Below are 56335 nucleotides of genomic sequence, written 5' to 3' on the forward strand. Positions count from 1 at the left end.
TCGGAGGTCACCGTCGACAAGACCTACACGACCGGCGCTCATGCCGCTGCCGCGATGGAGCCGCACGCTGCCATCGCGGAATGGAAAGATGGTGCGGTGACGCTTCGGAGCGCGCTGCAGATGGTGCGCTTCAACAAGAAGGAGCTGGCGGACACACTCGGCATCGATCCCTCCAACGTTCGCATCCTCGCGCCGTTCATCGGGGGGGGCTTCGGATCGAAGCTCGGCCTCGGCCCGGAAGCCGCCGCAGCGGCAATCGCCGCCGAGAAACTCGGTCGCCCCGTACGCGTCGTGATGACCCGGCAAAACGTCTTCGACACGGTGCTGCGCCGCTCCGAGACCTCGCAGCGCGTGCGTTTCGGCGCGACGAAGGCCGGCAAGATCACCGCGATCGCACATGATGACCGGGTGTCGAACATCGATGGCGAAGGCTTCGCCGAGCCGGTCACGCAAGCCTCGCAGTTCCTTTACGGCGCAGACGGGCTGAGCTTTACCCAGACCCTTGCGCGGATCGCCACGACCCCCGCGGGCTCCGTGCGCGCACCGGGTGAAGCGGTGGGCATGCTGGCCTTCGAAGCCGCGCTCGACGAGCTGGCCGAAAAGCTCGGGATCGACCCCGTGCAGCTGCGCCTCGATAACCTGCCCGAGACACATCCGATGGATGGTCGGCCCTACAGCGCACGGCGCCTCGCCGATTGCCTGAAGGACGGGGCCGAGCGCTTCGGCTGGGCGGATCGCGGGGCACCCGGATCGCGCCGCGAAGGCGATTGGCAGATCGGCATGGGTGTCGCCTCGGCAGCGCGGGCGAATATGCTCATCAAATCCTCGAGCCGCGTGCGCCTGACCGGCAATCGGGCCATCGTCGAGACCGACATGACCGACATCGGCACGGGCACCTACGCGATCCTCGCGCAGATCGCCGCCGAGGCGCTTGGCCTCGATCCCTCGCATGTCGAGGTGCGGCTCGGCGATTCTGACCTGCCTGGCGCATCGGGATCTGGCGGCTCTTTCGGCGCCAACTCGGCCGGCTCCGCGACCTTCCTCGCCGCCAAGAAGATCCGCGCACGCATCGCCGAGGCGCTTGGATGCGCCGAAGACAGTCTGACACTGCAGAATGGTCTTGCCCGAGGCGACAACAGGGAAGCGGCGCTGACCGACCTCGTCACCGAAGAGTTTCTCGAAGAGGCGACGGTCAAGGCCGGTAAAACCTCTGAGAGCCATTTCTCCTCGGGCTTCGGCGCGCATTTCGCCGAAGTCGCGGTGCATGAATGGACCGGCGAGGTCCGTGTGCGCCGGATGCTGGGCGTGATGTCGATGGGCCGCATCCTCAACGAGAAGACGGCCCGCAGCCAGGCAATCGGCGGGATGATCTGGGGTATTGGATCGGCGCTGACCGAGGAGATGCAGAGCGATCCGCGGGACGGCCATGTGGTGACGCGGGATCTCGCCAATTACCACGTTCCGGCCCATGCGGACGTTCCGGGCCAGATGCAGGTCGTCTTTCTTGAGGAACGCGACGACTACGCCAACCCGATCCAGACCAAGGGCATCGGCGAACTCGGCATCTCGGGTGCGGGCGGCGCGATCCTGAACGCCATCGCCCATGCGACGGGCCGCCGGGTCTACGACTACCCCGCGACGCCCGACCGGGTGCTGGCCGCGCTGGACGCGTAAGAGACGGAACTGGGGCCGCGGCAGCGCTGCGGCCCCCTCCTCGACCGATGGGGCCATCCGGGCCGTGAAAAACGAAGGCGGAGCGGCGTCGTGCCACCCAGACGGGACGCCATCCCACCTTGACCGTCCCACGCTCCCGCGTCATATCGCCAAGCCATGAGCACACCCCTTTCGCGCATCCGCAACTTCTCCATCGTCGCCCATATCGACCACGGGAAATCCACCCTGGCCGACCGGCTGATCCAGCTCACCGGAACGGTGTCCGAGCGGGACATGAAGGACCAGTTGCTCGACGCGATGGATATCGAGCGCGAGCGCGGGATCACCATCAAGGCGAACACCGTCCGCATCGAATACCCCGCCAAGGACGGCGAAACCTACGTGCTGAACCTTATCGACACGCCGGGACACGTGGACTTCGCCTACGAGGTCGCGCGCTCGATGCAGGCGGTCGAAGGCTCGCTTCTGGTGGTGGACGCCACGCAAGGGGTCGAGGCGCAGACGCTCGCCAACGTGTATACCGCCATCGACGCCGACCACGAGATCGTGCCGGTCCTCAACAAGGTCGACCTGCCTGCCTCCGATCCCGACCGCGTGCGCGAGCAGATCGAGGATGTGATCGGCATCGACGCTTCCGAGGCATGCCTGATCTCGGCCAAGACGGGCGTGGGCATCCCGGACGTGCTCGAAGCCATCGTGCAGAAGCTGCCGCCACCTGACGAGGGCGATGCGAACAAGCCGCTGAAGGCGATGCTCGTCGATTCGAAATACGACCAGTATCTCGGCGTCATCTGTATCGTCCGGGTGATCGACGGCACGCTCAAGAAGGGCGACCGCATCCGCATGATGAAGACGGGCGGCACCTATGACGTCGACGATGTGGGCGTCTACCGGCCTGTCATGACCAATGTCGACAGTCTCGGCCCCGGCGAGATCGGCTATCTCAACGCCTCGATCAAGCAGGTGCGCGACACTCGCGTCGGCGACACGATCACCCACGAGAAGAAGCCCTGCGAGACGCCGCTTCCGGGCTTCAAACCCTCCGTGCCGGTGGTGTTCTGCGGGCTCTTCCCCGTCGATGCCAACGACTTCGAGGATATGCGCGACGCGATCGAGAAGCTCGCGCTGAATGATGCCTCCTTCACCTACGAGATGGAGACCTCCGCCGCGCTCGGCTTCGGCTTCCGTTGCGGGTTCCTGGGGCTTCTGCACCTCGAAGTGATCCGCGACCGGCTTGAGCGGGAATACGGCATCGAGCTCATCACGACCGCGCCCTCGGTGATTTATCACCTCTACAAGAAAGACGGCGAGCGGATCGATCTGCACAACCCCGCCGACATGCCGGACATGACCTATGTCAGCCATATCGAGGAGCCGCGTATCAAGGCGACGATCATGGTGCCGGACGAGTATCTGGGCGACGTGCTCAAGCTCTGCCAGGAGCGGCGCGGCATCCAGCTCGACCTGACCTATGTGGGCGGCCGGGCGATGACGGTTTACGATCTGCCGCTGAACGAGGTGGTCTTCGACTTCTATGACCGGCTGAAATCCGTGACCAAGGGCTATGCCAGCTTCGATTACGAGCTGATCGGCTACCGCGAGGACAACCTCGTGAAGATGTCGATCCTGGTGAACGACGAGCCCGTCGACGCGCTCGCCATGATGGTCCACCGCGACCGGGCCGAGATGCGCGGCCGCGCCATGTGCGAGAAGCTCAAGGAGCTGATTCCGCGCCACATGTTCAAGATCCCGATCCAGGCCGCCATCGGCGCCAAGGTCATCGCCCGCGAGACGCTGTCCGCGATGCGTAAGGACGTGACCGCGAAATGCTACGGCGGCGATGCGAGCCGGAAGAAGAAGCTTCTGGAGAAACAGAAGGCCGGCAAGAAGAAAATGCGCCAGTTCGGGAAGGTGGAGATCCCGCAGGAGGCGTTCATTTCGGCGCTGAAGATGGACAGCTGAGGCGCGAGCCGGGTCGCCAGCGTGAGCCCGCGCCGCGCACCCAGCGCCTGCCCGCGGGGTGGCGCTCCGACGATCGAACGCAAGCGCTTTATCTCGACCACACCCTCGCAAAGATCGAACGCAAGTCCGCACTGCCCCAAAGCGCCAGCCCGTCCGGGCGGGCAGGCGCTGGGAACGCGGCGGCCGCGAGCGGCCTTGATTCCGCGCTCCCCGGCGCGAGGCACACGCGTGTTGGTGATGCACGCCACCCCGGCTAGCCTCACGCCATGCTGAGACCTCCACTCCTCCTGCCGCTCGCTCTGGCCGCCTGCACCCCTGCCCCGAACCATCTCGGCAATCCGCTCCTTTTGCCGGTCTCGGCACTCACGACTGGGGCGCAGAACGCCGCCTACAACGCCCGCCGCGCGGAGGTGAAGGCGGTGTTGGCGGGAACAGGACCGGCGGTCCTGCATGATGCGAACGCCCAGGCGCGGCTCTGGCGCGTGGCTCCGGTGCCGGTGGCGGAGCGCAAGGATGTGTTGCGGGACATTGCAGACCTCCCCGATCCCGGCAGTGCCGAATGGATCGAGGCGGCGACGGTGACGGTTATGGTCAGGCTTTGATCTCTGCCCGTTCGAGCCGGTTCAGAAGCGCCTCGGCGCAGCGCTCCACGAGGTCGAGCGCGCCGTCGAAATCGCGGGTGTGATAGGGATCAGGCACCGCGTCCGTGCCCGGCTCCTCCAGAAGGTCGGTGAACAGAAGCATCTCCGCGCCACCCTCGGGCCGCATCGCCTCGAGATCGGCGCTGTTCTGCGGGTCCATCGCGATCACAATGTCGAAGCGCTCGAAATCCGCCGCATTGGCCTGCCGTGCCCGCAGGCCCGACAGATCGTAGCCCCGCGCCTGCGCCGCCTCCTGCATCGGTCCGTAGGGCGGATCGCCGATATGCCAGTCGCCGGTGCCCGCGCTGTCGAGCGTCAGATCCAGACCGCGCTCCGCCGCTTTCTGGCGCACGACCCCTTCCGCCGAGGGCGAGCGGCAGATATTGCCAAGACAGACGAACAGGATGGATGTGGGCATTGGGCCTCCGGTATTGACCTTCAACAAGTGAGCCCGTGCCCCGCGAAAGGCAATGATGGACGGCAAGATCGTGATCCTGACCGGGGCGGGCATCTCCGCGGAAAGCGGGCTCGGCACGTTCCGCGACAAGGACGGCATCTGGACGAAGCATTCCATCGAGGATGTCGCGACGCCCGAGGCCTTCGCCCGCGATCCTGCGCGCGTCCAGGCGTTCTACAATGCCCGCCGCGCGCAGGCCGCGGAGGCAACACCCAACGCCGCCCATATCGCGCTGGCGGAATTGCAGGCGGCGCGGCCGGACACGGTGATCGTCACGCAGAACGTCGACAGTCTGCACGAGGCGGCAGGGGCCAAGGTGATCCACATGCATGGTGAGTTGTCACGGGCGCTCTGCGCCGTGTGCAGGCACCGCTGGGACGCGCCGCTCGAGATGCGGGTGGGCGAGACCTGCCTGTCGTGTGGCGCGCCCGAGGCGCGACCCGATATCGTCTGGTTCGGAGAAATGCCCTACCACATGGAGGAGATCCTCGATCACCTGCTCGATGCCGATCTGTTCGTCGCCATCGGCACGTCGGGGCTTGTCTACCCGGCGGCGGGTTTCGTCGAGGAAGCCCGGATCGCCGGGATCGACACGGTCGAGATCAATCTCGAGGCCACGGAAGCCTCGGCGCTGTTCGACAGGACGGTGACCGGCCCCGCGAGCGACGCGGTGCCGGCCTGGGTCAAGGGGATGCTGGGGCGCTAGCCCGGCGCGTCAATTGCCCGACGCGCCGTGATTCATGTCGCCGTGGTTCATATCCCCGTGGTTCATCGCGCCATGATCCATGTCCTGCCGTTCGCGGTCGACCACGATATCGAGCGAGACCTCCGTTCCGTCCTCGAAGCCGAGGGTGACAGGCACGGTCTCGCCCTGGATCAGCGGATCGTTTAGCCCCATGAACATGACGTGATCGCCGCCCCGGGCGAGTTCGTGCGTCGCACCGGGCGCGATCTCGATGCCGTCTTCGATCTCCACCATCTGCATCATGCCATTTTCGGCTTCGATATGGGTGTGAAGCTCGACCCGCGCGGCGATCTCGGAGGCGGCGGTGACAAGACGCATCGGGGCGTCACCGGTATTCTCGATCACCATGAAGGCTGCGCCTGTCGGGGCGGAGGGCGTGGCACTGCGGATATAGGCGTCGGAGACTGTGATCTCCGCGGCAGCGGCGGAAGCGAAGAGCGCGGCGGCGCTCGCGATGAGGGTCGTACGGAACATGAGCGGAATCCTTTCCCGGTCCGGATCTGATAGAATTGACGTAACGGATCAGGACAGGAACGGCGGCGCCCGCGCGTGAGGTCCGAGGATGGCGCGTCCCGCGCTTTGCCGGGACGCCACAGCATCAACATGCGCGCGAAGGTTCGCAGCGCGCAGAGACGATATCCGGGGCGCATCCGCGACGAACAGGAGCGCATCCCCGGCATCGGGGCAAAGCTGGCTCCGGCGGACCGGCTCGCCCTCGGTATTGAGCGTAAGCGTGACGCGCTCGAGACCCGAACATAGGATGACGCTTTCATGGGCCGGCGCCGCGCCGCGCGCCACGGCCATCTCGATGCTGGTTCCGGCAAGGACCAGCGCAAGCAGGCAAGACAGGAGGGCGCGCAGTATCATGCCTCCGTCATGCCGCCTCACCCTTTCGCCGGCAAGGCGACAATTGAGCGCCGCGATTGAAAAGCTTCCCCGGAGCGCTGAGCCTTTGCTATTTTCGCAAAGAGGCCAGGAGGAGCCCCAGCCATGACAGCCCTTACCGATCCGCCTGTCGCGAAAGACGTGGCATTGGCGCGACTTTCGCTCGGTGACCTTGCCAAGATCCTCCGGGCAGGCTGGCGCGACTTTACGCGCGCGCCGCAATTTGGGCTTTTCTTTGCAGGGGTCTACGTCATCTCGGGCCTTGCACTCTGGGCACTCGTCGCGGGACTTTTCACCTGGACGCTCAGCTTCACGCTTGGCTTTCCGCTGGTCGCGCCCTTCCTCGCCGTGGGGCTCTACGAGGTGAGTCGCCGGATCGAGGCGGGCGCGGAGCTGAGCTTTCCAAGCGTGCTCGGCATCGTCTGGCGAGAGCGCACACGCCAGATTCCCTGGGCGGGCGCGGTGATCGTGATCTACTTCCTGTTCTGGTCGTTCTTCGCCCACATGCTCTTTGCGCTCATCATGGGACCCTCGGCGCTGATGGGACCGCCCGACGATCTCGCGACCTATCTGACCGGCGCAGGGCTTCGCATGCTCGCGGTCGAAGCGGCGTTCGGGGCGGCCTTCGCGCTTCTGCTCTTTGCGATGACGGCGATCAGCCTGCCGATGCTTCTCGACCGCGAACTCGATTTCGTGACCGCGATGCGCCTGTCCATCCGCGCCACACGCGAGAATTTCGCGGTCATGCTGGTCTGGGCGGCGCTGATCGCGGGGTTGACCTTCCTGGCGCTGCTGCCGTGGTTTCTGGGCCTTTTCGTCGTGCTGCCCGTTCTGGGCCACGCAAGCTGGCACCTCTATCGCCGCGTGATGCCGGTCTGACCGGCCAAACAAAAAGGCGCGCCCTGGGGCACGCCTTTGAGTTCGTCAAATGAAAGCCAAGCTCACGCCTCGGCGGAGGTGCGGGCTTTCATGATCTCTTTCTTGACCTTCAGCGCCGCGTCGGAGAGCTGGCTGTCCTTTGCCTTCTCCAGATAGCGGTCGAGACCGCCGCGGTGGTCGACCGTACGCAGAGCCGAGGACGAGATACGCAGCTTGATGCCACGGCCCAGCGTCTCGGATTGCAGGGTCACCTTGTTCAGGTTCGGCAGGTAGCGCCGCTTGGTCTTGTTGTTGGCGTGGCTGACATTGTTGCCAACCATCGGGCCTTTACCGGTCAGTTCGCACACGCGCGACATGGGTTCATCCTCGTCAATGTCAGGGCGAAAGAGCGGTGTTGCGACTTTCACCAAATGGAAAGGACGCCGCAGGGGCGGCGCCCGGAATCTTGTCGCGCTTCTTTAGGCAAGCGGAGAGGTGGCGTCAAGTCCCTCCGGGCCCGCGCTGCAGATAGGTCGTGAGCAAATCGTCTGCGGCCGCCGCCGCTGTCAGATCGCCTGCCTCGACCTGCCCTGCGAGCCGCTCCATCGCGCCCTTCACCGGCTCCCGGCGCAATGTCGACAGGAGCGCCTCGCGCACCTCCGCCTCGAACCAGTAGCGCGCCTGTGCCCGCCGCCGCGCATCCCAGTGCCCGGCCTCGCGCCGCCATTCGGCAAGCGTTGTCATCTCGTCCCAGGCCGTGTCGAGACCCGTCTCTTGCGCCGCAGAAACGGTCAGCGCCTTAGGGAACCCTTCGGGATCCTGCGGACGCTTGCGCAAAAGCCGGAGCGCCCCGGCATAATCGGCGCAGGTGCGGCTTGCCGTGGCCTTGAGATCGCCGTCCGCCTTGTTGATCAGGATGATGTCGGCCATCTCCATGATGCCGCGCTTGACGCCTTGCAGCTCGTCTCCGCCCGCAGGGGCCAGCAGCAGCACGAAAAGGTCCGACAACTCGGCCACCACCGTCTCGGACTGGCCGACGCCGACCGTCTCGATCAGGATCACGTCGAAATCCGCCGCTTCGCAGAGCTCGATCGCCTCGCGCGTCCGACGGGCGACGCCGCCGAGATGGCTCTGGCTGGGCGACGGGCGGATGAAGGCGTTCGGATCGCGCGAAAGCTGCTCCATCCGGGTCTTGTCCCCGAGGATCGAGCCGCCCGAGCGCGCCGAGGACGGGTCCACCGCCAGCACGGCGACCTTGAGGCCCTGTGCGGTCAGCATCAGACCGAAAGCCTCGATGAAGGTCGATTTGCCGACACCGGGCGTACCGGAGAGCCCGACGCGCAAAGCCTGCCGTCCGTGATCGGCATCCTTCAACGCTTGCAGAAGCGCGATGGCGTCGGCCCGGTGATCCGCGCGCCCGCTTTCGACAAGGGTGATCGCGCGGGCCAAGGCCCGCCGTTTGGACGACAGGATATCAGTGCTGAGCTCGTCGATATCCATGCCGCCTCTCGTCTTGGAACCGGCCCCGTTCTGGCCTCAGCCCCGCGATTTGTCCAGATCGCCGCAGACGGGGCAATCGGCCCGGCGTCTCAGCGCGATCTTCCGCGTCTCGCCCCAGAGCGCGTCGTAGATCATCATCTCGCCTCGCAACGGCGCGCCTGCATCAGTGGCGATCTTCACGGCTTCGACGGCCATCATCGCGCCAACGACACCCGGCAGCGGGCCGAGCACCCCGGCCTCCGCGCAGGAGGGCGCAAGGCCCGGCGCGGGCGCTTCGGGGAAGATGCACTCGTAGCACGGCGCATCGTTTGCCGGGTCGAAGACAGAGAGCTGTCCTTCCCATTGCGACAGTGCGCCGGAGATCAGCGGCAGGCCAGCTTTCACGGCTGCGCGGTTCGCAAGATAGCGCGTCTCAAAATTGTCCGTCCCGTCGAGGATAACGTCATAGTCGGCGAACAGCTCGCTGGCGATGTCCTCGGTCAGACGCCTCTGATAGGGTTTCACCGTGATATGCGGGTTCTGGGTAAGCATCGCCGCCTCGGCCGAGAAGACCTTCGGCATCCCGATATCGGCGTCCCGGTGGATCACCTGCCGCTGCAGGTTCGCGTTCTCGACGCTGTCATCGTCGATCACGCCGATCGTGCCGACACCGGCCGCCGCGAGATATTGCAAGGCTGGCGCGCCGAGGCCGCCTGCCCCGATCACGAGGACGCGCGCCTCTTTCAGCGCCTTCTGACCCGGACCGCCGATCTCGCGCAGCACGATGTGGCGGGCGTAGCGCTCAAGCTCGGTCGTGCTGAACGTGCCCTTGGGTTTCGCAGGCGCTTCCTCGGCCTCTTTCTCTTCGGCCTTCGCCCGCAAGCGTCCGAGCCCCTGGCGGTAGAGGAACACCAATACAGCCATGCCTCCGAAGATGAGCCAGGGCGCGGCAGAGCCACCGGTCGCTTCGCGCAAGGGATGGCCGTCCGGCAAGGCCACCTGCAGACCGAGCACTGCGACGTAGAGAAGGCCCAGCATGATGAGCCGCGCTTGCCGGGGCGTGCCCATGAGATGCCCGAGGCCCCATAGGGCGGCGGCCATGATCAGAACCAGCACCATCAGCCGCGCCCTGTCGAGCCGAAGCCGCCGTCACCGCGCGGTGTCTCGTCCAGCGTCTCGGTGAGAGCGAACGCGGCCTGCACCACCGGCGCGACGACAAGTTGCGCGATGCGGTCGCCGTGGCGGATCGTGTAGGGTTCGCGGCCGGCATTCATCACGATCACGCCGAGCGGCCCTCGATAATCGCAGTCGATCGTGCCGGGTGCGTTGGGCAGCGTGATCCCGTGCTTGAGCGCAAGTCCCGAGCGGGGGCGGATCTGCGCCTCGTAGCCGTCCGGAAGCGCGAGGCGGAAGCCCGTTGGCACGAGAACACGCGCGCCGGGTGCAAGCTCGACGCTGCGCCTATCCACGAGATTCGCGCGTAGATCCGCCCCGGCCGCGCCGGATGTCTCGTAGCGCGGCAGGCCCAGCGTCCGGTCCGCGCCCTCGTCCCACATGATGCTGACGCGCAACGGGCTCATGGCGTCGTCTCTCGGAAAATCCGCAAAACTCCTGCCCCTCACACTGCGTCCAGCGCCTGCGCGATCCGCGCGGCCAATTGCATCGCCACCTGGTCCTTGCTCATGCGCGGCCAACTCTCCGCGCCATCCTCAGTAATGAGGGTGACCGCGTTCTCGCTTCCGCCCATGATGCCCGTCGCGGGCGAGACATCGTTGGCGAGGATCCAGTCGCAGCCCTTGCGCGCACGCTTCGCGGTGGCATGCGCCTCGACATCGTCGGTTTCGGCGGCGAACCCCACGACAAGCGAGGGGCGTCCGTCGCCCATCTGCGAGATCTCCGCGAGAATGTCGGGATTTTCCGAGAACGTCAGGGTCGGCAGCCCGCCCTTCGTCTTCTTGATCTTCGAGGCGCTCTCTTCGGCCACGCGCCAATCGGCGACGGCAGCGGCCGCGATCATCGCATCGGCGGGCAGCGCCGACAGAACGGCCTCGCGCATCTGCCGGGCGGTCTCTACGCGCACCACCTCGACACCTTCGGGCGGCGGGATCGTGGCGGGGCCGGTCACGAAGACGACCTCGGCCCCCTGCCCCGCGAGCGCCCGCGCAATGGCGGTGCCTTGCGCGCCAGAAGAGCGGTTGGCGATGTAGCGCACGGGGTCTATGGGCTCGTGCGTCGGCCCGGAGGTCACGACGATGCGCCGCCCTGCCAGGGGCCCTGCCGCGAGCCGCGCTTCAATGGCGGCGACGATCTCCAAGGGCTCCGCCATCCGTCCCGGCCCGTATTCGCCGCAAGCCATGCCGCCCTCGTTGGGGCCGGTCACGTGCACGCCGTCCGAGACGAGTGTCGCGAGGTTGCGCTGCGTTGCGGGGTGATCCCACATCCGCACGTTCATCGCCGGCGCGATCAGCACGGGCGTGTCGGTCGCCAGAAGAAGCGTCGAGGCCAGATCGTCTGCGCGCCCCTGAGCCATTTTCGCCATCAGATCAGCCGTCGCGGGAGCCACGACCACGAGATCCGCGACCCGGCTGAGCTGGATATGACCCATCTCCGCCTCTTGCGTGAGATCGAACAGGTCCTGATGAACATCCGCCCCGGCCAGCGCCGCGACCGATAGAGGCGTGACGAATTCCGCACCGGCGCGCGTCAGAACCGGCGTCACGGCCGCACCGCGCTCGCGCAGGCGGCGGATTAGATCGAGGCTCTTGTAGGCCGCGATGCCCCCGCCAATGACCAGAAGAATTCGTTTTCCCTGAAGCATATCCGCCCCGACAAGCCGTTCTTTTTCAGGTCTAAAGACGCCTGCGCCCCGGCACAAGCGCCGCTCAGTGGAAGGCGGCGCAGGGATCGCCCCGGTCGACCGCAGGCGCGGTTTCGATCCGGTCGAAGCCTTCGGGCAAGGGCGGTGCGCCCTCCTCGGCCTGTCCAAGCGTTGCCATCCGCACATCGGGTGCGGCACGAGCGATGAGCGCGGGCGCCCCCCAATCGGGCCGGGCATGACCGTTCCCGGTGATGACGACGACCGGGCCGCCCTCTGCCTCGAGCGCATCGAGCGCCGCTTCCGCGATCTTCGCATCGCGAAGCCGCTGAATATCGACCATCACCGGCAGCATCTCTTCGGGCAGCGCGTCGCAATGCGCTTCGGCTTGCAGCGCCTGCCGGGCCTCCTGCTCGTCGGCGGGCAGCGGCTCGGGAAGACCGAACCGGTCAGCGCCCTGACCGAACGCCTCCACCATGCCGATTTCCGATGCCCGCCGCGCATCCTCGCGCGGAACAGCAGCGCCAAAAAACGCGGCCTCGGGCGCGGCGGCGAAGATCGGATAATACATCGTGAAATCCGGCCAGCCGCTTTCGGCCCAATCCAGCGCCTCGCCAAGCGCGGCCTCGTCGGCAACGAGCTCGGGCGTGATGCGGCTCGCCTGGTCCGGCGTGAGCATCTCGAAGACGAGCGCTGTCGGCGCAATCTCCGCCACGAGCTCCGCCTGACGCGCGTGATGTGCCGGATTGTCGTGCTGTTCGCCAAGAAACACCACGTCAGCTGACGCGAAATCGCCCCCGTCGGCAAGTGCGACAGGGGCGAGAGAGATCGCGGCAACCGCCAGTGACGTCAGGCGAGGAATGCTCTGACCTCGCGAGACTGGGTTTCCAGCGTCTTGCGCATCTTCTGGAAGGCGGCGGCTTCAAGCTGGCGGACGCGCTCTTTCGAAAGTCCAAGCTCGTTGCCGAGGCTTTCGAGCGTGCGGGTCTCTTCCTTGAGCTTGCGCTCGCGCACGATAAAGCGCTCCCGGTCGTTGAGCTGCTGCATGGCGATGACGAGCCATTCACGCAGTTGCTCGGTGTCGTGGGTATTTTCGACAAGCTCCGATGCCTGCGTGCTCTCGTCTTCCAGCGCATCGATCCATTCGCGGCCCTCATCCTCGACGGACTGGGTGGCGTTGAGCGAGTAGTCGGATCCCGAAAGACGCCCTTCCATCATTTCGACATCGTGCAGCGGCACGCCGATCTCGGTCGAGATCATCTGGCGCAGCTGATGGCGGTCGAGGCTCGCACCATTGGCGGCCGCTTCGCGCTCGATCCGTGCTTGCACACGGCGCATGTTGAAGAAGAGTGATTTCTGCGAGGAGGTCGACCCGGTGCGGACCATCGACCAGTTCCGCATCACGTAATCCTGGATCGAGGCCTTGATCCACCAGACCGCGTAGGTCGAAAAGCGAACACCGCGGTCCGGATCGAACTTGTCGGCGGCCTTCATGAGGCCAAGCCCGGCTTCCTGGATGAGATCGTTCATCGGCGCGCCGTACCGCTTGAATTTGGCTGCCATGGAAATGGCGAGACGCATGTAGGCCGTGATAAGACGGTGAAGCGCCGCTTCGTCCCGTTCATCGCGCCACGCATAGGCAAGCTTCAATTCGGTTTCGGCATCCAGCAGCTCGGCCTTCATTGCCCGCCGTGACAAGGTCTGATCGTTGAATGCGTCTAGAGCCATCTTCACTCCCCAGTGAAAAACTACAGGTCATTTTTGAGGGACGTCTAGACCTGCTTACGGGGGCTGAACGCCTCTGGATCGGAATCGGTTTCAAAAAAATTTCGCGCGATACTGGAAATCGGGCAATGATCGCTTAGGCGCACAACGGTATACCTTCTTAATGCTTCGCTAACCTTGTTGGCCGAAGGCTTTCGCTATCGTCAGATGCGGAGCCTCAGGCATGGTCGCCGTCGCCTATACCGTCGCCTTCGAGGGCGTCTCGGCCCGCATGGTCGAGGTGCAATGCGCCGTGTCGCCCGGGATGCCCGCCTTCGCCATCGTGGGCCTGCCCGACAAGGCGGTGTCAGAGGCGCGAGACAGGGTCCGCACGGCGCTCTCGTCCCTGTCGATCGCGCTCCCCTCCAAGCGGATCACGATCAATCTGTCACCCGCGGATCTGCCGAAGGAAGGATCGCATTTCGACCTGCCGATCGCGATGAGCCTTCTCGCAGCGCTCGATATCGTGCCTAGGGACGCGGTCGCCGGACACGTGGCGCTCGGGGAATTGTCGCTGAACGGGGCACTGGTGCCGGTTGCAGGTGCGCTCCCCGCTGCGCTGGCTGCCGCCGAGGAGGCGCGCGGGCTTGTCTGTCCGGACGGCTGCGGCGCGGAGGCCGCCTGGGTCGATGCGTGCCAGGTGATCGGCGCGGAGTCCTTGTTGCAGCTCGTGCAGCATTTCACCGGTCAATCGCCCCTTGCACCTGCAAGACCCGGAGAGGTCACCGCCGCACGCGGCGCGCGCGATCTCAACGAGGTGAAGGGGCAGGAAAAGGCGAAACGCGCGCTCGAAATCGCCGCGGCGGGCCGTCACCATTTGATGCTGATCGGCACTCCGGGATCGGGCAAGTCGATGTTGGCGGCCCGGCTGCCGGGACTCTTGCCGCCGCTCTCGCCGATGGAGGCGCTCGAAACCTCGATGATCCATTCGCTGGCAGGGCTTCTTGATGAAGGCGGCATATCGCGCGAGCGGCCGTTCCGCGCACCGCATCATACCGCCTCGATGCCCGCGATCGTCGGCGGCGGTCGGCGCGCCCAGCCGGGCGAGATCAGCCTCGCGCATAATGGGGTCTTGTTCATGGACGAATTCCCGGAATTTCCGCGCACCGTGCTCGAAACCTTGCGCCAACCGATCGAAACGGGCGAGGTCATGGTCGCGCGGGCCAATGCCCATGTGACCTATCCGTGCCGGTTCCTGTTGATCGCAGCCGCCAATCCCTGCCGCTGCGGCTACCTGCCCGACGCCGAACGCGCCTGCGCGCGCGCCCAATTGCGGGGAAGACTATCTGGGGCGGATATCGGGGCCGCTGATGGACCGGTTCGACCTGCGGATCGAGGTGCCGCCGGTTGCGTTTACCGATCTCGATGCGCCATCTGGGGGCGACAGCTCCTTGGTCGTGGCCGACCGCGTCGCCGCGGCGCGCGCGGTGCAAGCGGCCCGTTTCGGCGAGAAGAGTGCGTGCCGCACCAATGCCGATGCGGAGGGACGCCAACTCGATGAGATCGCGCCGCTCGACAGCGAATGCCGCGGCCTCATCATCTGCGCCGCCGAGCGGTTGAGCCTCTCCGCCCGCGGCTACCACCGGACCTTGCGCGTTGCGCGCACCATCGCGGACCTCGAGGGCAGCGCGGACATCCGCCGCCCGCACCTTGCCGAGGCGCTGAGCTACCGGCTTCTGTCGGCGAAGGAGGCCTGAACGAACTCTGCCGTGCGGACAAGGCTTTCCCGCGCTTCGGGCAAGTAGCCATCGAAGAGCTGCCAGACATGCGGCATCTCAGGGACAACATCCTCGCTCACCACGCCGCCGAAGTCTCGCAGCCGCTCCGCCAACCGGTGGCTGTCGTCCCGCAGGATCTCGTGCTCGCCATATTGCAGGAAGACCGGCGGGCAGCCGGGATACGTGGCATAAAGCGGCGAGGCGTGCGGATCGCGGGGATCGTGGTCCCCCAGATAAAGCTCGACGACCTCGGCCATCCGCGTCACCGGCAAAACGGGATCGACCTCGGCATTCAGCTCGAGGCTTTCGCCTGTCAGCGCAAGATCGGTCCAGGGTGAAAAGGCAAAGGCGGCGGCAGGCGGCGTGCCCTCCTCGCACAGCGCCGCAAGCAGCGCCATCGCGAGACCGCCTCCCGCCGAATCGCCCCCGAGCACAATGTCCTGCGGTCTGTAACCGAGATCGGCAAGCCGGTCCCACGCTGCGCGCGCATCCTCGAAGGCAGCGGGAAACCGATGCTCCGGCGCGAGGCGGTAGCTGACGGCGCAGACCTCGACGCCGGTCATCTGCGACAAAAGACCGAGCGGGCCGAGATAGCCCTCGACGCTGCCCGAGATATAGGCGCCGCCGTGAAAATAGAGGATCGCCGCATTCGGCAGGCACGGTCCGGTATTGATCCAGGTCAGCCCGCCGGGGCGGTGCCAGTAACGCAAATAGGGCGGGTGCCGCAGCACGTAAGGCAAAAGGTCGACCTGGGCGGCATGGCGCGGATCGAAGACATGCTTCAGGAACGGCTTCAAGAGGTACCGAAGCGGCCCCGAGATGATCCGCGACTGCCAGCTCATGCGCGGCGGGCTTCGATCGCCTCCCAGATGCGGGCGGCGATGTTGACGTTGTCGAAGCGTTCGAGCTCCTGCAGCCCGGTCGGCGAAGTCACGTTGATCTCTGTCAGGTAGTCGCCGATCACGTCGATGCCTACGAAGATCTGGCCCTTCTCGCGCAGGCGCGGGCCGATCGTCGCGCATATCTCGCGGTCGCGCTCGGTCAGCGCGACCTTTTCGGGCCGGCCGCCCACATGCATGTTGGAGCGCACCTCGCCTTCGGCCGGCACGCGGTTGATCGCGCCCACGGCCTCGCCGTCGACCAGGATGATGCGCTTGTCGCCCTTGGAGACCGCGGGCAGGAATTTCTGCGCGATCAGCGGCTCGCGCGAGAAGCCGGTAAACATCTCGTGCAGCGACGACAGGTTCCGGTCCTCGGCACCGAGCTTGAAGATCCCCGCCCCACCATTGCCGTAGAGCGGTTTCAGAATGATGTCGCCATGTCGTTCCCGGAACGCCTTGAGCGTGGCGAGATCCCGCGCGATCGTCGTCGGCGGCGTGAGTTCGGGGAAGTCGAGGACCAGCAGCTTCTCGGGAAAGTTCCGCACCCAGAAGGGATCGTTCACCACGAGCGTCGTCTTCGACAGCCGATCCAGAAGATGCGTCGTGGTGATGTAGTGCATATCGAATGGCGGATCCTGGCGCAGCCAGACCACGTCGAAATCAGCGAGATCCACATGGGTCATCTCACCAAGGTCGGCATGATTGCCGACGTCGCGCCGCACGGAGAGGGGTCTGCCGCGCGCGGTAATCCGACCTTCCTCGTAAGCCAGCGCATCGGGCAGGTAGTAGAACAGCGAATGGCCGCGCGCCTGCGCCTCCTCCGCGATGCGAAACGTGGAATCGGCGTTGATGTCGATGGGCCCGATCGGGTCCATCTGGATGGCGACTTTCATGTTGGCACTCCCGGGCGCGGTCGGTCTGTTGCGCCAAGAGATGCGTCAAAGCCGGGGCGGGGGCAATGGCGAGGCTGGATTTCATGCCTCGGAGCGGCGAACCTCCGATCCATGTAGGCTAGGCCGCCGTCGCCGCTTAGCGGTCGTGGGACGCGTCTGTCTTCGGCCAGACCTTGCGACCCGCCTCAGGCCATCAACGCGTTTTCCAGAATACGAATCTCGCCGAACCCGTTCACCAGCGCGACATCGACGCGCATCTCGGTCAGAAGACCGTTCGGCTGGCTTCCTGCGAATTCTTCGCCCGCGCGGCAGATCCGTGCGGCCTGACGTGGCGAGAGTGCCTCTGCGGCGCGGTCGAAGGAGCGGCTTTTCTTGACCTCGACGAAAACGAGCCCAGGACCATCGGCAAGAACCAGATCTATTTCGCCGCATCTCCCGCGCCAGCGCGTCGCAAGAGGCCGATAGCCGCGAGCGGCATAATCCGCCGCGACCTGCGCCTCGGCCGACAGGCCCGCCTGATAAGCGAGCGCGCCGGTTGCGGGTGATGCAAAGCTCATTCCCTCAGTTCCTTCGCAAGCATCATGGCCTCCTGGTAGACGGGCCGCTTCTTCACACCGAGCATCTGTGCGACATAATCGGCCGCATCGCGCACCGACATCGTCTGCAACGCCTCCTCGAGCGCCCTTGTTACGTCCGATCCGCTAACATTTTCCAAACGCCCGCGGTCGATCAGCACCACGACCTCGCCACGCGCAGCTGAATTTTCGTAAAATTCAGCAAGCTCGCCCAACGACCCGCGCCGCACCTCCTCGAATTTCTTCGTCAGCTCCCGCGCGACCGCCCCCTGCCGCTCCGCCCCGAGCGCCGCTTCGGCATCACGCAGCATCGCCGCCAGACGCCGGGGCGATTCGTAGAAGACCAAAGTCGCCGGAACCCCGGCGAGCTCTTCGAGCGTGCGCCGCCGTGCGGATTGCTGGTTCGGCAGGAATCCCGCGAAGAGGAACCGGTCCGTCGGCAGCCCCGCCAGCGTCAGCGCCGTCACGACGGCCGCTGCGCCGGGCGCGCTCGTGACGGGATGCCCGGCCTCCGTCGCGGCCCGCGCCAGGTCGAAGCCGGGATCCGAAATCATGGGCGTGCCCGCTTCTGAGGCATAGGCCACCGATTTGCCTTCCGCCATCGCCGCAAGGATCTGCGGACGCATCTTCGCGCCGTTATGCTCGTGATACGCGAGCACCGGACGTCCGCCAAGCGAGATACCGTGAATTTCCAGAAGCTTGCGTAGCGAGCGCGTGTCCTCCGCCGCGAGCACGTCCGCGCTCGACAGCACGTCCAGGGCGCGCAGCGTGATGTCGCGGGCATTGCCTATCGGCGTTGCGACAAGGGTCAGACCCGGCGGAAGGCTGCTCTCATGCTGTTTCATGGTTGGACCCGTTAACCCGCTGTTCTAAGCTCGCGACAAAGCGGCGCAGGCCCGACCGGCGCGCCGACCGAACCACCGATAAGGATCGAGGGAGCCCGATACAATGTTTGCCCTGTTTACCGCCGCTCGCAAGGCGCTTCGCAAAACCGCGCTGGTCGCGGGCCTGACAGCGCTTGCCGCCTGCGACGCCACCTCCATCGGCTCCCTGACGCCTGGCGCTGGCGGCGGACGGATCGACGCATCCGAGCCTGTGCCCGTGGCCCTTTTGCTGCCTCGTTCGGATGCCAATGCCGGGTCGATCCCGCGCGATCTGGAAAACGCGGCTCGCCTTGCCATCCAGAGCCTCGACGGCGTGTCGGTTGATCTGCGCGTCTACGACACGGCCGGTCAGCCTGCAACCGCCTCCGCCGTTGCACAGCAGGCCGTCGACGAGGGCGCGGTGGTGATTCTCGGCCCGCTCTACGGCGAAGCGGCGAATGCCGCAGCGATCGCGGTCGCCGACGAGGGCGTCAACGTTCTCAGTTTCTCCAACAACCCGACCATCGCGGGCGGCAACCTGTTCATCCTCGGCCAGACATTCCAGAACACCGCGAGCCGGCTTGTCAGCTACGGCGCGCGCCAGGGCCAGACCGACATCGCCGTGCTGTTCCAGGACAACATCGCCGGGCAGATCGGCCGCAACGCGGTGCAATCCGCGGCCTCCGCCAATGGCGCCCGCGTCGTCGCCTCGGAAGGCTACCAGCTCAACACCGAGAGCCTGACCTCCGCGATCGGGCGCATCTCGCCGCTGGTCGATGCCGGGGAGGCCGACACGCTGATGCTGACCGATAGCTGGGAGGGCGGCCTCTCGGTCGTACTGCAGCTGGCGCCCGAGCAGGGCATCTCGCCCGCCTCTACGCAGTACATGGGACTGACGCGCTGGGATTCGCGTCCCGACGGCTTCCAGCTTCCGGGGATCGAGGGGGCATGGTTCACCCTGCCCAACCGCTCCGCGCTCTCGGCCTTCGAGGGTCGGTATGCCGCGGCCTATGGTGGCTCTCCGCACCCGCTCGCCCCGCTCGCCTTCGACGGGATCAATGCGATCGGCTCGCTCGTCAGCCGCGGCAGCGGCATCGACCGGGCTGCGCTGACGCAGGGCGCTGGCTTCCAGGGCGCGACGGGTGTATTCCGCTTCCTGGCCAACGGGACCAATGAACGCGGTCTCGCCATTGCCACGGTGCAGAACCAGCAGGTGACGATCATTGACCCCGCCCCCCGCTCCTTCGGCGGTGCCGGTTTCTGAGGAAACCAGCCCGGACACGACCACCACGCCCGACCTCATCGCGCCTTCGGACGAGATCTTCGACCGGGGGCGCGTTCGCGAGCGGTTGTGGGAAGACCTTGGCGATGCGACCGGCGAGCGCGCCGTGCGCGAGATCGTCGTCCGCCATTTGAGCGCGGCGCGGGATGCCGGGCGCGACCGGATCGCCGAGGCATTCCGGACGTCCCCGTTCAAGTCTCCCCAGGTCACGCGCGCCTATACCTATATCACCGACTGCCTCATCGCGCTGACGTTCGAAGTCGCGACAGAGAAGCTGCACCGGATGCCCAACCCGACCGAGGGCCAGCGCATCGCCGTCATGGCCGTGGGCGGATACGGGCGGGGCGAGATGGCCCCCTTCTCGGATGTCGATCTGCTGTTCCTGACGCCCTACAAGATCACCGGCTGGGCCGAGAGCGTCATCGAATCGATGCTCTACGTGCTGTGGGATCTGAAGCTCAAGGTCGGTCACGCCTCGCGCACGGTTAAGGATTGCCTGCGCCTCGGCGCCGAGGATTACACGATCCGCACCGCGATGCTCGAATGCCGCTACCTGACGGGCCACCGGGCCCTCGCCCGCGAGCTGGAAGAGCGGCTTCGGAGCGATCTCTTCGAAGGCACCGAGGCGGACTTCGTGCAAGCCAAGCTCGAGGAGCGCGAGAGCCGGCACGAAAAGCAAGGCGGCCAGCGCTACGTCGTCGAGCCGAACGTGAAAGAGGGCAAGGGCGGTCTAAGGGATCTGCAATCGCTCTACTGGATCCTCAAATACGTCCACCATACCGACAATCCCGAAGAGCTTGTGGCCAAGGGCGTCTTCCGCCCCGAGGAGTACCGCACTTTCCGCGAGGCCCAGGCGTTCCTCTGGGCCGTGCGCTGCCACCTGCATCTTCTTGCGGGCCGCGGGATGGAAAACCTGACCTTCGACATGCAGGTCGAGGTCGCCGAGCGCATGGGCTTTTCCGATCGCGGCGGCCGGCGCGGCGTCGAGATCTTCATGCAGACCTATTTCCGGCACGCGGTGGCGGTGGGCGACCTCACGCGCATCGTCCTGACCTCGCTCGAGGCGGATCAGAAGAAGGAGGCGCCGCTCCTCGTGCGCCTCTTCACCCGCGCGCCCAAGGTCCGCAGCGGATACCAGGTCACGAACGGACGGCTCGCCATCGCCGATGACGCGACCTTCCTTTCGGACAAGATCAACATCCTCAGGATTTACGAGGAGGCGCTCCGCACCGGCCTGTTGATCCACCCCGACGCGATGCGTCTCATCCAGGCCAACCTGCACCTTATCGACGAGGACATGCGTCGTTCGAAGGAGGCGCAACGGATCTTCCTCGACCTGATGCTGAAGCACGGCAACCCCGACCGCGCGCTGAGGCGGATGAACGAGCTCGGCGTCCTTTCGGCGTTCATTCCCGAATTCGAACCCATCGTCGCGATGATGCAATTCAACATGTATCACAGCTACACGGTCGACGAGCATACCATCCAGTGCATCTGGCACCTCTCGGAGATCGAGCAGGAAAACCTTGTCGAGGAGCTGCCTGTCGCCTCCACCATCCTGCGCGAAGGCGTGAACCGCCGGGTCCTCTACGTCGCTCTGCTTCTGCACGATATCGGCAAGGGCCGCGACGAGGATCATTCGGTGCTCGGCGCGAAGATCGCCCGCGTCGTCGCGCCCCGGCTCGGGCTCAACAAGGCCGAATGCGCCACCGTCGAATGGCTGATCCGCCATCACCTTCTGATGTCCGACATGGCGCAGAAGCGCGACATCGCCGATCCGCGCACGGTGCGCGACTTCGCCAAGGCGGTTCAGACGAAAGAGCGGCTCGATCTGCTTTGCGTGCTCACCGTCTGTGACATCCGCGGCGTCGGGCCCAATGTCTGGAACAACTGGAAGGCCGCGCTCCTGCGCGCGCTCTACCGGCAGACGCACCGCGTCCTCGAGGACGGGATGGAGGCGATCACCCGCGAGAATCGCAGCGTCGAGGCCAAGAAGCTCCTGCGCGAGCGGCTGGATCACTGGGACAAGAAAGACCTGCGCGCGGAAACGAGCCGCCACTACGAGACCTATTGGCAGGGCCTGCACGTCACCGCACACGTGGTCTTCGCCGAGCTTCTGAAGGATATCGGCACCGACGAGATCCGGATCGACATCCATCCCGACGAGGATCGAGACGCGACCCGCGTGTGTTTCGCGCTGGTTGACCATCCCGGCATCTTCGCCCGGCTCGCGGGTGCCCTGGCACTGGTCGGCGCGAACGTGGTGGATGCGCGGACCTATACTTCCAAGGACGGGTTCGCGACGGCGGTGTTCTGGGTGCAGGATTCCGAGGGGCATCCCTACGAGGCCGCGCGCCTGCCGCGTCTGCGCTCGATGATCGACAAGACGCTCAAAGGCGAGGTCGTGGCCCGCGAAGCGATCAAGTCGAAGGACAAGATCAAGAAACGCGAGCGCGCCTTCAAGGTCGCGACCTCGATCACCTTCGACAATGACGGCTCGGAGATCTACACGATCATCGAGGTCGACACCCGCGACCGCCCCGGTCTTCTTTATGACCTCGCGCGCACATTGTCGGAATCGAACATCTACATCGCCAGCGCCGTGATCGCGACCTATGGCGAGCAGGTCGTGGACAGCTTCTACGTCAAGGACATGTTCGGGCTGAAATTCTACACGCCGTCCAAGCAGAAGGTGATCGAGCGCCGCTTGCGGCAGGCGATCGAGGACGGCGCCAGGCGGGCTGCCGAATAGGCAAAGTTGACAGACGAAGGCCGTGCCAGCGCGTTGCGACTTGGGCCGCGCGGCAGGCCCGCCTATCCTCGCAAGGCACCCGGCCGCAGACGGCCCTCACGAAAGGATGCCAGCCATGAGCCACACCGAGACCCGGATCGCCGCCGCGCGGGGCGAGCGCCCTGCCGATCTCGTTCTTCGAGGCGGGCGGGTGCTCGACCTGGTGACCGGCGATCTGCTGGAGGGCGATGTCGCCGTTCTCGGCGACCGCATCGTAGGCACCTGCGAGAGCTACGAGGCCGCGCGCGTGATCGACGTCACCGGCCTGACTTTGGTGCCCGGCTTCATCGACACGCATCTGCATGTCGAATCCTCGCTCGTCACGCCGTTCGAGTTCGACCGCTGCGTGACGCCGCTGGGCGTGACGACGGCGATCTGCGACCCGCACGAGATCGCAAACGTGATCGGCGCGGACGGCATCCGCTACTTCCAGTCGGCCTCTGAGCATCTTCTGATGGACCTGCGCGTGCAGCTGTCGTCCTGCGTGCCCTCGACGGATATGGAGACGTCCGGCGCAACGCTCACCGCCGAGGATCTCGCGCCGCTACGCGGCCATCCTTCGGGGATCGGGCTCGCCGAAGTGATGAACTATCCCGGCGTCATCCATCGCGACCCCGCGATGATGGCCAAGCTCGCGCTCTTCGAGGGTGGGCATATGGACGGGCACTGCCCGCTTCTCTCGGGGCGCGATCTCAACGCCTATATCGCCGCGGGCATCAGGACGGAGCATGAGGCGACCTCGGAGAACGAAGCGCGCGAGAAACTGCGGAAGGGGATGCGGGTTCTCATCCGCGAGGGCTCCGTCTCGAAGGATCTGCACGCGCTCGCGCCGCTCCTGACCGAGCGCACCGCGCCGTATATGTGCCTCTGCACCGACGATCGGAATCCGCTCGATATCGGGGAGGAAGGGCATCTCGATCACATGATCCGCACGCTGATCGGGCTCGGTGTGCCGCCGCTTGCGGCCTATCGGGCGGCCTCGCTATCGGCGGCGGAAGCCTTCGGGCTCAAGGATCGCGGGCTGATCGCGCCGGGCTACCGTGCCGATATCGTCGCCCTTCCCGACCTGGCCGAATGCCGAGCGGAGATGGTCATCGCGGGCGGGCGGATCGTGGACGACGCGGCCTTCGCGGCGCGGGGCAGTATCGATCCGGTCGGCCGCAAATCGGTCCACGCGCCGCCGCTGACGCCGGCCTCCTTCCGCTCGCCCGGCAATCGCGCCGAAACGCCCGTGATCGGCATCCGCGAAGGACAGATCCTCACCGATCACCTCACCGAAGAAATCGAGCCTGTGGACGGCGACAAGCGCCCCGACCCGGCCCGTGATCTCGTCCGGATCGCGGTGGTGGAACGGCATGGGCGCAACGGCAATATTTCCACGGGCTTCGTGCGCGGCTTCGGCCTCACGCGCGGGGCCATCGCCTCGACCGTCTGCCACGATCACCACAACATCGCCTGCGTCGGGATCGATTACGAGGACATGGCGCTGGCCGCCTCGCGACTTTCGGAGATCGAGGGGGGATTCGTCGTGACGGCGGGCGGCGAGATCCTCGCGGAACTCGCGCTGCCCGTCGCAGGCCTCATGTCGCTCGGCACGTTCGAGGAGGTGCGGCGCGATCTCGAAACCTTGCGCCATGCCGCGAAGAGCCTCGGCGTGACGCTGAACGAGCCGTTCCTGCAGCTCGCCTTCCTTGCCCTGCCGGTGATCCCGGCGCTCAAGATCACCGACAGGGGAATGGTGGACGTCACCCGGTTCGAGCTGTTGCCCTGAGGCTCACATTTCGATGGGCGAGAGCACCTCGGCCTCGATCACGTCGACGCCCGACAGTTCCGCCTTCATGACGTCCACCGATTGCTCGAGCGCGGGGAAGGTCTTGTAATGACAGGGGATCACGGTCTTGAAGTCGAAGAAGGTCTTGGCCGCGTATGACGCCCGCTTCATGTCCATCGTGAAGTGCCCGCCCGCGCAGAGGATGCCGATATCGGGTTTGTGCAGGTCGTTGAAGATCTTCATGTCGGCCATGACATCCGTATCGCCCGAGACATAGATCACATGGCCGTCGCCCTCGATCATGTAGCCGCATTCGGACCCGGCCGATTGCAGGATGTTCTCGCCCGGCATCGTCGAGGAATGGGTGGCGTGGACCATCGTGATCTTCACGCCGTCGAGGTCGACCGTACCGCCCTTGTTGAAGCCGAGCGTGTCGAGTCCTTCGGTCTCGCCCCAGAAATTCATCAGGTCGAACTGGCCGACGATCTGCACGGAGAGCGACTTGGCCATGTCCACGACCTCCGAGGCATGGTCGAAATGCCCGTGCGTCAGCAGGATATGCGTCGCGCCATCGGTCGCCTCGGCCTTGCGATCCTCGGGAAAGGACGGGTTCCCGTCGAGCCAGGGGTCGAGCAGGATCACCTTGCCGCCGATTTCGAGGCGGAACGAGCCATGTCCGAGCCATGTGATTTTCATGAGGTCTCTCCTTCGATGCTGTCTTCTTCGGCATAGGCTAGCCTGTCCGGCGCCACTGACGAGGTTATATCTGGCACGCGACGCTTCGGGGGAACGGGATGGACTGGCGAACCTACATCGACGGCTATTGCGAACGGCTGGAACCGGGGCTCTGGGCAGAGCCGATCAACGCGCTCACGAATCTCGCCTTCCTGATCGTCGCGGCGCTTCTCTGGCGACCGAGCCGAGGCGTGCCTGTCGCCCGCGCGCTCGTCCTGATCCTCGGGCTGATCGGGATCGGATCGGGGCTCTTCCACACGTTCGCCGAACCCTGGGCGGGCCTTGCGGACGTTCTGCCCATCGCTGTCTATGTCGCCCTCTACATCTTCGCGGCGAACCGCGACTATCTGGGGTTCGGCACCTGGGCGGCGCTCGGCATCACCGCGCTCGAATTCGCCGCCATCGCGGCGGTCGGCTCAAGCCCGGTCTTTGCCTGGCTCGGCGGATCGGGCGCCTATGCCCCGATCCCCTGCATCATCGCGCTCTACGCTTTGATCCTCGCCCGCAGCGCACCCGCCACCGCGCGGGGCCTTGCCATCGGCGCGGCGCTTCTGGCGCTTTCGATCACGTTCCGCGCGCTCGACGCGCCACTCTGCGGCACGCTGCCTTTCGGCACGCATTTCCTCTGGCATATCCTGAACGCGCTCATGCTCGGCCACATGATCCGGGTCTATCTCGCGCGCATCGCCGAGGCCCGGCTTGCGGGCCGCGCGGACGGGCGATAAACGCGACGCGAACGAAAGACGTCAGACCAGAGAGGCCCCGCCCCCATGTCGATTGACGAAAAGACCGCGGCCCATGTCGCCAAGCTCGCCCGGATCCGGGTCGAGGAAGCGCGCCTTCCCGAGCTCGCACAAGAGTTCAACACCATTCTCGGCTTCATCGAGCAGCTCTCGGAAGTCGACGTGGACGGCGTCGAACCCATGGTCTCGGTCACGCCCCAGCGCCTCAAGCGGCGCGAGGATGTCGTGACGGCAGGCGGCGATGCGAAACGCGTCCTGTCGAACGCGCCCGATGCGCGCGAGGGCTTCTTTGCCGTTCCGAAGGTGGTGGAATGAGCGAACTCAGTGCCATGAAGATCGCCGAGGCCCGCGATGCGCTGGCCAAGGGCGAAGTCACAAGCGTAGAGCTTACCGAGGCCTGCCTTGCGGAGATTGAGGGCGCGGATGCGCTCGGCGCCTTCGCGCACAAGACGCCCGATAAGGCGCTTGAGATGGCCCGCGCGGCGGATGCGCGGATCAAGGCGGGTGATGCGACGGCGATGACGGGCATCCCGCTTGGCATCAAGGATCTCTTCTGCACGCAAGGCGTCGACAGCCAGGCGGCGAGCCGGATTCTCGAAGGCTTCCGCCCCGAATACGAATCCACCGTGACGCGTCAGCTTTTCGAGGCGGGCGCGGTCATGCTGGGCAAGCTCAACATGGACGAGTTCGCGATGGGCTCGTCGAACGAGACCAGCGTCTACGGCAATGCGGTGAACCCCTGGAAGGTCGACGACCGCGCGCTGACGCCCGGCGGCTCCTCGGGCGGTTCGGCAGCGGCGGTCTCGGCCGATCTCTGCCTTGCGGCGACGGGCACGGATACCGGCGGCTCGATCCGCCAGCCCGCGGCCTTCACCGGCATTACCGGCCTCAAGCCCACCTATGGCCGTGTCTCTCGCTGGGGCATCATCGCCTTCGCCTCCTCGCTCGACCAGGCTGGCCCCATGACCAAGGACGTGCGCGACGCGGCGATCATGCTGCAGGCGATGGCCGGGCACGACCCGATGGATTCGACATCGGCCGACCTCGCCGTGCCGGATTTCGAGGCGATGCTGACGGGCGATATCAAGGGCAAGACCATCGGCATTCCGCGCGAATACCGCATGGAGGGCATGCCGCAGGAAATCGAGGATCTCTGGGCCGAGGGGCGCAAGATGCTCGAGGATGCGGGCGCGAAGATCGTCGATATCTCGCTGCCGCACACGAAATACGCGCTGCCCACATATTACGTGATCGCCCCCGCCGAGGCGTCCTCTAACCTCGCGCGCTATGACGGCGTGCGCTATGGCCGCCGCGCCGAGCTCGGCCAGGGCGACGGCATCGTCGACATGTACGAGAAGACCCGCGCCGAAGGCTTCGGTCCCGAGGTGCAGCGCCGCGTGATGGTCGGCACCTACGTGCTTTCCGCTGGCTTCTACGACGCCTATTACAACCGCGCCCGCAAGGTCCGCACCCTCATCAAGCGGGACTTCGAGGAAGCGTTCGCGCAGGGCGTCGACGCTATCCTGACGCCTGCGACGCCCTCGGCCGCCTTCGGGCTCGGCGAGATGCAGAACGCCGATCCGGTTCAGATGTATCTCAATGATGTGTTCACCGTGACCGTGAACCTCGCGGGGCTTCCGGGTATATCTGTTCCGACCGGCCTCGACAAAAGCGGTCTGCCGCTCGGGCTGCAGCTCATCGGTCGGCCCTGGGAAGAGGGCGATCTGCTGAATACCGCCTATGCGCTCGAGCAGGCGGCAGGCTATGTGGCCAAGCCCGAACGTTGGTGGTAACGCCCGTTCGGCTCAACTGACGTATCGGAGGTGCGCATGATGCGCTTTCACATCCTGACTCCTGTCGCGCTTCTTGCGCTGACCGCATGTGCGCCGTCGGTCCCCGACAGTGGCGCGGGCGTCGGTTTCGACAGCTACGATGACAACCGTCGCGCCGCGGTCGACGCGGAGCTTCAGGGCACCGGCACGACCGCCGTGCAGCCGCCCGCCGATGTCTCCTCGCAGCCCTTGGATGGCGCATCCGGCACCGGTGGCGGCGACGATGTTGCCGAGATGGCCGCACGCGCGCTCGACGGTAATTCGGGGCCGGTCGACGCCTCGCCCTCCAACCCGCCGCCGCAATCGGTGACAAATGCCGCCGGCATTTCCGACGAGCAGAATTTCGACTCGGTGTCCGGCGAACGGTCGATCGAGCAGGACGCGGCGCTCATCCAGCAGAACCGGGCTCAGTACCAGGTGATCCAGCCGGGCGCAGTGCCGCAGCGCACCGGCAATGAGGGGCCGAACATCGTGGCCTACGCGCTCCAGACCAACAACCAGGTCGGCCAGCCGCTCTATCGGCGTGGCCCCTTCTCGTCAAAGGAGAAGGAAGCTCGGAACTGCCGCAGCTACGCATCGAGCGATCTGGCGCAGGAGGCGTTTCTCGCCGCGGGCGGGCCCGAGCGCGACCGCGAAGGGCTCGATGCCGATGGCGACGGCTTTGCCTGCAGCTGGGATCCGTCGGTCTTCCGCTCGGTGCGCGGAAGCTGAGGATCGAACGACGCCCCTCGCCCAATTGCGGGCCGCGCCGTGACGGCGCGCGGCCCGACCACGTCATCATCCACTACACCGCCATGCAGACGCCCGAGGCAGCGCTGACGCGCCTCTGCACGCCCGAGGCCGAGGTGTCGGCCCATTACCTCATCGCCGAGGATGGCCGGACTTGGCAACTCGTCGACGAGGAGATGCGGGCCTGGCACGCGGGCGCCGGGCAATGGGGCGCGATCACCGACATGAATTCGCGCTCGGTCGGGATCGAGCTTGCCAATGACGGTGCCTCGCCCTTTCCCGAGCCGCAGATGGCGGCTCTCGAAGCGCTCCTGCCGGACATCATGCAGCGCTGGGACATCGCGCCCGAGCGTGTGATCGGGCATTCCGACATGGCCGTCGGGCGCAAGATCGACCCGGGTCCGCGCTTCGATTGGAGACGCCTGGCGCTGTCGGGGCTCGCGGTCTGGCCGGAAACGGGCAGACCGGGAGAATTCGAGGCCGATGCGCGCCGCGCGGGCTTTGCCTGGGCGGAAGGTCAGGAAGAGGCGCTGCTCAACGCGGTGCGGCTACGGCTGCGGCCCTGGGGCGACGGGCCGCTCTCGGATGCGGATCGCGCGGCGATAGCGGGTCTTGCCGCGCGATATCCAGCGGCGGAGGCTTAGCAGCTACCGCGCCCGCGCCGCGTAAAGCGCCACCGCTGCGGCATTCGACACGTTGAGCGAGCCGAAACCGCCCGCGAAGTCGATCCGCACCAGTGAATCGCAACTTTCCTTGGTCTTGGGCCGGAGTCCCGGACCTTCCGCCCCCAGAACCAGCGCCACGGCCCGGCTGCCCGCCTCGGCGATAGCCGCCTCGAGAGACCCGTCCGCCTCCCCATCAAGACCGAGCACCGTGTAGCCCATATCCTTCAGCGTCTCGATCGTGCGCGACAGGTTGACCTCGCGCAGATAGGGCTGACGCTCGAGTGCGCCTGACGCGGTCTTGGCGAGCGCCCCGGTCTCCGGCGCGGAATGATGTTTCGTGCCGATCACGGCACGCGCGCCGAACACCTCGGCCGAGCGCAGGATCGCACCGACGTTATGCGGATCGGTCACGCGGTCCAGAAGAACGACGCGCGGCGGCCGCTCTCCATCTCCGGCAGCGACGTCGGCAAGCGGGCCCCAATCGAGCGGTTTTACCTCGAGCGCCGCGCCCTGATGCACGGAGCCGGGATCGAGCGGCGCAGAGAACTTCCTCGGATCGTGGATCTCCGCCTCGACACCCGAGGCCGCCACCGCGTCCTTCAGCTTTTCGCTGGCATTGGGCGTCAGGATCAGCCGAAGCTTCACACGGGCGGGATTCTCCAGCGCATCGCGCACGGCGTGCAGACCAAAGAGCCAGACGGTTTCCGCCGCGCCGGCTTTCTTCGCCTGCTCTTTCTCGACCACCCAACGAGGCTTTTTCGCCATGTCATGCACCTTTGTTCACGGGTCTCCGGCATGTCCGAGAGCGCCCCGTCATGCAAGGGATTTTCCGGTTGACGGGCCATAGGGCCTTCTGTATCCGACGCTCCACGCGAGGGCTGCGAGCCCGCGCAGGGCGACGCGCTGCAAGGTGCGGCAGCGGACTGTAAATCCGCCGGGGAGACCCACGCCTGGTTCGATTCCAGGGTCGCCCACCATTTTCCCCAACGTATTAGAAGACCGTCATCCGTGCCCGAACCGGCGCGCGGCATAAGGCGCGAGATCGACGTTCGGACGCCGCCCCATCAGCGCCTCGGCCAGAAGCCGTCCCGTCTTCGGACCGGCGGTCAGTCCGACATGGTGATGCCCGACAGCGCCCCAGAGGCCGCTCTGCCCGATCTCCCCAAGAAGCGGCAGGGAATCCGGCAAGGCCGGGCGGTGCCCCATCCATTCGCGGGCTGTCCCGAGCGCGAGGTTCGGGAACGCCTTTGCCGCCTGCCTCCGGAGCAGTCCGAAGGGCGCGCGGGAGGGTCCGGCCTCGGTGCCGCCGAATTCAAGAATTCCGGCAAGCCGCGTGCCGTCCGTCATCGGTGTTGCCACGAATTGCCCGCTGGCGACCATCGTGGGTTGGCGGGGGCCGCCTGCCGTATCACTGAGCTGCAGATGATACCCGCGCTCCGTCTCGAGCGGCAGATCGAGGCCCGCTTCGGCGAGAAGCGCGCGCGATCCGAGACCTGCGGCCACCACCACACGCTCGTAGGCGCGCGTTTCTCCATCCGCGATCACGCCGTGCACCTTACCGTCCTCGAGGACAAGATGCTGCGCCTTCGCCCGCCAGAGCATGCCACCTTCGGCTTCGAAGGTCTGTGCCAATGCCGAGACATACGCGCCGGGATCGGCGATGAAACCGTGATCCTTCATGACGGCGAGGCAACCGATGCCGGGACCAAGGGCCGGATCATACTCCTGCACCGCGCGTCCCTCGATCCGCTCATGCGGAAACCCCGCCCGCGCCTTGATCGCAAGCGCCGCCGCATCCGCCGTGTAGGCCCGCATATCCTGGTAGGCATAGACGTAATCGGATCGCCGGAGGAACGCCTCGGCGCGCGTGCCTTTGGCTAGTGCCTCATGCGATTCGACCGCATCGGTCACCAAGGTTTCCAGCGCCGCGCCGATCCGCGCGACCTCCGCTTGTCCGGCATGACGCGCCGCGCGCAAGAGCCAGGGCAAGACCTTCGGAAGGTAAGCCCAACGCAGGAAAAGCGGCGCATCGCGATCAAGCAGCATCCCCGGCGCGCGACGGATGGCGGCCGCATCGAGCGAAGGCCGAACCGCCGAGGCGGCAAGCACGCCGGCATTGCCCCAGGACGCGGCCGCGCCCGGATCACCCCTTTCGATCAGCGTCACGTCCGCGCCCAGCCGTCTCAGCCAGATCGCAGACGATACCCCGACGATCCCTGCCCCGATGACCGCGACGCGCATGGCTCAGAGCTTGGACGAGATGACGCCCGTCGCGAAGCCGCCCATACGCAGCTCACCGAACAGGCGCTGATATTCGATCTTCGGGCAGCGATTCTGGATCACGTCGACGCCGCGCGCCTCGGCTGTCGCCGCCGCCTCGGCGTGTTCGACACCGATCTGCATCCAGACAGTCTTGAGCGTCGGGAAAAGCTCCAGCGCCTCGTCGACGATGGGCGGCACGGCCTCGGAGCGGCGGAAGATATCGACCATGTCGACCTCAGCGTCGATATCGGCCATCGACCCCACCACCTCGCGCCCGAAGACAACGCTGCCCGCATGTCCGGGATTGACCGGATACACCTCGAACCCCTTGAGCGACAGATACCTGCCGACATAGTGGCTCGGCCGCACCGGGTTGGGCGACACCCCGATCATGGCGATCACGCGAGTACGTTTCAGAATGTCTCGGATATGGGCGTCGGAATAGGCTGTCATGCGACCAGACAGCACGAAAAAGGCGCCCGGGCAAGAACCCGAGCGCCAGTCACGGAACGAGGGACAGTGAAGGTCTCGCGAGCGTTCCGAGCCCGCGATCCTGATAAATAAATGGGCGCGAAAGACACAGTTTAAAGGCCAATCGCAAAAGCGTGAACATTTTCGGTTGCACTTGGGAATAAAGCTATTCCGCGGCCAGCGGAGATTCGGCGGCGCGTAGCATCTCCCAGACCCGGTGCGGCGTGAAAGGCATGTCGGCTTGCCGCACGCCCCGCTGCCAAAGCGCGTCCTGCACGGCGTTCGAGATAGCGGCGAGCGCGCCGACGGTGCCGGCTTCCCCGCAGCCTTTCATCCCCATCGGGTTCGAGGTGGAGGGCACAGGTTCGGTCTCGAAGCGGAAGAACGGAAGATTGTCGGCGCGCGGCATCGCGTAATCCATCAGGGAGGCGGTCAGAAGCTGACCGGTCTCATCATAGACGACCCGTTCTAGCAGCGCCTGGCCCGCGCCTTGAGCGATCCCGCCGTGAACCTGCCCCTCGACCAGCAAGGGATTGATGAGATTGCCGAAATCGTCGACGATGGCGTAGCGATCGAGGCTCACTTCGCCGGTCTCGGGGTCAACCTCCACCTCGACGACATGACAGCCATTGGGGAAGGACCGAGCGGCGAGCTTTTCATGCGCCTTGAATGACAAAAGCGCATCCTGCCCTTTCTCGCGCGCCATCTCCGCCACCTCGAGCATGGTCGGCGTCTCGTTCGATCCTTCGATCCGGAACCGCTCATCGTCGAAGGATACGTCGCCCCGCCCGACGCCGAACTCATCGGCCAGGAAGCCCGAGAACGCGGTCACGATATCGTCCACGGCCTTCAGCGTGACATTGGCCTGCACCGTGACCGAACGCGATCCGCCAGTGCCTCCGCCTTGCGCGATCTTGTCCGAATCGCCCTGAACGACGCGGATCGCCTCCACGGGGATGCCGGTCTGATCGCTGAGAAACTGGGCATAGACCGTCTCGTGCCCCTGCCCGTTTGATTGGGTGCCGACATAGATGGTCGCGCCGCCGTCTTCGAACACGACTTCCACGCCCTCGTCGGGCGCGCCAAGAATGGCCTCGATATAGTAGCAAAGCCCCTGCCCGCGCAGCTTGCCGCGCGCCTCGGTCTCGGCCTTGCGCGCGGCAAAGCCTTTCGCGTCGCTCGCGCGTTCGGCATGGGTCAGAACGCGGGCGAATTCGCCGACATCGTAGGTCTCGCCGCCGACGGTATCGTAGGGAAACCTGTCCGGCGCGATGAAATTGCGACGGCGCAGCTCCCACGGGGTCAGACCCAGCTCGCGCGCCGCACGGTCCATCATCCGCTCCAGAAGGTAGATCGCTTCGGGCCGCCCGGCCCCGCGATAGGCGTCGACCTGGCAGGTATTGGTGAAGAACGCCTCGGATTCGAGATAGGCCGCCTTGATGTCGTAGACGCCTGTCATCACCCGGCTGAAGAGCTGCGTCTGCATGAGCGGGCCGAACTGGCTGGCATAAGCCCCGAGGTTGAAGCGCGTATCGATGCGGTATCCGGTGATCCGGTACTCGGCGTCGAAACCAAGCGTCGCGGTCGAGACGAGATCGCGGCCCATATTGTCCGACAGCATCCCCTCGCCGCGCTCGGCTGCCCAGCGGACGGGCCGCCCCAGCATCCGCGCGGCTTGGGCGACCGCGAAATATTCGGGATAGATCATCGTTTTCATGCCGAAGCCGCCGCCGACATCCCGCGTGGTGACATGGACGGCTTCGGGATCGAGGTTGAGAAGCTTCGCGAATTGCGACTTGTGTGTCCAGACGCCCTGGCTCGAAAGGTCGACATGCAGACGCTCGCCGTCCCAATCGGCGATACATACGCGGCCCTCGAGCGAATTGGCGATGACCTTGTTGTCGGACACTGTCATCGTGACCGTGTGCTCTGCCGTCTCCAGCGCCTCGGACACCTTGTCCTCGTCGCCGATCCCGAAGGTGACGGAGCGGTTGTCCGGGGCTTCGTCGTGCAGCGCCTCGCCGCCCGGCCCGATCTCGAGATGTACCGGGAGATCCTCGATATCGGGCATGATGAGCTCTGCCGCATCCTTGGCCTGATCGAGTGTTTCGGCCACGACCAGCGCCATCGGCTCCCCGACGAAGCGCACCTTGTCCTCGGCGAGGATGGGGCGGCGCGGGGCGATGCCGGAGCTGCCGTCGCGGTTCTTGACCATCACGGTAAAGAGCCCGTCGGTCACGCCTTCGGCCCGCAACTCGTCAGCGGTCAGCACCAGATGCACGCCCGGCGCGGCGCGTGCCTCCTCCACGTCCATCCCGGTGATCCGGCCATGCGCGACCGGCGCGCGCAGGAAGACACCGTAGAGCGCGCCATCCGGGGCCGCATCGTCGGTATAGCGCCCTTCGCCCTTGAGAAACCTCACGTCCTCGCGGCGGGGGACGGGTTGGCTTTTTCCGAACTTTTCCATGAAAGGTGTCTCCGGCTGAGGGTTTGGCCGGACCTTAAATCTCCGTGACGCGGTGTCCAGTGCCCGAGAGAGTGACGGTCTCCGCCCGGCCGTAACCATTGAAACCGGTGGCGATGGCGCTGCCGTAGGCTCCGAGACCCGGGAAGATCAAGTAATCGCCCTCCGCGATGTCGGCAGGCAACGCCAGCACCTCCGGCAGCCGGTCGATACTGTCGCAGGTCGGGCCAAAAACGATGCGCGGCTCTGGCTGAGCGTTGCGAGGCCCATCAGGGCCAAGCGTCACGACACCCGCCCCGGCGGCCATGTCGCGCCATTCGGCAAGATGGCCGTAGACCCCGTCATTGAGAAAGATCGCCTCGCCGCTCAGCGCCTTGACCTGCAGCGCCAGCGAGAACGCGTCTGCCACAAGCGCGCGGCCCGGCTCGCACAACAGCGCGGGCGGCGTTTCGAAGGCGTCCTGCGCGGCTCGCTCGATGGCCTGGAAGATTGCTCGGAAATTCGGGGACGCGCCGCCGCGCGCCGCGGGAAAGCCGCCGCCGACATTGAGCCGCTCCAGCGTCACCCCGGCGTCGTCCGCGACGCGTGCCGCCGCGTGGATATACGCCACCCACGCCGCCGGTTCGGTGCATTGCGTGCCGGGATGGAAACAGATCGCAGGCCGCGCGCCGCGCGCAGCCGCTGCGGCCAGTAGCGCGGTGGCGGCGGCGGGCTCCGCCCCGAATTTCGCGCCGAAATCGTAGGCCGCGCCAAGGACAGGCAGCTTGAGCCGTACGCTGATCTCGTGGCCCGCCACATCGCCGAGCTTGTCGAGCTCGCTCATCCTGTCGACGGACCATGAGGTAACGCCCGCCTCCCGCGCGAGCGCGATCTCGCCGCGCGCGCGAACCGGGTTGTTGTAGTGCAAGACCGCGCCGGGCAGTACGCGGCGCACCCAGTCGATCTCCTCGGGAGAGGCAACATCGAAAGCGGATATGCCGGACGCGCGCAGCGCTTCCAGAACATGCCGCGCGGGGTTCGCCTTGACCGCGTATGTCACTTGTCCCGGAAACCCGCGCAGGAAGGTCTCTGCGCGCGCAGCCAGCGCCTCGGGGCGGAAATAGAGAACCGGCGCTTCCGGCATCGCGTGCGCGAGATGCGTCGCCTCGGTCGTGAAAAATCTGTCCTGCCGAACCATGCCTGCCCTCACTGCTCTTGTTTTGAGAAAGTGTGCGGCAGGTTTTCGTCGCTTTCACGCGCCACTTGAGTCAGTCTGAACGAAAATTCCGGCAGATCGCAGGACAAATCATGCAAATCGACGATACCGACCGTCACCTGATCGCACTACTCGCCGAGAACGCCCGCGCGCCGGTCGCCAAGCTGGCGCGCGCGACGGGACTCGCGCGGACCACGGTTCAAGCCCGGCTCGAACGGCTGGAAAGCTCAGGCACCATTGGCGGGTACACGATCCGCAAGGGACCGGGGCTGAAGCCCGTGCTCTCCGCCTCCGTTCTGGTCTCAGTCGAGCCTCGCAGCGAGGCTGCGGTCGTCGCCCGGCTGAAAGCTTTGCCCGGTATCGTCCGCGCGACCACGACCTCGGGGCGCACGGACCTTCTTGTGGAAGTCACGGCGGAGACAACAGAGGCGCTCGACGCGCTCCTGGACAGGATCGGGGAGGCGAAGGGCGTCAGAAGTTCCGAAAGCCTCATTCACCTGACGACGAAGATCGCGCGTTAACCCTGCCCGTCTTCTTCCAGCGCGTAGTCGCGGAAAAGCGCGCCTTGGGCGATGAAGAAGGCAAAGAGCGCTGCCGTCAGACCGAAGGTCTTGAAATAGACCCAGGTTTCGGTCGTCATCGTCCGCCAGACAATCTCGTTGAGCACCGCCAGTGCAAAGAAAAAGGCGCAGAGCCGCTGGGTGAGCTTCATCCAGCCCTCATCCTTGAGCGGCATCAGACCTTCCATCACGAGGCGGAGATAGCTTTGCCCGCGCAGGAGCCCGACGCCGAGGACCGCGCCGAAGAGCAGGTAGATCAGCGTTGGCTTCATCTTGAAGAAGCGGTCGTCGTTCAGCCAGACCGACAGACCGCCGAAGACCACGATCAGCACCGCGGTCACGATCTGCATACGGCTGAGATGCCCGGTGAGAGCCCACAGCGCCGCGGTCGAGGCGAGGATCACCGGAATGAAGCCGGCTGTCACGACGATGAAGCCGTCATATTCCGTCCCGCCGATGGTGAAGACGCGATCCTTGAGCCAGAGATACGCCACGAAAAACAGGATCACCGGACCCAGTTCCAGCCCGCTTTTCACCAGCGGATTGATCTCGCGTTTCTCGCTCATGGTCTCTCCTTCGTTTTGCTCGTGGTGATATGGGGTATTCAGCCGCCCATCTCAACGATGACCGCGCCGGTCGCGATCAGCGTCATCAGCGCGATACGCCGTGGCCCCACCGTTTCCTTGAGCACGAGCCAGCCGATCACCGCTGCGAAGACGGTCGAGGTCTCGCGCAGAACTGCGGCCTCGCCGACCTTGTCGAGCCGCGTTGCCAGCATCACCGACCCGAACGAGAAGAAGGCGACGATGCCGCCCACGATGCCGCGCAGCGCCAGTGGGCCGAGTGTCGGTCTATCCGCCATGCGGCTCCACCGCCAGACCGCATAGGGCGGCATCGCCAGCCCGTCGATGAAGAAGAACCACGCAAGGAAGGTAAAGGGGTTCGCCGTCGCGCGGATCCCATAGGCGTCGTAGGTCGTGTAAAGCGCGACCAGAAGCCCGGTTATGACCGCGAGGATAAGCGCGATCCCGAGCGACTCCCGCTGCGTCTCGAGAAAAATGAAATTGTAGACAGCTAATCCGAAGATCCCCGCGAGCAGCACGCCGACGCCCAGCCATTGCACGCCGGTGAAGACCTCGCCAAAGAGGATCCCCGCTCCGATCACGGTGAAAAGAGGCCCCGTGCCGCGCACCACGGGGTATACGACCGTGTAGGCCCCCTTGGTATAGGCCAGCGCCTGCATGATCTTGTAGCCGGTGTGAATGACGAACGCGCCGGCGAAGATCGGCCACATATGCGGCTCGGGGAACGGCACGAGAAACAGCGCGATCGGCATCGCCATCAGCCCGTAGGAGGCATCTATCGCCCCGCGCGACAGCCACGGATCGTGCCGCCCCTTCTGAAGCGCGCCGAAGACCGCGTGCAGAAAGGCCGCCAGCAGCGCCAGCGCAAGCGCGAGCCGATGCCCCGCCTCGGTCCCTTCGAGCGATACGATCAGGTCGGACATGCGGGCTCCGACAAATAAGGTGCATTCTCCGCAAATTTTTTAGCGGCACCCGGAAACATCACACCAAAAGGGGCGTTCGTCACGTAAGTGTTACAAACAGGAGCGGCGCACATGCCTTGGCTTGAGCTACTCCGGCAGGAGTTCCTCACCACATTCAGCACCACGCCATTACCGGTCGCGGCGCTGCGGCTGGTCTGCGCGGCGACGCTCGGCGCCGTACTCGGCTGGGAAAGGGAGCGCCGCGACAAGCCTGCGGGCTTACGCACGCACATTCTCATCGCCATCGCGGCTTGTCTCTTCACGCTGATCGCGTTCGACCTGATGGATCTTCCCGAGAACGACCAGGATTCACTCCGCACAGATCCCATCCGTGTCATCGAGGCGGTCACACAGGGCGTGGCGTTTCTGGCCGCGGGCTCGATCATCACCCACGGCGCGAAGGTGCAGGGCCTGACCACGGGCGCGGGCATGTGGATGGCCGGCGCGGTGGGGCTCTCCTGCGGCACGGGCAACGTGCCGCTGGCGCTCCTGGCCACCGGCCTCGGCCTTGCTGTCCTCTGGATCATGGCAGCGCTCGCCCCTGCCGAACGCGCGAACGACGACTGAGCCGCGCGTCCGCCGATCTCACCGTTCGAGCCCGGTCAGCGCGGCGGCGAATTCCTCGGGATCGAAGGGCGCGAGATCGTCGATCTGCTCGCCGACACCGATCGCGTGGATCGGCAGGCCGAACCGGTCGGCCAGCGCCACCAGCACCCCGCCTTTCGCAGTCCCGTCCAGCTTGGTCATCACGAGGCCCGAAACGTCGGCGAGCTTCTGAAAGGTCTCGACTTGGTTGAGCGCGTTCTGCCCCGTGGTCGCATCGAGCACGAGCAGCGTATTATGCGGCGCGTCGGGATCTTTCTTGCGGATGACGCGCACGATCTTCTCGAGCTCGGCCATGAGGTCGGCGCGGTTCTGAAGCCGCCCCGCCGTGTCGATCATCAGAAGGTCCGCGCCGTCCGACTGCGCCTTGCCGAGCGCATCGAAGGCCAGGCTGGCCGGATCCGAGCCTTCGGGCGCGGTCAGGACCGGCACGCCCGCGCGCTCGCCCCAGACCTGGAGCTGCTCCACGGCGGCGGCGCGGAACGTATCGCCCGCCGCGATCACCACGGACTTCCCGGCGGCACGGAACTGCGAAGCAAGCTTGCCGATCGTCGTGGTCTTGCCCGACCCGTTCACGCCGACGACCAGCACGACCTGCGGCTTAGACGGATAAAGCGGCAGCGGCTTGGCGACGGGCTCCATGATCCGCGCGATCTCGGTGGCGAGCAGCTCCTTGATCTCCCGCGTGGAGAGCCTGCGCCCCATCCGCCCCTCGGCCATGTTCGCCGTCACGCGCAACGCCGTCTCGACGCCCATATCGGCGGTGATGAGCAGCTCCTCGAGCTGTTCAAGCATATCATCGTCAAGCGCGCGCCGCATCTCGGTCGCCTGCCCGCGCTTGCCGAAGAGACGCGAGAAGACACCGCCGCCCGCTGGTGCCTCCTGCGGTGTCTCGGGCGCAGTCTCCGCAGGCGCCTCGGGGATCTCGATCGGCGTCAACGCCGGGCGCTCGGTTGGCGGCTCGGGCGCGGGATCCTCGGGCATGGGCACGTCCGGCGCGGGCGTCTCCCCCGGCTCGGGCTGCGGATCTTCCGGCTGTGGCGCTTCGCGGGGCGGCTCGGGCGGGGTCTCGGGAGCCGGGCGCGGCGCAGGCTCGGGGTCTTGGGGCGGCGTGACGTCCGGTGCCTCGGGCTCGGGTGTCGCGGGGCGCTCGGGCTCCGGTGTCTCGGGCTCGGCGCTGCCACCCTCCTCGACGATGGCATCGAGCCCCTCCTCGAGCTTCGACGAGGATTTGAAGAGCTTGGATTTGAGCTTGCCGAAAAAGGACATGCCGTGCCTGCCTGGCCTGGGAAAGGATCCCCTTTCACCTATCCCCTCGCCTTCGTGAGGAAAAGGCCCGTTGACCCCGCCGCATGCAGCGGCCTTAGACTTCACCTCATGCTGCGTCTCGCCTTGCTCCTTCTGTGCCTCTTGCCCGCGCCAGCCGCCGTCGCCTTCGAGCTGCGCGCGCCGGGCACGCTATGCTCCTCGGGCAAAACGGCGAATGTGCAGTGCATCCGGCCCGCGCATCGCGCGCACGACATCTGCCAGGCGATCGGACATTTTGCCGGCGCGAACGGGCTGAACCCGCATTTCTTCGCCCGGCTTCTCTGGCAGGAAAGCCGCTTTGATCCCAACGCGCTCTCACCCGCCGATGCGCGCGGCATCGCGCAATTCATCGACAGCACGGCGGCTCTGCGTGGCCTGACCGACAGCCTGAACCCGGCGCTCGCCATCGAATATTCCGCCCAATACCTCGCCGAGCTGACGACCCGTTTCGGCAATGAAGGCCTCGCGGCCGTTGCCTATAACGGCGGCGAGGCGCGCGCCGAGGGGCTGATCGCAAAGACCGGCGGCCTTGCCCGCGAGACCGTCGACTACGTTCAGATCATCACCGGCCTGACCGCCGAGACCTGGCGCGACGATCCACCCGAAGAGCCCGATTTCCGTCTGCAGGGCGATATGCCGTTCGAAGACGCTTGTCTTGAACTCGCGCTCGAAAGCCGCCTCAGCGTCTATCCCGATCCAGAGCCCGTCATCGCCCCCTGGGGCGTACAGGTCGCCTTCGGCCGCTCCAAAAGCGCCGCGCGCGAGGCATTCACCCGCAAGACACGCGCCTGCCAGAGCGTTGCAAACGCCGCCGACCTCGACCTCGTCTTCGTCAAGAACCGCGTCTCGGGGCGGCAGGGCTTCTACATGGCCCGGCTCGGTGCCGAGAACGGGCGCGCGGCGGGTCAGCTATGCGACCGCCTCAGGTCATCGGGCTGCGTCTGCGCGGTCTATCGCAACGACTAGCCGCGCCGCCCCTGCTTTGGCTTGGCAAAAATACCGTATAGATCCCGCTCGACGCTCAGACCGCCAGATGCCGTTTCGCGATCTCCGGCGCTGCATCGAGCGCGGAAAAATCACCCTCGAAGACGACCCGGCCGTGGTCGATCACCGCCACCCGGTCCGCCACGGCGCGGGCAAAGGGCAAGGCCTGTTCGGACAGAAGCACGCTCAGCCCTTCGCGTTTGAGGCGCAGGATCGCACGGGCCATTTCGGTCACGATCACCGGCGCGATGCCTTCGGATGGCTCGTCGAGCAGAAGGCAGGCCGGGTTGCCCATGAGCGTCCGCGCGATCGACAACATCTGTTGCTCACCGCCCGAAAGCGCCTTGCCCCGCGCCTCGGCGCGTTCGGCAAGGTTCGGGAAAAGCTCGAACAAGGCTGCCTCGTCCCATCGCGGCACGCCTTCTCGCGCGGCCTGCCGCCCGGTCTCGAGGTTCTCGCGCACGGTAAGCTGCGTGAAGATGCGACGGTCCTCGGGCACGTAGCCGAGGCCTGCCCGCGCCACCCGGTAGGGATCGCTTCCCGTGATGTCCTCTCCGCGAAAGCGCACTTGCCCACCCGCGACAGGCAGCATCTGCATCGTGGCCTTGAGCGTCGTGGTCTTGCCAGCGCCGTTGCGGCCCAGAAGCGCGACAACCTCTCCCGGTCCGACAGATAGCGACAGACCCTGCAGGATCTGCGCCTTGCCGTAGAAGACCTCGAGTCCCTCCAGCTCAAGCATCGGCCAGAGCCTCCGGGTCGAGGCCGACGCCGAGATAGACCTCGCGCACCCGCGCATCGGCGCGGACCTCTTCGGGCGTGCCTTCCGCGATAAGCGCACCCCGGTCGAGCACCATCACCCGTTCGGCATGGGCGAAGACGACATCCATGTCGTGCTCGGTGAAGAGGATCGTCATGCCAGTCTCGCGAGCGATGCGGGTGACCGTCTCCATCAAGTCGGTGCGTTCCGTCGCGGCCATGCCCGCCGTCGGCTCGTCCATGAGCAGGAGCCGCGGCTCCCCGGCGAGGGCGATGGCAAGCTCGAGCCGCTTGAGATCGCCATAGGCCAACACCGCCGCGGGCCGGTCCGCCTGGTCGGCAAGACCAACGGTGTCAAGGAGCGCCTCGGCGCGCTCCCGGTGCAGATGCCGCGCGTAGGGCAGGATCGACAGGGTTCGGCCGTCATGGGCAAGGCAGGCGGTCTGGACGTTCTCCGCGACGCTCATCGAGGCCCAGGTCCCGGTGATCTGGAAGGTCCGTCCGATCCCGCGCCGCACGATCCGCGCAGGGCGCAGGCCGGTAATCCGCGCGCCGCCGAAATAGACCTCGCCCGAATTGGGCCGCGTCTCGCCCATCAGCATCTTGAAGAGGGTCGACTTGCCTGCGCCGTTCGGTCCGATCAGCGCACGGACATCCCCTGCCGCAAGCTCGAAGCTCACGCCGTCGACGGCGCGCAGCGCGCCGTAATGGCGGGAAAGATCCCGGACATCCAGAAGCGCGCTCATCGCTGCACCCGCGCCCAAAAGGCCCTTGCCGTGCCGACGATGCCTTGCGGCGCGATGGTCACGATGAAGAGCACCACGAGGCCCAGCGTCAGCCGCCAGTATTCGAACCGCGTCAGCCAATCGACGCCCGCCTCGAAGACCGCGCCACCGACCCAGCCGCCCGAGAGCGTCTTCACCCCGCCGAGAAAGACCACGATCAGCGCATCGAAACTCCGCGCGATCTCGAGCTCGTTTGGAAAGACCGAGCCCTTGGCGAAAACGAAGAGCCCGCCCGCGAGCCCTGCCATCGCCCCCGCGAAGGTGAACGCCGCCCATTGCAGGCGCCGCACGTCGAGCCCCGAGGCCGCCGCGCGCGGAGCATTGTCCCGCGCGGCGCGCAGCGCGTATCCGAAGGGCGCATGAGCCGCATGGCGCAACATCAGGATGCCTCCCACGCAGAGCGCGAAGGTCAGAAGATAGAAGATCGCATTGGGATCGGCCCAGCGCGCGGGCCAGATGCCCACAAGCCCGTCAGAGCCGCCGGTGAACGCGCCGCCCTGCCAGACGAGCGACCAGAGAAGCTGCGCGAAGGCGAGCGTCAGCATAGCGAAATATACGCCCGAAGCCCGGAGCGCGACGAACCCGATCCCGAGCGCGAGAAGTCCGGCGCTCAGAGGTGCTAGGAGGAGCGCTAATTCCATCGGCGCGCCGGCATGGCGCACCAGCAGCGCCGCAGCGTAGGCCCCGCCGCCATAGAAGGCCGCATGCCCGAAGCTCACCAGACCGGCTTGCCCCAGAAGAAAATGCAGCGAGGCCGCGAAAAGGCAGAAGATCAGGATATCCGTGGCGAGGATCACCGCGAAGCCCGACCCGTAGAGCGGCAGCGCGGCAAGCACAACGAGCGCCAGCGCGACCCCGACACGGACCGGCCAGCCTGCGGGCCGGATTGGATCTTCAGGCGGGCCGACCTGACCCATCTCGCCTGCGACTTCTTCCCGCCCCAATAGGCCGAAAGGCCGCCACATCAGCACCGCGACCATGACGACGAAGGTCAGCGCCAGGGTCGATTGCGGCAGGAAGGTCACTCCGAAAACCCCCACCACCGAGATCAGCACCGAGGCGAGATATGCGCCAGGAAGCGAGCCCATGCCGCCCACCACAACGACAACGAAGACCGAGGTGAGGATGGTGAAATCCATGAGCAGGTCCGCCCCGCCCTTGGGTAATTGCAGCGCGCCGCCAAGCCCCGCAAGCGCGCAGCCAAGCGCGAAAGTCCCCGTGAAGAGCCAGCGCTGGTTGACGCCGAGCGCGCCAACCATTTCCCGATCCTGCGTTGCCGCACGCACGAGGATGCCGAACCGCGTGCGGGTGATCAGCGCCCAGAGCGCCAGGGCAACCAGAGGCGTGATCGCGATGAGAGCGAGATCGTATTTCGGCACCGGCTCACCCAAAATACGGACCACCCCGCGCAATCCCGGCGCGCGCGGACCCAGAAGATCCTGCGGCCCCCAGATCATCAGCGCGAGATCCTGCACGATCAGGATGACCCCGAAGGTCGCGACCAGCTGAAAAAGCTCTGGCGCGGCATAGACCCGGCGCAGGATCACGATCTCGACGAAGGCTCCGATCGCGCCGACGGCGATCCCGGCGAGCAGGATCGCGCTCCAGAAGCCGAAGGATCCCGGCAGCACCTGCATCAGCGTCCAGCCGATATAGGCCCCGAGCATGTAGAAGGAGCCATGCGCGAAGTTCACGATCCGGGTGACGCCGAAGATCAGCGACAGGCCCGAAGCGACCATGAAAAGCGCCCCGGCATTGGCCAGCCCGGTCAGGATCTGCGCGAGGATCGGGCCCATCGGCGGTCCTTTGTCAGCCCTGCGAGATCACTCGGACGGGCGGCGCTCTGACACGGTCTCGTCGTCCGGCAGGTAATCGGCGCCGTCGCGATACGACCAGTCGACCATGACGCCCTGTCCGTCCTCCACCGCGGTCGTGCCGACGAACGCGCCCATCGTCGCCTGGTTGTCGATCTCGCGGTAGATCACCTCGCCCACGGGGCCCGTCACCGACAGCCCCTCGAATGCCGCGCGGATCGCGTCCGGCTCGAGGCTGTCGGCCTCGCGGAGCGCCGCGGCGACCGAAAGGCCCGTCATGTAGCCCACAAGCGAGCCGTTCTTCGGCGTCTCGTCCCAACGCGTCTCGTAGGCGCTGACGAATTCGGCGTTCGGCCTGTCATCGAAAGCGTACCAGGGATAGCCCGTCACGACCCAGCCTTCGGGCGCCTCGGGCCCGAGCGGCTCGAGATATTCGGGCTCGCCTGACAGAAGGCCGAACACCTCGCGCCCGTCGAAGAGACCCCGGTCGCCGCCCTCGCGCACGAACTTGGCAAGGTCGGGGCCGAAGGTCACGTTGTAGATCGCGTCGGGCTTGGCGCGTTCCAGGGCCTGCACTTCGGCGCCCGCGTCGATCTGGAAGAGCTGCGGCCATTGCTCGACGACGAACTCTACCTCGGGTTTCAGCTCCGTCAGCACCTCCTTGAAGGCCGCGACAGCGTCGTTGCCATAGGCGTAGTTGGGCGCGATCGTCGCATAGCGGATGGCATCGGTCTTGGCCGCCTCTTCGGCCAGCATCGCGGCCTGCATGTAGGTCGAGGCGCGCAGGCGGAAGGTCCAGGGATTGCCCTCCGACCAGACCAGAGCATCGGCCAAGGGCTCGGAGGCGAGGTAGACCCAGCCCTGGCGATCCGCGAGCGAGGAGATGGCGAGGCCCACATTCGACAGGATCGAGCCGGTGATCATCACCGTGCCCTCGCGGGTCATCAGCTCTTCGGCGATGCGGATCGCCTCGCCCGGCTCGCCCTGATCGTCGCGGAAGATCACCTCGATCGGACGACCGTCGATGCCACCGGCCGCGTTGACCTCTTCGACAGCCATCTCGTAGCCCTTGCGATATGGCTCGGCGAAGGCAGCCATGCGCTTGAAATGGTTGATCTCGCCGATGCGGATCGCCTCGCCGTCCTGCGCAACGAGCGGCGCGGCTATGGTCGAGATTGCGGAGACCGTGAGGGCGGCAAAGGTTCTGCGGAGCATGAGGCGCGTGTCCTTTTCGGCGCTGTCGTCAGGGTTGTAAGCACTTGCAGGGCAGGATTGCAAAGCTCAAAACCGGGAAAGCCCGGCAAAAGGCAAGGAGGAGGCCCTGGAATGAAGCGCAGCCGCGTGAACGACATCATGGAGGAGGCGGACGCGACGATGCGCCGCTTCGGCTTCGTCCTGCCGCCCTTCGCCTATTGGACACCCGAGGAATTTCGCACGCGCGCAAGCAATGCGCGGCATGTCATCGACGCCCGCTGCGGCTGGGACATCACCGATTTCGGCGCGGGCCGGTTCGACGAGCTTGGCCTTTTCCTGTTCACGCTCCGGAACGGAAAGCTCTCGGACCTCGAGGCCGGGCGTGGCATGTGTTACGCGGAGAAGCTCCTGATTTCGAAGAAGGATCAGCTGTCGCCCATGCATACGCATTTCCTCAAGGCCGAAGACATCATCAATCGCGGCGGCGCCACGCTCTGCGTCGAGCTTTTCGGTTCAGACGATGCGGGCGGCTGTGCCGAGGATCGCGGCGGCACGGTCATGTGCGACGGCGTCGCTGTGGAATACGGCCCCGGCGAGATCCTGCGCCTTGCGCCCGGAGAAAGCGTCACCCTCCGCCCCGGCGACTGGCATGCCTTCTGGGGAGACGGCGGCGATGTCCTGATCGGCGAGGTTTCGACCGTGAACGATGACGAGACCGACAATATCTATCGCGAGCCGCTGGGGCGGTTCTCCGACATTGAGGAGGACGCCGCGCCGCGCCACCTGCTGGTCTCCGATTACGCGCGGTGGCTCGCATGAACGAGCAGCTGCAAATCGTGGAGATCGGCGACGGCCCGCTCCGCGCCCGCCTCGTCAATCGCGGCGCATCGGTCGCGGCACTGACGCATGACGAGATCGAGACGCCGCTCGTCCTCGGCTATGACGATCCCGCCGCCTACCTGACCGACGCCGAGTTCATGGGGGCGATCGTCGGCCGTGTCGCGAACCGGATCGAGGACGCCGAGGTCGAGCTCGATGGCGCGCGGCACCGCCTTGTTCCGAACGAAGGCCCCACCATCCTGCATGGCGGACCGGACGGCACCTGGGCGCAGCTCTGGACGCTGGAGGCGGCAAGCGAGACCGAGGCGCGCTTCACGCTGACCTTGGCCGACGGGCATATGGGATTTCCCGGAGAGCTGCGGATCGAAGCGCTCTATGCCTGCTCGGGCGAGACGCTGAGCATGTCGCTCACCGCGAGCACCGACAGGGCGACCTTCTGCAACCTTGCGAGCCACATCTATTACGCGCGCAGCCCCGACGCGCGGCTCATGGTCCCGGCGGATACCTATCAGCCCGTCACGAACGGCATACCCGATGGCGACCCTGAAACGGTCGCGGGCACGAGGTTCGACTATCGGACACCGTCGCCCATCGCCTCGCCCATCGACCACAACCTCTGCCTGTCCCGGCACCGCGCGCCATGCCGGGAGATCGCGGTGCTGGATGAGCCGAAATACCGCCTCGCGATCGCCTCGACCGAGGCGGGGCTGCAAATCTATGACGGCGGCCATCTCGACCTGCCGGGCGGTATCGGCGGACGGCACTACCGTGCCGGTGACGGGCTCGCCCTGGAGCCGCAGGCCTGGGTCGATGCCCCGAGGCGTGCCTGGGCCGATCAGGTCATCCTGCAGCCCGGCGAGACCTACGCACAGGAAACCCGGATCATCGTTACCCCGCGCTAGTCGATCTCGACGACCTTGCCGGGGTTCATCAGGTTCAGCGGATCGAGCGCGCGCTTGATGTCGGCCATCACGTCCACCGCGTCGCCGTGCTCGTCGCGCATATAGGCCATCTTGCCCGAGCCGATACCGTGCTCGCCAGTGACGGTGCCGCCCAGATCGAGCGCGACATGGCTCACCTTCGAAGCCAGCGCCTTGGCCCTCGCGACCTCATCCGCGTCCTCTGGATCGACGAGGATCGAGAGGTGGAAATTCCCGTCGCCCACATGGCCCACGAGCGGTGCGACAAGTCCGGCCTCGGCGATCATCTCCTTGGTGCGCCGGATGGCCTCGGCCAGCGCGGAGATCGGAACGCAGCTGTCGGTGACCACACCCCGCGCGCCGGGCCGCAGCGATTGTGCGGCGTAATAGGCGTTGTGGCGCGCTTCCCAGAGTTTCGTCCGGTCTTCGGTTTTCGTGGCCCAGGCGTAATTGGCCGCGCCGAACTCCTCTGCGATGTCGCGGAAGCTTTGCACCTGTTCCTCGACGCCCGCTTCGGTGCCGTGGAACTCGAGGAAAAGATGCGGCCGTTCGGGCAGGCCCAGATCGGGGTTGTAGAGGTTCATTCCCCGCATCTGCACCTCGTCCAGGAGCTCCACCCGCGCGAGGGGCAGACCCGACTGGATGGCAAGGATCACCGTCTCGACCGCCGCGCCGATATCGGGAAAGTCGCATGTCGCGGCCGAGATCCGCTCGGGCTGGCCAAAGAGCCGCAAGGTGAGCTTGGTGATGACGCCCAGCGTACCCTCGGAGCCCACGAAGAGATGGGTCAGATCATATCCGGCGGAAGATTTGCGCGCCCGCGTGCCGGTCTCGATCACCCGGCCATCCGCAAGGACCACCTCGAGCGCGAGCACATTCTCGCGCATCGTCCCGTAGCGGACCGCGTTGGTGCCGGAGGCCCGCGTCGCGGCCATGCCGCCGAGGGTGGCATTCGCGCCCGGGTCCACGGTGAACATGAGACCCGTCGCGCGCAACTCCTCGTTCAGCGCCTTGCGGGTGACGCCCGGCTGAACGACCGCGTCGAGATCCTGCTCATGGACCTCGAGGATCCTGTTCATCCGGCTCGTATCGATCGAGATTCCGCCCTGAAGCGGCACGACATGCCCTTCCAGCGAAGAGCCGATGCCGAACGGTACCACCGGGCAGCGATGGGCATGGCAGGCGGCCATGATCCGGCTGACTTCCTCGGTGCTTTCGGGAAAAACCACGGCGTCGGGCAGGTGCGGCGCGGCATAGGCCTCGTCGCGCGCGTGCAAATCGCGCACGGATGCGCCGGTCGAGATCCGCTCGCCGAGCCAGTCCGACAACTCGGCGATGAGCGCGGCGTGACCGCTTGCCTGTCCATCCATGAAGATGCCCCCTCTGTTCACTCGATACCCTAACAGCCGGCGCTTTCCAGCGCGAGAGGCGGCGCTCAGGCCACGCCTTTACCCTGCGGCATTCCGCGCCGCTTGAGCGGCGGGGATGGGTGGCGTAAAATCGCCGATAACGTAACGTTGGGGCCTCAAAGCCCCGCCCCTTGGGTGCGACCCGCGGATCAGACCGGCCCTGCCCGACCGCCAAAGCACCGGAGCGCGAATCATGTCGAAAGACCGCAATGTCTTCGAAGCGGTGAAGTCCGGAGCAGCCTATGAACGGCCGCGCCTGCGGGACGGGCTCTCCGTGTCCGAGACCAGCGGCAAAAGGGGCGCGGGGAAATCCGCCCCGAAATTCGAGCTGACAGACCCTGCGACCGGCAAGACCTTTTCCCTTTCACCCGAGGAAAAGCACCTCCTCGAGGCTGCGAACGGAGAGCGCCACTTGCGCGAGCTGCATGAAGGGCAGGATGCCGAGACGAAGCTACCCCCCGAACAGGTGCTCGATTTCTTCCGCCGTTTGCATATCCGTGGCTTCCTAGGCACCGAGGCACCCGCGCCCCAAGCTCCGCGCAAGCCCGCACGGAAGCCCGCCGCCGCCCGATCGCCCGAACGCAGCCGTGCCAGCGCACCGCACATCAATGCTGCACCGCGAACAGCCAAGGCAAAGGATGCGGCGAAGCCCGTAGAGACGGATCCGCGTGACGCCAGCCCGGCATCCGCGACGGACGAAGACGCCGGACCCAAGGCCCCGACGGCACCGGCCCGGAAAAAGCCTGCGCGGATCACGAAGGCGCCGGATGCGGCGGCCCGGACCGCCAAGGTCGAGCCCAAGGCGCGAACCGCGACCGCGAGCAAGACGTCCCTGCGCGCGGAACCGGCCAAGTCAATGCCTCAGCCCGAGGCAGATCGCTTCGACGCGGTCACCTCCGATCTCCGGGCAGATACGCCGCGCCCTGCGAAAGCGCGCAAGAGCGAAGACGATGCTCTCGCCGCAATGTTCGGCCCGGACGATTTCGACGACGGCATGTTCGGCCCGATGGGCGGCACAGGCGCACCGGGCGGATTTGGCGGAATGGGCGGCGGCGGACTGGGCGCAGGTGGCGGGTTTGCCGGTGGGTTCGGCGGAGGTGGCGGGCGCGGCGGCGGCAACGGCGAACGACTGCGCGCCATTCTGCAGGCGCGCCAAGGCCAAGGCGGCGGCTTCCAACCTCAGCAAGAGGTGCAAGGTCCGGCGCGGCTGACGCTTTTCAATCCAGGCTTTCTTCTGAAGCTTCTCTACGTCGCGGGCTACCCGCTCAAGTTCCTGTTCTGGGCCATCGTGCCGCTTGTGCTCGTGGCGGGTATGACGGCGGCGCAGAATTGGCCGATCCTGATCGCCGATCTGAACGTCCTCCTCACCCAATTCTCCAAGATCGGGCTTCTGATCACTGGCGCGCTCTCCGTGAACCTGGTCTCGCGCCTCGCGCAGGGTGTCGCGATCCGGGCGCATGGCGGACAGGTCAAGGGGCTCGGCCTTATGCTCGTCTTCGGCGTCGTGCCGCGTTTCTTCGTGGATACCGGAAGCGTGCGTGGACTCGACCGGCGCGGACAGCTTTGGTCCTACGGCGCGCCCCTTCTGGCGCGGCTGTCGGTCTTCTCACTCGGCATGGTCTTCTGGGCGGTGACGCGCGAAAGCGGCACATGGGCGTCCGAGCTCAGCCTGATTTCGGCTCAGTTCGGGCTTATCATGTTCCTCGTGACCGCGCTGCCCTTCGTCCCCGCAGAGGGTCAGCGCTGGATGTCCGTCTACATCAACGAGCCGCAGCTTTTGCCGAAGACACTCGGCGCGCTCCGCCACGTCTTCCTGGGCGGTCCGATGCCGCAGACGCTGACGCGGGCCGATCTCTGGCCGCTCGTCTTCTTCGGCGTCGGCGCGGTGCTGACGACCGCTGCGATCGTGCTCGGCATGGCAGCCTATGCGGCGGTGGCGCTCGAGGCCGAGCTCGGCGGCACGGGCGTGTCGATCTTTTTCTTCCTCGTTCTGGCCTTTGTCCTTTGGCTCCTTTCGATGAAGGCGACGCTCGGCCGGCGCATGGCCGCCGCACGGGCCTTCGCGCCGGGCCTTGGCGGGACGGCAGAGGCAGCGGCGCGGCCCCACCCGATGAGCGCGCGCGCAGATACCGGGGCAGGCACGTCCTCGGGAACCGCTCGCGTCGTCTGGGCGCTGATCGGCGTCGGCCTTCTTGCCGTCGCCTTCCTGCCCTACACCTACGAGGCGGGCGGCCAGGTGGAGATTCTTCCCAATGCGCGCGCGCAGGCAGTTGCGCGCACGGATGGCGAAGTGCTCGAGGTGATGGTCACCGAAGGTCAGGGCGTGGCGCGCGGCGATGTCGTGGCGCAATTGTCGGATTGGGAACAGGTGCGCGAGATTGGCCTGACGCGGGCGCAGCTCGATGCCGCGCAAGCGACACTGGCCCGGCTCGAAGCCGGCGCGAAACCCGAAGAGATCCGGCTGGCCGAAACGCGGCTCGAAAGCGCGGCTGCCGCCGTCCAGTTCTCGCAAGACGAGCTGACCCGCGCCGAGGAGCTCCTCGCGCGAGAGGCGATCAGCGAAAGCGAGCACAGCCGCGTCTTGTCGCGCTTCCAGGCCGATCAGAGTGAAGTCGCCGAGGCCGAGGCGAACCTCGATCTCGTGCGCAGCGGAGCCACCGCAGAGGAACTCGCCATCGCCCGCGCGGATGTCGAACGGCTGACGCTCGAGCTCGACTTCCGCGAGGCGGAGCTGGCCCGAACCCGCATCGAGGCGCCGATGGACGGACGCGTAGTGACCCCGGATCTCGGCCTGAAGATCGGCAGTTACCTGCGTGTCGGCGAGACGTTCCTCGAGGTCGAGAATACCGGCACCGTCAACGCGACAATCGCTGTGCCGGAATTCGACATCGCGCTCGTGGAGCCGGGCGATCCGGTGCGGATGAAGCTGCGCGGCGCCCCCGATGCGCCGATCGAAGGAGTTGTCGCCTCGATCTCGCCGGCCGCAGAGGAAGAAGGCTTCGGCCGGACAGTGCGCGTCGATGCCGTGTTCGACAACCCCGATGCGCGGCTGAGATCAGGAACGTCGGGCTATGCCAAGATCGAGGGTGAAGAGATGCGCGTCTGGCAGGCGTATCTGCGCAGCGTGAAGCGCTTCTTCCAGATCGAGTTCTGGTCCTGGATCCCCTGAGGATGTCGGGCCGGGACCGAAACGCCCCGGCCCGCTTGCTTATTGTGCGAAGGATGCGGCGAAGGCGCCGATGGATTGGCCCCGCTCGTTTTGAAGCGCGGCATTCACCGTGCCCACTTCGTGCTCGGCGCCTTCGAGAATGATCACCTGAACGAAAGCGCCTGCGCGCTCCATCTTGGAGATGGTATCCTGCACAGAGGGGAAATCCTCTCCCGAGAGGTTTTCGCCGCGTCCGCCGCCGGCGACGGGCACCAGGCTGTCGCGGCGTCCATGAATATGGGCGACCCGGACGCCGGCCGCATTGGCGCAGCTTCCCAAGAGCAAGGGACCGGACATTGCCACAACGCCCTGCACATCGCCGGGCCGCGAGCAGGCGTAGCGGTAAGCCATCATCGCCCCGTTGGAATGGCCGATGAGGTAGATCCGTCCGCGTTGCGCGATGCCCTGGCTGACCAGCGAGTTGATCGCCTGGGAGATGTAACCCACATCGTCGATATTCTGCTCGGCCGCGCTGCCGCAGCAGGAGCCTGCATTCCAGGTCGCGCGATCGCTCCGCCGGAACTGCTGCGTGCCTTGCAGGTAAGCCGCGTTGAATCCGCGCGCGGCAAGCTCGTCACCGATCGGCACCTTCGCGCGGAACCTGTCGGCGCTGCTGAGACCGCCATGCAGCACGAGGAATGTCGGCTTGGGCCCAGACCCCGGGGCACGCACGATGTCGATCGGCCGCCCTGCGACAGAGATCGTGTCGGTGCCGCCCGCCGAGGCGCTGACAGAGGTCGCGTTGTTGCTATTCGCGTTGTCGACGGCCTGGGCAAGCCGTCCGTTGCCGCAAGCAGCCAGCAGGCCGACCGCGGCCGTCGCGCCGAGCATAAATTTCACGAAAGGGGTCATGTGAGGTCTCCTTGAAGGATGAAATCTGCTGCGGTGTGACACCGCTCCGCCCGCATCACACGAGCCAATCCGGGGCCTCGAAAGACGCGGATACGCTGCTGCTGCCGTCCGTCGTGTCGAGCGTCCAGGACCACAAGAAAGACAATTGGTCGTTTCCGGGAAAGCGCACCTGTTGGAAGACGATGAGTTCGTCGTCGAAATGCTCGGGCGCTTCCATCCGCACCGGCCCGGTCGCAATCCAGTCAGGCGTGGCGAGCTCGGCGAAATCGGACCAGCTCTGCCCGCCATCGAGGCTCTCCATCACGATGAGCGTATCCGTGTGCGGGTCATCATACGTGACGTAGAGACCGCCATCTGTCTCGACGCTGATCTGCGCTGTCGTCACACCGTGAGGCACTCCCGGAATGTCGGCCGGTCGTGTCCAGCTATCGGACACACCGTCATACACCATGAAGCTCAGCTCCTGGTTGGTGCCGACCATCACGATGTAAAGGGTGTCTCCGTCCTGCGCTGTCGAGAAGTGGCTCGCATACCGCCCGATCGCACCATCGCGGTCGATCTCGGTGAAGTTCCAGACGCCCTCTCCGATGGAGTAAGTCGCCCAGGTCACGGTCTCTGCGGTGGCATAGATCAACCCGACTCCATCCTCGGTCGCAAGGATGCGGGCAGACCCCGCCTCGGCGTCGAGGGTCGTCACCACGGTCTCGGTCCAATCGCGCCCGGCATTGTCGGACCAGGCGACGGACAGGACGACACCGTCGTCGGTCTCTTCGCTGTAGGCGATCCAGAGCCGTCCGGACGCCGCTAAAGTGATCGTCGGATGCGCCGCGTTCGGAGACATCACGTCGTCGACGACCGTCGTGGTATACGCCACGGTCCAGACATCTTGCACGGTGTCGTAATCGAGCTTGGCATAGGCGATCGCGCCATTGCGCGTCGTATAGACCATGATCGCCTCATCCTCGTCGCTGGCGATCCGGATATCGGCGGTCGAGGCGAAGCCTGACGCGTTGAAGGTCATGTTCTGATGCCAGCTCGCACCGTTATCGGTGGATGTGAACAGGACGAGCCCGCCACCGAGACCGAGATTTATGAGCATGTGCAGATCGCCATCGGATGTCTCGACCACATGGTCTTGCATCCTTGAGACGATCATCTTGGGCGAGATCGCGAACGTCCCGGCCACCAAGCCGCTGTCGAGAACATGGCCAGGCGCCTCTGCACCCTTGAATACGAAAACCGAAACGCCGCTCTCGAGCGGCTCAAATGAAAAGCTCACGGCACCACCACCCCTAGGGAACCGTAAGGCAGTCTTACCGATCTTGACGTAAAGTCAATTATTTCGAAGTCGCAATGACGCCGGTTTGGTGCCGCGCACGAAATCCGGCGCGGTTTCAGGCAGCCTGAAGCTCTTCCTGCAGAAAGCCGACCACATCCGTCACGGACACATCGTCGACATAGGCCCCGTCCTGGATGAACAGCTTTTCGAATGGCAGCCCCTTGCGGCCAAGCTTTTGCTCGATCGCCACGCAGAATTGCACGACGTCGATGCTTTCGAATTCGAGGTCTTCGATCAGTGTGGTCTCGGCCCCGATGCCTCCCTCGATTTCGAGATCCCAGTCCTGAACGGTCTCCTCGAGGACGGAAGTCACAACGGACTGAAGGGCTTGTGTCGACGTATCGGTCATCTAGGCGCTCCTGCGTTTCTGGCAGCGTTGGAAACGGCCAATGTCGGACCGTCGTGGCGGTCCCGGCGATTGGCGTGGCACATCTTGCGATGACGTTGGGTTAGCCGCATTGCAGAAACCGAACAAGCGGGGCGGAAAGCGCCCCTTGCCGGACGCGGTAGCGATGCAACAGCGGCTTTGCGCTGGACCGGGACTTGTAGGTGGGCGCTATTCGGGCGGGCCGTCGCGCTTTTCTGCCGCCTGTCCGCCCATGCTGTCCGCGCTTGACACGTAGGAGGCCACGGTGCGCCCGATGAACGCCTCGAGAGATCCTCGGTTGAGTTTCAATGGGTTGGCGTCGAGCTGGCGATGTCCGGCGCCATCGAGCACGATCCGCCAAAGGTCCGCCCCGCCGGGCGGTGCCGGCCAGAAGCTGAGCTGAGCCCGCGTCCCTCCGAAGCGGACCCGCTTTTCGCGCGGCGCTCCGGCAACGCGATTGCGCCGCTTCCAGAACGCCAGCGTGTCCTCGGCACCGAGAAGCCGCCCGCCAACGGAGAAACCGGCCATCTGCGGCACTTCGCCGCCTGCCCAGGGAATCACCGGATCCTTGGTCGCCTGCACAAGAAGCATGGCCGCCGGGGGCCCCGATTCGGCGCGCAGGGCCAGCGCTTCGGGCAGCGCCGCCACGACGGCCACGCTCAGCGCCGGCGGCTCGGGCAGTTCCAGCGCGAGGCGCATCGCGAACATGCCGCCGTTGGAGACCCCGATCATCGCCATCGGCATGGGGCCGGGTCCGAGCGCCGCGCGCTGACGAGCGATCAGCGTCTCGACAAAGTCCCGATCCGCGGGCCAGCCCGCCTCGAGCCGCTGCCGCCCATCCGCCCAATGGGGCACGGCTTGCGGAAAGGCGATGTCGTGGCCCTCGGAATGCATAGCCAAGGCGAGTCCCGAGCGACCCGCGAAGCTGACAGCCGATCCGTGTCCGCCGTGAAAGCCGAGAATCAGGGCACGGCGCGGCTCTGCCCGCACCGGATGTGCCGGAAGCACGACCTTTCTAGAGCCGTGCGGCGTGGCGACCGACAGCGTCTCGAGCTCGGGCCGGGCGCGTCTGTGCCTAAACCCGAGCCGCGCCATTCCGGCCCAGCCAGACCTCGAGCCCGCCTTCAGGGTTGTCCTCGTAGCGCCACTCTCCGTCCCCCGGTACCGCAACGCGCGGGCCGAAGACGTTCGCAGTCCCGGTGAACAGCCCGGCCGGCGTCGAGACGAGGTTGCGGATGCCCCAGTTATAGGCATTGCCGAACCCCGTCCGCGTGACCGGCATCCAGTTCTCGCCATCGGCGGTGCGCCAGAGGTCCGCTCCGCCCTCGGCAGCGATGATCGTTTCGGGGTCAAGCCGGTCCATCAGGCTCTGCACCATGCGCGGCGCCTGATCGTAGCGCGCCCAGCGCAGGGTGACCGACCAGTCGTAGCTGCCGCAATAGAGCCAGCCGTCATGCACACCCATCGCCCACATGTAGCCGTTGAAGAAATGCCCGAACCCCGCCTTCAGCCCCGAGAGCGGCGCGCGCCCGTCATCGTCACGATCGCCGACGATCACGTCGCAGGTATCGTCGGCATTGACACGCAGCACCTCCGCCGCCGCCGGACCGACGCCGTTCACCCGGTCATTGCCGCCGCCTTGGATGCCAGTGCCGACGTAGAGCGCGCCGTTGAACGCGGTCATGCAGGCGACCGCCTGGTTGAGCGGTCCGCGTCCGGCGCCCTTGTCCACCACTTGCCGCCATTTGTAGGGAAACGGACCCTGTGCGGGATCGGCGGGCGATCCATCGGTGGCCCAGATCTGCAGTCCTTCGAGGTTGAGCGTGCCTGCGTAAAGCGTGTCGTTCGCCACCGCGAGACTGAAGATGCCCAGATTGCCTGCGCCACCGAACCCGGGATCGTTGACCGGTTGCCAATCCCCCGCCTCGGGCGCGTCGGAGGCAAAGATCTGCGGCAGGCCGGTGGAGTTCTGCTGCCCGCCATCGGTGCCGCGCCGGGCGGTAGGCGCGAAATGCATACGTCCGCGAAACTCGATCAGGCTGCGCGTCACAGAGAAGGGCGGGTCGATGATCCCGTACTTGGTGACCGGCTCGAAGCTCTTGCCATCGCGCGAGCGCAGGATCAGCCCGCCCGGCGCACGGCCTGGCGCCCAGGCGGCGATATAGAGCGCGGGTTCGTCATCACCCGGCCCCTGATAGACCAGCATCGAGCGGTAGCCGATCTCACGCGGGACGGGCTTGCCGTCCGCACCTTCGACGAGCGGCGCACGGAAGACCATCTCCCAGCGTCCATCGGCGGGATCGAAGGCCCAGATCTGAGAGCGCCGGTCGAGCTGATAAAGCCCGTCCATCGTGTCCGGGCATTCCACCGGCCAGACCTGCAGCGGCATCGTCGCGTAGGAGGATTGCAGGCGCAGCATGCACATGTTGGACCGCGTCGTGCCGAGGTAGAGCTTGCCTTTGAACCACGCCATCGAATGCGCGTAATTGTTGTGCCCGTCGCCGAGCCCGCCGACGCCGACCCGCGTGAAATCGCGCTCGTGCAGTCCCTTTGTCGGGAACGGATCGGGGCGAGGCGCGGCGCTTTGTGCGGTCATTCGGCCTTCGTCTTTCCGCGTCGCTTGCGCAAGGGAACGGGAGCAATGACCGAGTTATAGAGGAACGCATCGCGCGGCAGCGTCACGAGGTAGTGCACGAACTC

At 66.0% G+C, this 56335-nt stretch carries 53 protein-coding genes, 1 tRNA gene and 1 pseudogene (2 of these 55 running past the window's edge); 21 read left to right on the top strand and 34 right to left on the bottom strand.

Going from position 1 to position 56335, the window contains the following annotated elements; translation table 11 throughout:
- The 3 genes from BM171_RS04545 to BM171_RS04555 form a co-directional block, all read left to right on the top strand.
- On the top strand, positions 1–1674 hold the 3' portion of the coding sequence (locus BM171_RS04545) for a xanthine dehydrogenase family protein molybdopterin-binding subunit (protein WP_093009633.1). 510 nt of this gene lie to the left of the window's left edge; the window shows 1674 of its 2184 coding nt (coding positions 511–2184); its start codon lies beyond the left edge, outside the window; the stop codon is at positions 1672–1674.
- A 156-nt stretch (positions 1675–1830) separates the two neighbouring features.
- On the top strand, positions 1831–3636 hold the full coding sequence (lepA, locus tag BM171_RS04550) for a translation elongation factor 4 (protein WP_093009634.1): 1806 nt from the start codon (positions 1831–1833) through the stop codon (positions 3634–3636).
- A 266-nt stretch (positions 3637–3902) separates the two neighbouring features.
- Positions 3903–4238, top strand: a complete 336-nt coding sequence (locus BM171_RS04555) for a hypothetical protein (protein ID WP_093009635.1) — start codon at positions 3903–3905, stop codon at positions 4236–4238.
- Here BM171_RS04555 and BM171_RS04560 read toward each other — a convergent pair.
- A complete protein-coding gene (locus BM171_RS04560; RefSeq protein WP_093009636.1) occupies positions 4228–4695 on the bottom strand; it encodes a low molecular weight protein-tyrosine-phosphatase in 468 nt (155 codons plus the stop codon). The genes BM171_RS04555 and BM171_RS04560 overlap by 11 nt on opposite strands.
- 55 nt (positions 4696–4750) lie before the next feature.
- On the opposite strand from BM171_RS04560, the gene BM171_RS04565 reads away from it, so the two are divergent.
- Positions 4751–5440 (top strand): NAD-dependent deacylase, encoded by a 690-nt coding sequence (locus BM171_RS04565; protein ID WP_093009731.1) that lies wholly within the window; start codon positions 4751–4753, stop codon positions 5438–5440.
- Between the two features lie 9 nt (positions 5441–5449).
- Here the strand turns inward: BM171_RS04565 and BM171_RS04570 are convergent, their stop codons facing one another.
- Entirely contained in the window at positions 5450–5953 is a 504-nt protein-coding gene (locus BM171_RS04570; protein WP_093009637.1) for a copper chaperone PCu(A)C, read from the bottom strand.
- A gap of 48 nt (positions 5954–6001) precedes the next feature.
- Positions 6002–6346 (bottom strand): hypothetical protein, encoded by a 345-nt coding sequence (locus BM171_RS04575; protein ID WP_093009638.1) that lies wholly within the window; start codon positions 6344–6346, stop codon positions 6002–6004.
- A 123-nt stretch (positions 6347–6469) separates the two neighbouring features.
- On the opposite strand from BM171_RS04575, the gene BM171_RS04580 reads away from it, so the two are divergent.
- On the top strand, positions 6470–7243 hold the full coding sequence (locus BM171_RS04580) for a DUF2189 domain-containing protein (protein ID WP_093009639.1): 774 nt from the start codon (positions 6470–6472) through the stop codon (positions 7241–7243).
- A 62-nt stretch (positions 7244–7305) separates the two neighbouring features.
- Here the strand turns inward: BM171_RS04580 and rpmB are convergent, their stop codons facing one another.
- The 7 genes from rpmB to BM171_RS04615 form a co-directional block, all read right to left on the bottom strand.
- Positions 7306–7599 carry a 50S ribosomal protein L28 gene (gene rpmB / locus BM171_RS04585; RefSeq protein WP_093009640.1) on the bottom strand — a complete coding sequence of 98 codons (294 nt, stop codon included), beginning with the start codon at positions 7597–7599 and terminating at the stop codon, positions 7306–7308.
- A gap of 124 nt (positions 7600–7723) precedes the next feature.
- On the bottom strand, positions 7724–8722 hold the full coding sequence (meaB, locus tag BM171_RS04590; RefSeq protein ID WP_093009641.1) for a methylmalonyl Co-A mutase-associated GTPase MeaB: 999 nt from the start codon (positions 8720–8722) through the stop codon (positions 7724–7726).
- A gap of 36 nt (positions 8723–8758) precedes the next feature.
- A complete protein-coding gene (locus tag BM171_RS04595; protein WP_093009642.1) occupies positions 8759–9820 on the bottom strand; it encodes a HesA/MoeB/ThiF family protein in 1062 nt (353 codons plus the stop codon).
- On the bottom strand, positions 9820–10281 hold the full coding sequence (gene dut, locus BM171_RS04600) for a dUTP diphosphatase (RefSeq protein WP_093009643.1): 462 nt from the start codon (positions 10279–10281) through the stop codon (positions 9820–9822). Before dut ends, BM171_RS04595 begins: the two co-directional genes overlap by 1 nt.
- Positions 10282–10319: 38 nt before the next feature.
- On the bottom strand, positions 10320–11519 hold the full coding sequence (coaBC, locus tag BM171_RS04605) for a bifunctional phosphopantothenoylcysteine decarboxylase/phosphopantothenate--cysteine ligase CoaBC (protein ID WP_093009644.1): 1200 nt from the start codon (positions 11517–11519) through the stop codon (positions 10320–10322).
- Positions 11520–11583: 64 nt separating this feature from the next.
- Positions 11584–12378 carry a ChaN family lipoprotein gene (locus tag BM171_RS04610; RefSeq protein ID WP_093009645.1) on the bottom strand — a complete coding sequence of 265 codons (795 nt, stop codon included), beginning with the start codon at positions 12376–12378 and terminating at the stop codon, positions 11584–11586.
- Positions 12366–13244 carry an RNA polymerase factor sigma-32 gene (locus BM171_RS04615; protein WP_093009646.1) on the bottom strand — a complete coding sequence of 293 codons (879 nt, stop codon included), beginning with the start codon at positions 13242–13244 and terminating at the stop codon, positions 12366–12368. The genes BM171_RS04610 and BM171_RS04615 overlap by 13 nt, the downstream gene beginning before the upstream one ends.
- 220 nt (positions 13245–13464) lie before the next feature.
- Here BM171_RS04615 and BM171_RS04620 point away from each other — a divergent pair.
- Positions 13465–14977: pseudogene (locus tag BM171_RS04620) on the top strand (YifB family Mg chelatase-like AAA ATPase).
- Here BM171_RS04620 and BM171_RS04625 read toward each other — a convergent pair.
- The 4 genes from BM171_RS04625 to rsmI form a co-directional block, all read right to left on the bottom strand.
- The gene (locus BM171_RS04625) at positions 14947–15840 is read right to left on the bottom strand and encodes an alpha/beta hydrolase (RefSeq protein ID WP_093009647.1); all 894 of its coding nucleotides are present in this window, start codon (positions 15838–15840) and stop codon (positions 14947–14949) included. The pseudogene BM171_RS04620 and the gene BM171_RS04625 overlap by 31 nt on opposite strands.
- Positions 15837–16772, bottom strand: a complete 936-nt coding sequence (gene gshB / locus BM171_RS04630; RefSeq protein WP_093009648.1) for a glutathione synthase — start codon at positions 16770–16772, stop codon at positions 15837–15839. The genes BM171_RS04625 and gshB overlap by 4 nt, the downstream gene beginning before the upstream one ends.
- A gap of 185 nt (positions 16773–16957) precedes the next feature.
- A complete protein-coding gene (locus BM171_RS04635; RefSeq protein WP_093009649.1) occupies positions 16958–17329 on the bottom strand; it encodes a YraN family protein in 372 nt (123 codons plus the stop codon).
- Positions 17326–18192, bottom strand: a complete 867-nt coding sequence (rsmI, locus tag BM171_RS04640; protein WP_093009650.1) for a 16S rRNA (cytidine(1402)-2'-O)-methyltransferase — start codon at positions 18190–18192, stop codon at positions 17326–17328. The genes BM171_RS04635 and rsmI overlap by 4 nt, the downstream gene beginning before the upstream one ends.
- A gap of 103 nt (positions 18193–18295) precedes the next feature.
- Here rsmI and BM171_RS04645 point away from each other — a divergent pair, with 103 nt between their 5' ends.
- The 3 genes from BM171_RS04645 (at position 18296) to ade (ending at position 24054) form a co-directional block, all read left to right on the top strand.
- On the top strand, positions 18296–19474 hold the full coding sequence (locus BM171_RS04645; protein ID WP_093009651.1) for a penicillin-binding protein activator: 1179 nt from the start codon (positions 18296–18298) through the stop codon (positions 19472–19474).
- On the top strand, positions 19434–22244 hold the full coding sequence (locus tag BM171_RS04650; RefSeq protein WP_093009652.1) for a [protein-PII] uridylyltransferase: 2811 nt from the start codon (positions 19434–19436) through the stop codon (positions 22242–22244). Before BM171_RS04645 ends, BM171_RS04650 begins: the two co-directional genes overlap by 41 nt.
- A 115-nt stretch (positions 22245–22359) precedes the next feature.
- A complete protein-coding gene (gene ade, locus BM171_RS04655; protein ID WP_093009653.1) occupies positions 22360–24054 on the top strand; it encodes an adenine deaminase in 1695 nt (564 codons plus the stop codon).
- Positions 24055–24057: 3 nt separating this feature from the next.
- On the opposite strand, the gene BM171_RS04660 is transcribed toward ade, so the two are convergent.
- Positions 24058–24750: a metal-dependent hydrolase gene (locus tag BM171_RS04660; protein WP_093009654.1), complete on the bottom strand. Its 693-nt coding sequence runs from the start codon at positions 24748–24750 to the stop codon at positions 24058–24060.
- 98 nt (positions 24751–24848) lie between these two features.
- Between BM171_RS04660 and BM171_RS04665 the strand changes: the two genes are divergently transcribed.
- From BM171_RS04665 to BM171_RS04685, 5 genes are all read left to right on the top strand, one after another.
- On the top strand, positions 24849–25514 hold the full coding sequence (locus tag BM171_RS04665; protein WP_093009655.1) for a ceramidase domain-containing protein: 666 nt from the start codon (positions 24849–24851) through the stop codon (positions 25512–25514).
- Between the two features lie 45 nt (positions 25515–25559).
- A complete protein-coding gene (gene gatC, locus BM171_RS04670) occupies positions 25560–25847 on the top strand; it encodes an Asp-tRNA(Asn)/Glu-tRNA(Gln) amidotransferase subunit GatC (RefSeq protein ID WP_093009656.1) in 288 nt (95 codons plus the stop codon).
- Positions 25844–27325: an Asp-tRNA(Asn)/Glu-tRNA(Gln) amidotransferase subunit GatA gene (gene gatA, locus BM171_RS04675; protein ID WP_093009657.1), complete on the top strand. Its 1482-nt coding sequence runs from the start codon at positions 25844–25846 to the stop codon at positions 27323–27325. The genes gatC and gatA overlap by 4 nt, the downstream gene beginning before the upstream one ends.
- A 36-nt stretch (positions 27326–27361) precedes the next feature.
- Positions 27362–28075: a hypothetical protein gene (locus BM171_RS04680; protein WP_342741985.1), complete on the top strand. Its 714-nt coding sequence runs from the start codon at positions 27362–27364 to the stop codon at positions 28073–28075.
- Positions 28076–28158: 83 nt separating this feature from the next.
- Entirely contained in the window at positions 28159–28737 is a 579-nt protein-coding gene (locus tag BM171_RS04685) for an N-acetylmuramoyl-L-alanine amidase (RefSeq protein ID WP_245760182.1), read from the top strand.
- A 3-nt stretch (positions 28738–28740) separates the two neighbouring features.
- Here the strand turns inward: BM171_RS04685 and rlmB are convergent, their stop codons facing one another.
- Positions 28741–29523: a 23S rRNA (guanosine(2251)-2'-O)-methyltransferase RlmB gene (gene rlmB, locus BM171_RS04690; RefSeq protein ID WP_093009659.1), complete on the bottom strand. Its 783-nt coding sequence runs from the start codon at positions 29521–29523 to the stop codon at positions 28741–28743.
- Positions 29524–29651: 128 nt separating this feature from the next.
- On the opposite strand from rlmB, the gene BM171_RS18850 reads away from it, so the two are divergent.
- Positions 29652–29735: transfer RNA gene (locus BM171_RS18850), tRNA-Tyr, on the top strand.
- Positions 29736–29760: 25 nt separating this feature from the next.
- Here BM171_RS18850 and BM171_RS04695 read toward each other — a convergent pair.
- The 4 genes from BM171_RS04695 to BM171_RS04710 form a co-directional block, all read right to left on the bottom strand.
- The gene (locus BM171_RS04695; RefSeq protein WP_093009660.1) at positions 29761–30999 is read right to left on the bottom strand and encodes an NAD(P)/FAD-dependent oxidoreductase; all 1239 of its coding nucleotides are present in this window, start codon (positions 30997–30999) and stop codon (positions 29761–29763) included.
- Between the two features lie 3 nt (positions 31000–31002).
- Positions 31003–31473, bottom strand: a complete 471-nt coding sequence (locus BM171_RS04700) for a CoA-binding protein (protein WP_093009661.1) — start codon at positions 31471–31473, stop codon at positions 31003–31005.
- A 184-nt stretch (positions 31474–31657) separates the two neighbouring features.
- The gene (locus BM171_RS04705) at positions 31658–33958 is read right to left on the bottom strand and encodes a xanthine dehydrogenase family protein molybdopterin-binding subunit (RefSeq protein ID WP_093009662.1); all 2301 of its coding nucleotides are present in this window, start codon (positions 33956–33958) and stop codon (positions 31658–31660) included.
- A 34-nt stretch (positions 33959–33992) separates the two neighbouring features.
- On the bottom strand, positions 33993–35132 hold the full coding sequence (locus tag BM171_RS04710) for a type III PLP-dependent enzyme domain-containing protein (protein WP_093009663.1): 1140 nt from the start codon (positions 35130–35132) through the stop codon (positions 33993–33995).
- 110 nt (positions 35133–35242) lie between these two features.
- On the opposite strand from BM171_RS04710, the gene BM171_RS04715 reads away from it, so the two are divergent.
- A complete protein-coding gene (locus BM171_RS04715; RefSeq protein ID WP_093009664.1) occupies positions 35243–35671 on the top strand; it encodes an Lrp/AsnC family transcriptional regulator in 429 nt (142 codons plus the stop codon).
- Here BM171_RS04715 and BM171_RS04720 read toward each other — a convergent pair.
- Positions 35668–36276, bottom strand: coding sequence for an inner membrane-spanning protein YciB (locus BM171_RS04720; protein WP_093009665.1), 609 nt, complete (start codon positions 36274–36276; stop codon positions 35668–35670). The two genes, BM171_RS04715 and BM171_RS04720, sit on opposite strands and share 4 nt — an antisense overlap.
- 38 nt (positions 36277–36314) lie before the next feature.
- A complete protein-coding gene (locus BM171_RS04725; RefSeq protein WP_093009666.1) occupies positions 36315–37217 on the bottom strand; it encodes an EamA family transporter in 903 nt (300 codons plus the stop codon).
- Between the two features lie 111 nt (positions 37218–37328).
- Between BM171_RS04725 and BM171_RS04730 the strand changes: the two genes are divergently transcribed.
- On the top strand, positions 37329–37823 hold the full coding sequence (locus BM171_RS04730; RefSeq protein ID WP_093009667.1) for an MgtC/SapB family protein: 495 nt from the start codon (positions 37329–37331) through the stop codon (positions 37821–37823).
- An 18-nt stretch (positions 37824–37841) separates the two neighbouring features.
- Here the strand turns inward: BM171_RS04730 and ftsY are convergent, their stop codons facing one another.
- Positions 37842–39128: a signal recognition particle-docking protein FtsY gene (gene ftsY / locus BM171_RS04735; RefSeq protein ID WP_093009668.1), complete on the bottom strand. Its 1287-nt coding sequence runs from the start codon at positions 39126–39128 to the stop codon at positions 37842–37844.
- A gap of 108 nt (positions 39129–39236) precedes the next feature.
- On the opposite strand from ftsY, the gene BM171_RS04740 reads away from it, so the two are divergent.
- A complete protein-coding gene (locus BM171_RS04740; protein ID WP_093009669.1) occupies positions 39237–40133 on the top strand; it encodes a lytic transglycosylase domain-containing protein in 897 nt (298 codons plus the stop codon).
- Between the two features lie 55 nt (positions 40134–40188).
- Here the strand turns inward: BM171_RS04740 and BM171_RS04745 are convergent, their stop codons facing one another.
- From BM171_RS04745 to BM171_RS04760, 4 genes are read right to left on the bottom strand one after another with little or no spacing between them, the layout of a single operon-like run.
- Positions 40189–40890: an ABC transporter ATP-binding protein gene (locus tag BM171_RS04745; protein ID WP_093009670.1), complete on the bottom strand. Its 702-nt coding sequence runs from the start codon at positions 40888–40890 to the stop codon at positions 40189–40191.
- A complete protein-coding gene (locus BM171_RS04750; RefSeq protein ID WP_093009733.1) occupies positions 40883–41653 on the bottom strand; it encodes an ABC transporter ATP-binding protein in 771 nt (256 codons plus the stop codon). The genes BM171_RS04745 and BM171_RS04750 overlap by 8 nt, the downstream gene beginning before the upstream one ends.
- Positions 41650–43488, bottom strand: a complete 1839-nt coding sequence (locus BM171_RS04755; RefSeq protein ID WP_093009671.1) for an ABC transporter permease — start codon at positions 43486–43488, stop codon at positions 41650–41652. Before BM171_RS04755 ends, BM171_RS04750 begins: the two co-directional genes overlap by 4 nt.
- A 27-nt stretch (positions 43489–43515) precedes the next feature.
- Positions 43516–44721, bottom strand: coding sequence for an ABC transporter substrate-binding protein (locus tag BM171_RS04760; protein ID WP_093009672.1), 1206 nt, complete (start codon positions 44719–44721; stop codon positions 43516–43518).
- 111 nt (positions 44722–44832) lie between these two features.
- On the opposite strand from BM171_RS04760, the gene BM171_RS04765 reads away from it, so the two are divergent.
- Both BM171_RS04765 and BM171_RS04770 read left to right on the top strand, forming a co-directional pair.
- Positions 44833–45519, top strand: a complete 687-nt coding sequence (locus BM171_RS04765) for a D-lyxose/D-mannose family sugar isomerase (RefSeq protein ID WP_093009673.1) — start codon at positions 44833–44835, stop codon at positions 45517–45519.
- Positions 45516–46442 carry an aldose epimerase family protein gene (locus BM171_RS04770; protein WP_093009674.1) on the top strand — a complete coding sequence of 309 codons (927 nt, stop codon included), beginning with the start codon at positions 45516–45518 and terminating at the stop codon, positions 46440–46442. The genes BM171_RS04765 and BM171_RS04770 overlap by 4 nt, the downstream gene beginning before the upstream one ends.
- Here BM171_RS04770 and BM171_RS04775 read toward each other — a convergent pair.
- Positions 46439–47830 carry an FAD-binding oxidoreductase gene (locus BM171_RS04775; protein WP_093009675.1) on the bottom strand — a complete coding sequence of 464 codons (1392 nt, stop codon included), beginning with the start codon at positions 47828–47830 and terminating at the stop codon, positions 46439–46441. The two genes, BM171_RS04770 and BM171_RS04775, sit on opposite strands and share 4 nt — an antisense overlap.
- Before the next feature lie 232 nt (positions 47831–48062).
- On the opposite strand from BM171_RS04775, the gene BM171_RS04785 reads away from it, so the two are divergent.
- Positions 48063–51038 (top strand): HlyD family secretion protein, encoded by a 2976-nt coding sequence (locus BM171_RS04785; protein WP_139218666.1) that lies wholly within the window; start codon positions 48063–48065, stop codon positions 51036–51038.
- 39 nt (positions 51039–51077) lie between these two features.
- Here the strand turns inward: BM171_RS04785 and BM171_RS04790 are convergent, their stop codons facing one another.
- The 6 genes from BM171_RS04790 to BM171_RS04810 form a co-directional block, all read right to left on the bottom strand.
- The gene (locus tag BM171_RS04790) at positions 51078–51929 is read right to left on the bottom strand and encodes a CE1 family esterase (protein ID WP_175497487.1); all 852 of its coding nucleotides are present in this window, start codon (positions 51927–51929) and stop codon (positions 51078–51080) included.
- A gap of 55 nt (positions 51930–51984) precedes the next feature.
- Positions 51985–53208 (bottom strand): sialidase family protein, encoded by a 1224-nt coding sequence (locus BM171_RS18855; protein WP_175497488.1) that lies wholly within the window; start codon positions 53206–53208, stop codon positions 51985–51987.
- A gap of 115 nt (positions 53209–53323) precedes the next feature.
- Complete coding sequence (locus BM171_RS04795) at positions 53324–53617, bottom strand: hypothetical protein (RefSeq protein ID WP_093009679.1); 294 nt, start codon at positions 53615–53617, stop codon at positions 53324–53326.
- A gap of 207 nt (positions 53618–53824) precedes the next feature.
- Positions 53825–54730 carry an alpha/beta hydrolase family protein gene (locus tag BM171_RS04800; protein WP_093009680.1) on the bottom strand — a complete coding sequence of 302 codons (906 nt, stop codon included), beginning with the start codon at positions 54728–54730 and terminating at the stop codon, positions 53825–53827.
- Positions 54711–56231, bottom strand: a complete 1521-nt coding sequence (locus BM171_RS04805; protein ID WP_093009681.1) for a hypothetical protein — start codon at positions 56229–56231, stop codon at positions 54711–54713. Before BM171_RS04805 ends, BM171_RS04800 begins: the two co-directional genes overlap by 20 nt.
- Positions 56228–56335 carry the 3' portion of an SDR family oxidoreductase gene (locus BM171_RS04810; protein ID WP_093009682.1) on the bottom strand. It continues 645 nt past the right edge of the window, so the window shows 108 of its 753 coding nt (coding positions 646–753); the start codon falls outside the window, past its right edge; it ends in the stop codon at positions 56228–56230. Before BM171_RS04810 ends, BM171_RS04805 begins: the two co-directional genes overlap by 4 nt.

The sequence above is a fragment of the Roseivivax halotolerans genome (genome assembly GCF_900115815.1).
Taxonomy (GTDB): domain Bacteria; phylum Pseudomonadota; class Alphaproteobacteria; order Rhodobacterales; family Rhodobacteraceae; genus Roseivivax; species Roseivivax halotolerans.

Coding starts and splice junctions, on each gene's coding strand:
- BM171_RS04645 (WP_093009651.1), top strand. CDS start 18,296: ATGTTTGCCCTGTTTACCGCCGCTCGCAAGGCGCTTCGCAAAACCGCG.
- ftsY (WP_093009668.1), bottom strand. CDS start 39,128: ATGTCCTTTTTCGGCAAGCTCAAATCCAAGCTCTTCAAATCCTCGTCG.
- BM171_RS04755 (WP_093009671.1), bottom strand. CDS start 43,488: ATGGGCCCGATCCTCGCGCAGATCCTGACCGGGCTGGCCAATGCCGGG.
- BM171_RS04710 (WP_093009663.1), bottom strand. CDS start 35,132: ATGGTTCGGCAGGACAGATTTTTCACGACCGAGGCGACGCATCTCGCG.
- BM171_RS04790 (WP_175497487.1), bottom strand. CDS start 51,929: ATGACCCCTTTCGTGAAATTTATGCTCGGCGCGACGGCCGCGGTCGGC.
- BM171_RS04745 (WP_093009670.1), bottom strand. CDS start 40,890: ATGCTTGAGCTGGAGGGACTCGAGGTCTTCTACGGCAAGGCGCAGATC.
- BM171_RS04625 (WP_093009647.1), bottom strand. CDS start 15,840: ATGAGCTGGCAGTCGCGGATCATCTCGGGGCCGCTTCGGTACCTCTTG.
- ade (WP_093009653.1), top strand. CDS start 22,360: ATGAGCCACACCGAGACCCGGATCGCCGCCGCGCGGGGCGAGCGCCCT.
- BM171_RS04685 (WP_245760182.1), top strand. CDS start 28,159: ATGCAGACGCCCGAGGCAGCGCTGACGCGCCTCTGCACGCCCGAGGCC.
- BM171_RS04555 (WP_093009635.1), top strand. CDS start 3,903: ATGCTGAGACCTCCACTCCTCCTGCCGCTCGCTCTGGCCGCCTGCACC.
- BM171_RS04800 (WP_093009680.1), bottom strand. CDS start 54,730: ATGGCGCGGCTCGGGTTTAGGCACAGACGCGCCCGGCCCGAGCTCGAG.
- BM171_RS04580 (WP_093009639.1), top strand. CDS start 6,470: ATGACAGCCCTTACCGATCCGCCTGTCGCGAAAGACGTGGCATTGGCG.
- BM171_RS04770 (WP_093009674.1), top strand. CDS start 45,516: ATGAACGAGCAGCTGCAAATCGTGGAGATCGGCGACGGCCCGCTCCGC.
- BM171_RS04760 (WP_093009672.1), bottom strand. CDS start 44,721: ATGCTCCGCAGAACCTTTGCCGCCCTCACGGTCTCCGCAATCTCGACC.
- BM171_RS04575 (WP_093009638.1), bottom strand. CDS start 6,346: ATGATACTGCGCGCCCTCCTGTCTTGCCTGCTTGCGCTGGTCCTTGCC.
- gatA (WP_093009657.1), top strand. CDS start 25,844: ATGAGCGAACTCAGTGCCATGAAGATCGCCGAGGCCCGCGATGCGCTG.
- BM171_RS04560 (WP_093009636.1), bottom strand. CDS start 4,695: ATGCCCACATCCATCCTGTTCGTCTGTCTTGGCAATATCTGCCGCTCG.
- BM171_RS04730 (WP_093009667.1), top strand. CDS start 37,329: ATGCCTTGGCTTGAGCTACTCCGGCAGGAGTTCCTCACCACATTCAGC.
- BM171_RS04715 (WP_093009664.1), top strand. CDS start 35,243: ATGCAAATCGACGATACCGACCGTCACCTGATCGCACTACTCGCCGAG.
- BM171_RS04720 (WP_093009665.1), bottom strand. CDS start 36,276: ATGAGCGAGAAACGCGAGATCAATCCGCTGGTGAAAAGCGGGCTGGAA.
- BM171_RS04705 (WP_093009662.1), bottom strand. CDS start 33,958: ATGGAAAAGTTCGGAAAAAGCCAACCCGTCCCCCGCCGCGAGGACGTG.
- BM171_RS04765 (WP_093009673.1), top strand. CDS start 44,833: ATGAAGCGCAGCCGCGTGAACGACATCATGGAGGAGGCGGACGCGACG.
- rlmB (WP_093009659.1), bottom strand. CDS start 29,523: ATGGCGAAAAAGCCTCGTTGGGTGGTCGAGAAAGAGCAGGCGAAGAAA.
- BM171_RS04595 (WP_093009642.1), bottom strand. CDS start 9,820: ATGGTGCTGGTTCTGATCATGGCCGCCGCCCTATGGGGCCTCGGGCAT.
- BM171_RS04795 (WP_093009679.1), bottom strand. CDS start 53,617: ATGACCGATACGTCGACACAAGCCCTTCAGTCCGTTGTGACTTCCGTC.
- BM171_RS04725 (WP_093009666.1), bottom strand. CDS start 37,217: ATGTCCGACCTGATCGTATCGCTCGAAGGGACCGAGGCGGGGCATCGG.
- BM171_RS04695 (WP_093009660.1), bottom strand. CDS start 30,999: ATGCGCGTCGCGGTCATCGGGGCAGGGATCGTCGGGGTATCGTCTGCG.
- gshB (WP_093009648.1), bottom strand. CDS start 16,772: ATGAAAGTCGCCATCCAGATGGACCCGATCGGGCCCATCGACATCAAC.
- BM171_RS04615 (WP_093009646.1), bottom strand. CDS start 13,244: ATGGCTCTAGACGCATTCAACGATCAGACCTTGTCACGGCGGGCAATG.
- dut (WP_093009643.1), bottom strand. CDS start 10,281: ATGAGCCCGTTGCGCGTCAGCATCATGTGGGACGAGGGCGCGGACCGG.
- BM171_RS04700 (WP_093009661.1), bottom strand. CDS start 31,473: ATGACAGCCTATTCCGACGCCCATATCCGAGACATTCTGAAACGTACT.
- BM171_RS04660 (WP_093009654.1), bottom strand. CDS start 24,750: ATGAAAATCACATGGCTCGGACATGGCTCGTTCCGCCTCGAAATCGGC.
- BM171_RS04805 (WP_093009681.1), bottom strand. CDS start 56,231: ATGACCGCACAAAGCGCCGCGCCTCGCCCCGATCCGTTCCCGACAAAG.
- meaB (WP_093009641.1), bottom strand. CDS start 8,722: ATGGATATCGACGAGCTCAGCACTGATATCCTGTCGTCCAAACGGCGG.
- gatC (WP_093009656.1), top strand. CDS start 25,560: ATGTCGATTGACGAAAAGACCGCGGCCCATGTCGCCAAGCTCGCCCGG.
- BM171_RS04785 (WP_139218666.1), top strand. CDS start 48,063: ATGTCGAAAGACCGCAATGTCTTCGAAGCGGTGAAGTCCGGAGCAGCC.
- coaBC (WP_093009644.1), bottom strand. CDS start 11,519: ATGCTTCAGGGAAAACGAATTCTTCTGGTCATTGGCGGGGGCATCGCG.
- BM171_RS04740 (WP_093009669.1), top strand. CDS start 39,237: ATGCTGCGTCTCGCCTTGCTCCTTCTGTGCCTCTTGCCCGCGCCAGCC.
- BM171_RS04565 (WP_093009731.1), top strand. CDS start 4,751: ATGGACGGCAAGATCGTGATCCTGACCGGGGCGGGCATCTCCGCGGAA.
- rpmB (WP_093009640.1), bottom strand. CDS start 7,599: ATGTCGCGCGTGTGCGAACTGACCGGTAAAGGCCCGATGGTTGGCAAC.
- BM171_RS04775 (WP_093009675.1), bottom strand. CDS start 47,830: ATGGATGGACAGGCAAGCGGTCACGCCGCGCTCATCGCCGAGTTGTCG.
- BM171_RS04750 (WP_093009733.1), bottom strand. CDS start 41,653: ATGAGCGCGCTTCTGGATGTCCGGGATCTTTCCCGCCATTACGGCGCG.
- BM171_RS04665 (WP_093009655.1), top strand. CDS start 24,849: ATGGACTGGCGAACCTACATCGACGGCTATTGCGAACGGCTGGAACCG.
- rsmI (WP_093009650.1), bottom strand. CDS start 18,192: ATGAAACAGCATGAGAGCAGCCTTCCGCCGGGTCTGACCCTTGTCGCA.
- BM171_RS04680 (WP_342741985.1), top strand. CDS start 27,362: ATGATGCGCTTTCACATCCTGACTCCTGTCGCGCTTCTTGCGCTGACC.
- lepA (WP_093009634.1), top strand. CDS start 1,831: ATGAGCACACCCCTTTCGCGCATCCGCAACTTCTCCATCGTCGCCCAT.
- BM171_RS04635 (WP_093009649.1), bottom strand. CDS start 17,329: ATGAGCTTTGCATCACCCGCAACCGGCGCGCTCGCTTATCAGGCGGGC.
- BM171_RS04570 (WP_093009637.1), bottom strand. CDS start 5,953: ATGTTCCGTACGACCCTCATCGCGAGCGCCGCCGCGCTCTTCGCTTCC.